This is a genomic window from Arthrobacter sp. ZGTC212 (assembly GCF_002929255.1).
GTDB lineage: Bacteria > Actinomycetota > Actinomycetes > Actinomycetales > Micrococcaceae > Arthrobacter_B > Arthrobacter_B sunyaminii.
In genome coordinates, this window is record NZ_PJIJ01000001.1 from 111,050 (window position 1) to 167,202 (window position 56,153).

54 protein-coding genes (2 of these 54 running past the window's edge) are annotated in these 56,153 nt (G+C 66.1%); 20 read left to right on the top strand and 34 right to left on the bottom strand.

Going from position 1 to position 56,153, the window contains the following annotated elements; translation table 11 throughout:
- The 5 genes from ftsH to dacB all read right to left on the bottom strand — a co-directional run.
- On the bottom strand, positions 1-837 hold the beginning of the coding sequence (gene ftsH, locus CXQ89_RS00610) for an ATP-dependent zinc metalloprotease FtsH (RefSeq protein ID WP_104159960.1). The gene continues 1,278 nt to the left of window position 1, outside the view; the window shows 837 of its 2,115 coding nt (coding positions 1-837); its start codon is at positions 835-837; its stop codon lies beyond the left edge, outside the window.
- A gap of 222 nt (positions 838-1,059) precedes the next feature.
- Positions 1,060-1,611: a hypoxanthine phosphoribosyltransferase gene (gene hpt / locus CXQ89_RS00615; protein ID WP_104053551.1), complete on the bottom strand. Its 552-nt coding sequence runs from the start codon at positions 1,609-1,611 to the stop codon at positions 1,060-1,062.
- A 36-nt stretch (positions 1,612-1,647) separates the two neighbouring features.
- Positions 1,648-2,790, bottom strand: a complete 1,143-nt coding sequence (tilS, locus tag CXQ89_RS00620) for a tRNA lysidine(34) synthetase TilS (RefSeq protein WP_258059758.1) — start codon at positions 2,788-2,790, stop codon at positions 1,648-1,650.
- 12 nt (positions 2,791-2,802) lie between these two features.
- Positions 2,803-3,942, bottom strand: coding sequence for a zinc-dependent metalloprotease (locus CXQ89_RS00625; RefSeq protein ID WP_104159961.1), 1,140 nt, complete (start codon positions 3,940-3,942; stop codon positions 2,803-2,805).
- Positions 3,943-4,004: 62 nt separating this feature from the next.
- Positions 4,005-5,474 carry a D-alanyl-D-alanine carboxypeptidase/D-alanyl-D-alanine-endopeptidase gene (gene dacB, locus CXQ89_RS00630; RefSeq protein ID WP_104159962.1) on the bottom strand — a complete coding sequence of 490 codons (1,470 nt, stop codon included), beginning with the start codon at positions 5,472-5,474 and terminating at the stop codon, positions 4,005-4,007.
- A 228-nt stretch (positions 5,475-5,702) separates the two neighbouring features.
- On the opposite strand from dacB, the gene CXQ89_RS00635 reads away from it, so the two are divergent.
- Positions 5,703-6,248 (top strand): inorganic diphosphatase, encoded by a 546-nt coding sequence (locus CXQ89_RS00635; RefSeq protein WP_104053548.1) that lies wholly within the window; start codon positions 5,703-5,705, stop codon positions 6,246-6,248.
- A gap of 93 nt (positions 6,249-6,341) precedes the next feature.
- On the opposite strand, the gene CXQ89_RS00640 is transcribed toward CXQ89_RS00635, so the two are convergent.
- Positions 6,342-6,578, bottom strand: a complete 237-nt coding sequence (locus CXQ89_RS00640; protein ID WP_104159963.1) for a hypothetical protein — start codon at positions 6,576-6,578, stop codon at positions 6,342-6,344.
- Between the two features lie 79 nt (positions 6,579-6,657).
- On the opposite strand from CXQ89_RS00640, the gene CXQ89_RS00645 reads away from it, so the two are divergent.
- A complete protein-coding gene (locus tag CXQ89_RS00645; RefSeq protein ID WP_104053546.1) occupies positions 6,658-7,308 on the top strand; it encodes a hypothetical protein in 651 nt (216 codons plus the stop codon).
- 40 nt (positions 7,309-7,348) lie between these two features.
- Here CXQ89_RS00645 and CXQ89_RS00650 read toward each other — a convergent pair whose 3' ends face one another.
- Together CXQ89_RS00650 and serS are read right to left on the bottom strand one after the other, a co-directional pair.
- On the bottom strand, positions 7,349-8,194 hold the full coding sequence (locus CXQ89_RS00650) for an HAD family hydrolase (protein WP_104053545.1): 846 nt from the start codon (positions 8,192-8,194) through the stop codon (positions 7,349-7,351).
- A gap of 141 nt (positions 8,195-8,335) precedes the next feature.
- The gene (gene serS / locus CXQ89_RS00655) at positions 8,336-9,613 is read right to left on the bottom strand and encodes a serine--tRNA ligase (protein ID WP_104159964.1); all 1,278 of its coding nucleotides are present in this window, start codon (positions 9,611-9,613) and stop codon (positions 8,336-8,338) included.
- Between the two features lie 86 nt (positions 9,614-9,699).
- On the opposite strand from serS, the gene CXQ89_RS00660 reads away from it, so the two are divergent.
- On the top strand, positions 9,700-10,818 hold the full coding sequence (locus CXQ89_RS00660) for a diacylglycerol kinase family protein (protein ID WP_104159965.1): 1,119 nt from the start codon (positions 9,700-9,702) through the stop codon (positions 10,816-10,818).
- Here CXQ89_RS00660 and CXQ89_RS00665 read toward each other — a convergent pair.
- From CXQ89_RS00665 to CXQ89_RS00680, 4 genes are all read right to left on the bottom strand, one after another.
- On the bottom strand, positions 10,815-11,084 hold the full coding sequence (locus CXQ89_RS00665) for a hypothetical protein (RefSeq protein ID WP_104053542.1): 270 nt from the start codon (positions 11,082-11,084) through the stop codon (positions 10,815-10,817). The genes CXQ89_RS00660 and CXQ89_RS00665 overlap by 4 nt on opposite strands.
- A gap of 136 nt (positions 11,085-11,220) precedes the next feature.
- Positions 11,221-12,192: a DNA topoisomerase IB gene (locus CXQ89_RS00670; protein WP_104159966.1), complete on the bottom strand. Its 972-nt coding sequence runs from the start codon at positions 12,190-12,192 to the stop codon at positions 11,221-11,223.
- 63 nt (positions 12,193-12,255) lie between these two features.
- The gene (pheA, locus tag CXQ89_RS00675) at positions 12,256-13,215 is read right to left on the bottom strand and encodes a prephenate dehydratase (RefSeq protein WP_104159967.1); all 960 of its coding nucleotides are present in this window, start codon (positions 13,213-13,215) and stop codon (positions 12,256-12,258) included.
- Positions 13,212-13,529 carry a rhodanese-like domain-containing protein gene (locus CXQ89_RS00680; RefSeq protein WP_104053539.1) on the bottom strand — a complete coding sequence of 106 codons (318 nt, stop codon included), beginning with the start codon at positions 13,527-13,529 and terminating at the stop codon, positions 13,212-13,214. The genes pheA and CXQ89_RS00680 overlap by 4 nt, the downstream gene beginning before the upstream one ends.
- 129 nt (positions 13,530-13,658) lie before the next feature.
- On the opposite strand from CXQ89_RS00680, the gene CXQ89_RS00685 reads away from it, so the two are divergent.
- The 3 genes from CXQ89_RS00685 to pgm all read left to right on the top strand — a co-directional run bounded on the left by CXQ89_RS00685 (position 13,659) and on the right by pgm (position 18,531).
- Positions 13,659-15,086, top strand: coding sequence for an amidase (locus CXQ89_RS00685; RefSeq protein ID WP_104159968.1), 1,428 nt, complete (start codon positions 13,659-13,661; stop codon positions 15,084-15,086).
- Between the two features lie 174 nt (positions 15,087-15,260).
- Entirely contained in the window at positions 15,261-16,733 is a 1,473-nt protein-coding gene (locus CXQ89_RS00690; protein WP_104053537.1) for a peptide MFS transporter, read from the top strand.
- A 166-nt stretch (positions 16,734-16,899) separates the two neighbouring features.
- Positions 16,900-18,531 (top strand): phosphoglucomutase (alpha-D-glucose-1,6-bisphosphate-dependent), encoded by a 1,632-nt coding sequence (gene pgm / locus CXQ89_RS00695; RefSeq protein ID WP_181032186.1) that lies wholly within the window; start codon positions 16,900-16,902, stop codon positions 18,529-18,531.
- 78 nt (positions 18,532-18,609) lie between these two features.
- On the opposite strand, the gene CXQ89_RS00700 is transcribed toward pgm, so the two are convergent.
- Positions 18,610-20,022, bottom strand: coding sequence for an aldehyde dehydrogenase family protein (locus CXQ89_RS00700; RefSeq protein WP_104159970.1), 1,413 nt, complete (start codon positions 20,020-20,022; stop codon positions 18,610-18,612).
- Positions 20,019-20,876, bottom strand: coding sequence for an SDR family oxidoreductase (locus CXQ89_RS00705; RefSeq protein ID WP_104053534.1), 858 nt, complete (start codon positions 20,874-20,876; stop codon positions 20,019-20,021). Before CXQ89_RS00705 ends, CXQ89_RS00700 begins: the two co-directional genes overlap by 4 nt.
- Positions 20,877-21,023: 147 nt before the next feature.
- On the opposite strand from CXQ89_RS00705, the gene CXQ89_RS00710 reads away from it, so the two are divergent.
- On the top strand, positions 21,024-22,337 hold the full coding sequence (locus tag CXQ89_RS00710; protein ID WP_104159971.1) for a uracil-xanthine permease family protein: 1,314 nt from the start codon (positions 21,024-21,026) through the stop codon (positions 22,335-22,337).
- Between the two features lie 12 nt (positions 22,338-22,349).
- Here the strand turns inward: CXQ89_RS00710 and CXQ89_RS00715 are convergent, their stop codons facing one another.
- Positions 22,350-23,459, bottom strand: a complete 1,110-nt coding sequence (locus tag CXQ89_RS00715; RefSeq protein ID WP_104159972.1) for a glycerate kinase — start codon at positions 23,457-23,459, stop codon at positions 22,350-22,352.
- A 4-nt stretch (positions 23,460-23,463) separates the two neighbouring features.
- A complete protein-coding gene (locus CXQ89_RS00720) occupies positions 23,464-24,264 on the bottom strand; it encodes a glycerophosphodiester phosphodiesterase (protein ID WP_104159973.1) in 801 nt (266 codons plus the stop codon).
- 139 nt (positions 24,265-24,403) lie between these two features.
- Here CXQ89_RS00720 and CXQ89_RS00725 point away from each other — a divergent pair, with 139 nt between their 5' ends.
- The 3 genes from CXQ89_RS00725 to CXQ89_RS00735 are packed head-to-tail and all read left to right on the top strand — an operon-like array spanning position 24,404 to position 29,057.
- Positions 24,404-26,959, top strand: coding sequence for a bifunctional lysylphosphatidylglycerol flippase/synthetase MprF (locus CXQ89_RS00725; protein WP_219815553.1), 2,556 nt, complete (start codon positions 24,404-24,406; stop codon positions 26,957-26,959).
- Positions 26,956-28,257 carry an esterase family protein gene (locus tag CXQ89_RS00730; protein ID WP_104159974.1) on the top strand — a complete coding sequence of 434 codons (1,302 nt, stop codon included), beginning with the start codon at positions 26,956-26,958 and terminating at the stop codon, positions 28,255-28,257. Before CXQ89_RS00725 ends, CXQ89_RS00730 begins: the two co-directional genes overlap by 4 nt.
- A complete protein-coding gene (locus CXQ89_RS00735; RefSeq protein WP_104159975.1) occupies positions 28,254-29,057 on the top strand; it encodes a phosphatase PAP2 family protein in 804 nt (267 codons plus the stop codon). Before CXQ89_RS00730 ends, CXQ89_RS00735 begins: the two co-directional genes overlap by 4 nt.
- Before the next feature lie 39 nt (positions 29,058-29,096).
- Here CXQ89_RS00735 and CXQ89_RS00740 read toward each other — a convergent pair whose 3' ends face one another.
- From CXQ89_RS00740 to CXQ89_RS00755, 4 genes are all read right to left on the bottom strand, one after another.
- Positions 29,097-29,900, bottom strand: coding sequence for an HAD family hydrolase (locus tag CXQ89_RS00740; RefSeq protein WP_104159976.1), 804 nt, complete (start codon positions 29,898-29,900; stop codon positions 29,097-29,099).
- Between the two features lie 94 nt (positions 29,901-29,994).
- Positions 29,995-30,531: a YbhB/YbcL family Raf kinase inhibitor-like protein gene (locus CXQ89_RS00745; RefSeq protein ID WP_104159977.1), complete on the bottom strand. Its 537-nt coding sequence runs from the start codon at positions 30,529-30,531 to the stop codon at positions 29,995-29,997.
- A 23-nt stretch (positions 30,532-30,554) separates the two neighbouring features.
- A complete protein-coding gene (locus tag CXQ89_RS00750) occupies positions 30,555-31,475 on the bottom strand; it encodes a carbohydrate kinase (protein ID WP_104053525.1) in 921 nt (306 codons plus the stop codon).
- A gap of 35 nt (positions 31,476-31,510) precedes the next feature.
- On the bottom strand, positions 31,511-32,287 hold the full coding sequence (locus tag CXQ89_RS00755; RefSeq protein WP_258059761.1) for a S9 family peptidase: 777 nt from the start codon (positions 32,285-32,287) through the stop codon (positions 31,511-31,513).
- A 99-nt stretch (positions 32,288-32,386) separates the two neighbouring features.
- Between CXQ89_RS00755 and CXQ89_RS00760 the strand changes: the two genes are divergently transcribed.
- Positions 32,387-33,496 (top strand): GTP pyrophosphokinase family protein, encoded by a 1,110-nt coding sequence (locus CXQ89_RS00760; RefSeq protein WP_104159978.1) that lies wholly within the window; start codon positions 32,387-32,389, stop codon positions 33,494-33,496.
- A gap of 177 nt (positions 33,497-33,673) precedes the next feature.
- The gene (locus tag CXQ89_RS00765; protein ID WP_104159979.1) at positions 33,674-34,726 is read left to right on the top strand and encodes a DNA glycosylase AlkZ-like family protein; all 1,053 of its coding nucleotides are present in this window, start codon (positions 33,674-33,676) and stop codon (positions 34,724-34,726) included.
- Between the two features lie 40 nt (positions 34,727-34,766).
- Here the strand turns inward: CXQ89_RS00765 and CXQ89_RS00770 are convergent, their stop codons facing one another.
- Complete coding sequence (locus CXQ89_RS00770; RefSeq protein WP_104053522.1) at positions 34,767-35,726, bottom strand: LacI family DNA-binding transcriptional regulator; 960 nt, start codon at positions 35,724-35,726, stop codon at positions 34,767-34,769.
- Between the two features lie 168 nt (positions 35,727-35,894).
- Here CXQ89_RS00770 and CXQ89_RS00775 point away from each other — a divergent pair, with 168 nt between their 5' ends.
- On the top strand, positions 35,895-36,893 hold the full coding sequence (locus CXQ89_RS00775) for an SDR family NAD(P)-dependent oxidoreductase (protein WP_104053521.1): 999 nt from the start codon (positions 35,895-35,897) through the stop codon (positions 36,891-36,893).
- 47 nt (positions 36,894-36,940) lie between these two features.
- Complete coding sequence (locus tag CXQ89_RS00780) at positions 36,941-37,957, top strand: zinc-binding dehydrogenase (RefSeq protein WP_104159980.1); 1,017 nt, start codon at positions 36,941-36,943, stop codon at positions 37,955-37,957.
- A 12-nt stretch (positions 37,958-37,969) separates the two neighbouring features.
- Here CXQ89_RS00780 and CXQ89_RS00785 read toward each other — a convergent pair whose 3' ends face one another.
- The 4 genes from CXQ89_RS00785 to CXQ89_RS00800 form a co-directional block, all read right to left on the bottom strand.
- On the bottom strand, positions 37,970-38,410 hold the full coding sequence (locus CXQ89_RS00785; RefSeq protein WP_104159981.1) for a GNAT family N-acetyltransferase: 441 nt from the start codon (positions 38,408-38,410) through the stop codon (positions 37,970-37,972).
- Positions 38,411-38,486: 76 nt separating this feature from the next.
- A complete protein-coding gene (locus CXQ89_RS00790; protein ID WP_104053518.1) occupies positions 38,487-38,954 on the bottom strand; it encodes an SRPBCC family protein in 468 nt (155 codons plus the stop codon).
- A gap of 41 nt (positions 38,955-38,995) precedes the next feature.
- Positions 38,996-41,467 (bottom strand): phosphoketolase, encoded by a 2,472-nt coding sequence (locus CXQ89_RS00795; protein WP_104159982.1) that lies wholly within the window; start codon positions 41,465-41,467, stop codon positions 38,996-38,998.
- Positions 41,468-41,513: 46 nt separating this feature from the next.
- Positions 41,514-44,189 (bottom strand): ATP-dependent DNA ligase, encoded by a 2,676-nt coding sequence (locus CXQ89_RS00800; RefSeq protein WP_104159983.1) that lies wholly within the window; start codon positions 44,187-44,189, stop codon positions 41,514-41,516.
- 122 nt (positions 44,190-44,311) lie between these two features.
- Between CXQ89_RS00800 and CXQ89_RS00805 the strand changes: the two genes are divergently transcribed.
- Positions 44,312-45,790 carry an SDR family oxidoreductase gene (locus CXQ89_RS00805; RefSeq protein ID WP_104159984.1) on the top strand — a complete coding sequence of 493 codons (1,479 nt, stop codon included), beginning with the start codon at positions 44,312-44,314 and terminating at the stop codon, positions 45,788-45,790.
- A 1-nt stretch (position 45,791) separates the two neighbouring features.
- Here CXQ89_RS00805 and CXQ89_RS00810 read toward each other — a convergent pair whose 3' ends face one another.
- From CXQ89_RS00810 to soxR, 4 genes are all read right to left on the bottom strand, one after another.
- A complete protein-coding gene (locus CXQ89_RS00810; protein WP_258059762.1) occupies positions 45,792-46,415 on the bottom strand; it encodes a pentapeptide repeat-containing protein in 624 nt (207 codons plus the stop codon).
- A gap of 68 nt (positions 46,416-46,483) precedes the next feature.
- Positions 46,484-46,702: a PLD nuclease N-terminal domain-containing protein gene (locus CXQ89_RS00815; protein ID WP_104159986.1), complete on the bottom strand. Its 219-nt coding sequence runs from the start codon at positions 46,700-46,702 to the stop codon at positions 46,484-46,486.
- Between the two features lie 110 nt (positions 46,703-46,812).
- Positions 46,813-47,301 (bottom strand): flavin reductase family protein, encoded by a 489-nt coding sequence (locus CXQ89_RS00820; RefSeq protein ID WP_104053512.1) that lies wholly within the window; start codon positions 47,299-47,301, stop codon positions 46,813-46,815.
- A gap of 70 nt (positions 47,302-47,371) precedes the next feature.
- On the bottom strand, positions 47,372-47,869 hold the full coding sequence (soxR, locus tag CXQ89_RS00825; RefSeq protein ID WP_104053511.1) for a redox-sensitive transcriptional activator SoxR: 498 nt from the start codon (positions 47,867-47,869) through the stop codon (positions 47,372-47,374).
- Between the two features lie 86 nt (positions 47,870-47,955).
- Between soxR and CXQ89_RS00830 the strand changes: the two genes are divergently transcribed.
- Genes CXQ89_RS00830 through CXQ89_RS00840 form a run of 3 tightly spaced genes read left to right on the top strand, consistent with a single transcriptional unit; the run spans position 47,956 to position 50,131 of the window.
- Entirely contained in the window at positions 47,956-48,894 is a 939-nt protein-coding gene (locus CXQ89_RS00830) for a hypothetical protein (protein ID WP_104159987.1), read from the top strand.
- A 52-nt stretch (positions 48,895-48,946) separates the two neighbouring features.
- Positions 48,947-49,867, top strand: a complete 921-nt coding sequence (locus CXQ89_RS00835; RefSeq protein WP_104159988.1) for a Ku protein — start codon at positions 48,947-48,949, stop codon at positions 49,865-49,867.
- Positions 49,868-49,870: 3 nt separating this feature from the next.
- Positions 49,871-50,131, top strand: coding sequence for a hypothetical protein (locus CXQ89_RS00840; protein WP_104053508.1), 261 nt, complete (start codon positions 49,871-49,873; stop codon positions 50,129-50,131).
- Between the two features lie 31 nt (positions 50,132-50,162).
- Here CXQ89_RS00840 and CXQ89_RS00845 read toward each other — a convergent pair whose 3' ends face one another.
- From CXQ89_RS00845 to CXQ89_RS00865, 5 genes are all read right to left on the bottom strand, one after another.
- Positions 50,163-50,402, bottom strand: coding sequence for a DUF2630 family protein (locus CXQ89_RS00845; RefSeq protein WP_104159989.1), 240 nt, complete (start codon positions 50,400-50,402; stop codon positions 50,163-50,165).
- Positions 50,403-50,494: 92 nt separating this feature from the next.
- Complete coding sequence (locus tag CXQ89_RS00850) at positions 50,495-51,196, bottom strand: glycosyltransferase family 2 protein (RefSeq protein ID WP_104159990.1); 702 nt, start codon at positions 51,194-51,196, stop codon at positions 50,495-50,497.
- A gap of 3 nt (positions 51,197-51,199) precedes the next feature.
- A complete protein-coding gene (locus tag CXQ89_RS00855; RefSeq protein WP_258059763.1) occupies positions 51,200-52,525 on the bottom strand; it encodes a PIG-L family deacetylase in 1,326 nt (441 codons plus the stop codon).
- Positions 52,522-53,562, bottom strand: a complete 1,041-nt coding sequence (locus tag CXQ89_RS00860) for an acyl-CoA dehydrogenase (protein WP_104159992.1) — start codon at positions 53,560-53,562, stop codon at positions 52,522-52,524. The genes CXQ89_RS00855 and CXQ89_RS00860 overlap by 4 nt, the downstream gene beginning before the upstream one ends.
- Before the next feature lie 124 nt (positions 53,563-53,686).
- A complete protein-coding gene (locus CXQ89_RS00865; protein ID WP_104053503.1) occupies positions 53,687-54,148 on the bottom strand; it encodes a DUF4383 domain-containing protein in 462 nt (153 codons plus the stop codon).
- A 167-nt stretch (positions 54,149-54,315) separates the two neighbouring features.
- Here CXQ89_RS00865 and CXQ89_RS00870 point away from each other — a divergent pair, with 167 nt between their 5' ends.
- Both CXQ89_RS00870 and CXQ89_RS00875 read left to right on the top strand, forming a co-directional pair.
- Positions 54,316-55,113, top strand: coding sequence for an SDR family oxidoreductase (locus CXQ89_RS00870; protein ID WP_104159993.1), 798 nt, complete (start codon positions 54,316-54,318; stop codon positions 55,111-55,113).
- Between the two features lie 2 nt (positions 55,114-55,115).
- Positions 55,116-56,153: the 5' portion of an FAD-dependent oxidoreductase gene (locus CXQ89_RS00875; protein ID WP_104159994.1), read on the top strand. 447 nt of this gene lie beyond the right edge of the window; the window shows 1,038 of its 1,485 coding nt (coding positions 1-1,038); the start codon lies at positions 55,116-55,118; its stop codon lies off the right edge, out of view.

Consider the following 56,153-nt stretch of genomic DNA (forward strand, 5'->3'; position numbering starts at 1 on the left):
GTTGCCGCCGCCCACGCCGGCACCGCGGTGGCGGCCGACGGCGTCGATCTCGTCCACGAAGATGATGGCCGGAGCGTTGGTCTTGGCCTGCTCGAAGAGGTCGCGGACGCGGGAGGCACCCACACCGACGAACATTTCCACGAAGTCGGAACCGGAAATGGAGTAGAACGGCACTCCGGCCTCGCCTGCCACCGCGCGGGCCAGCAGGGTCTTACCGGTACCGGGAGGGCCGTACAGCAGGACACCCTTGGGGATCTTGGCACCCACGGCCTGGAACTTGGCCGGGTCCTGCAGGAACTCCTTGATTTCGTGCAGTTCCTCCACTGCCTCGTCAGCTCCGGCGACGTCGGCGAAGGTAACCTGCGGCATGTCCTTGTTGGTCAGCTTGGCCTTGGACTTGCCGAATTTCATGACCTGCGAACCGCCGCCCTGCATGCGGGAGAGCAGGAACCAGAAAATGACGCCGAGAATGATGAAGGGCAGGAACAATCCAAGGAAACTGGTGAACCAGTTGGTCTGCACCGGCTGGTCGGTGAAGCCGGAGGCACCGGAATCGTTCACGGCCTCGACAATGTCCTCGCCGCGGGCGGTGCCGAAGTAGAACTGGACGTTCTTGGCCGGATCGGGGTCATCGCCCCGGAGCGTCAGATCGACGCGCTGTTCACCGTCATAAATCTTGGCCTGCTCAACCTTCTGGTCCTTGAGCAGCTGCAGGCCCACGCTTGTGTCCACCTGGGTTGCCCCGCTGGGGGAAAGGGTGGGAAGAATGAGCACCAGAAGGGCCAGTGCCAGGATTATCCAAATGCCCGGCCCCTTGAAGAAGTTCTTAGATTTCATTCGTCGTCAGGGCGTACGCCCCGTCCCTCCTGATCAACAACGCTGATAATGCGCGGAAATATACTCGAACAAGCTATACACCGTTACCTGATGGAACACGTCCGGAATACCGGGAAAGTTCCCTCAGGGCGTAGCCGGCCGGCGTGATGCTGATCGCGGATGCGGCACCGGAGGCAAGTGGCCCGAAGGCCGCCGTCCGGTGCCGCAGAACTGCGTTGGAGCTTACTCGTAGACGTGCGGAGCCAGGGTGCCGATGAAGTCGAGGTTGCGGTACTTTTCGGCGAAGTCCAGGCCGTAACCGACCACAAACTCGTTGGGGATGTCGTAACCGACGTATTTGACGTCGATTTCGACCTTCGCGGCGGTGGGCTTGCGCAGCAGCGTGCAGATCTCGACGCTGGCCGGTCCGCGGGACTGCAGGTTGGTGCGCAGCCACGAGAGGGTCAGGCCGGAGTCGATGATGTCTTCAACGATCAGCACATGCTTGCCCAGAAGGTCCGTTTCGAGGTCCTTGAGGATGCGGACCACGCCGGAGGACTGCGTGCCGGAACCGTAGGAGGAAACTGCCATCCAGTCCATGGTGACGTGGCTGTGCAGGGCACGGGACAGGTCTGCCATGATCATGACGGCACCCTTGAGCACGCCCACCAGCAGGACATCGCGTCCGGCGTAGTCACGGTCAATCTCTGCCGCGAGTTCGTTAACCCGTGTTTGGATCTGCTCTTTGGTGTAGAGAACGTGCTTGAGGTCTGACTGGACGTCGTGTGAATCCACGAATGGCTCCCGGGTAAGAGATGTTGCAGCTGGATTTTAGGTGCTGCTCTTTTTCCTAAAGACAAGATTGCCATAGCCGGAGGGGCCTTGGGGAACCGGATTGGTGCGCACCTGCCGGTACACGCTGACTTTGCCGACCAGTTCCACGGGTCCGGCGGAGCCTGTGCGGCGCAGTAGTGCTTCCACCGATCGCAGCCGTTCCCAGCTGGGCTGGGCGCCTCCGAGCTCGACGGCGGCGAGGGCCAGAACGCGCTGCCGCACCGCGGGAGCCAGCTCCCGCAGCTGTGCCTCGGGCAACAGGATCGTGTCCGGATCCGCGTCTCCGGCCCCGGATGCGGAGTCCGGCTGTGCGCGCAGCCGGGCGAAAGTGTCGGCACTCACGGCGTCGAGGTAGTCGGCATCCCCGGCGAGGATACGTGAGGAACGGAACAAAGCTTCGGCGATTCCCGGGCCAAGTTTTTCCTCCAGGAAGGGCAGCACCTCGGCCCGGACCCGCGACCGCGCGAACGCCGGATCGGCGTTGCTGGGGTCCAGCCACGGGTCCAGCCCCTGGCTGTCGCAGATTTCCTCGGTTTCGCTTCGCCGCAGCCCCAGCAGCGGGCGCAGGTACTTTCCGCGGATCGGGCGCATCCCGGCCAGGGACCGGGTGCCGGATCCCCGTGCCAGGCCCAGGAGCACCTGTTCGGCCTGGTCGTCGAGGGTGTGGCCCAGCAGCACGGCGTCGGCGCCCGTCTCTTCCACGGCTGCGTCCAGCGCCGCATAGCGGACAGTCCGTGCGGCTGCCTCGGGCCCCATTCCGGAAACCGGGACCGAAACAGTGCGGACCTGGACAGGCTCCAAGCCCATTTCCCTAAGTTTCGCCGCGGCTGCGGCTGCGACCGCGGCCGATCCGGGCTGCAGGGCATGATCCACGACGACGGCGCCCACCCGGTAATCGCCGCGGCGGGCGAAGAAGGAGGCCGCTTCGGCCAGTGCCAGCGAGTCGGGTCCGCCGCTGCAGGCCACCAGCAGCAGGGGCGGCTGTTCCTGCGCGGTGCCGCGCGGTTCAAGGCCCGCGTCCCGAAGGGCGTCGCGAAGCATGTTGCGGGCTTTGCCCAGGGTTGGGTTTAGGCGTTTGCGCGGCCTGCGTTCCGGCGTGGAAAAGGATGTGGAGGCGGGGGGATCAAAATCAGTGGACATCTGCACGTTCTGTTAGAGCCCCATCCGGGTCATCCAGAGGGACGGGTTGTGGATTTCAGCTTCGGTGGGCAGGTTCTGGGGTCCTTCCCAGACCCGGTTGAATCCTTCCATTCCCACCCGGTCAACAACGGAACGGACAAACTTGGATCCGTCCTTGTACTGGCGCATCTTGGCGTCCAGGCCCATGATCTGGCGGAAAAAGCGGTCCAGCCAGCCGTGGCTCTTTCCCCGGGCGTTGAACCGCTGGCGGATGGTCTTCACGCTGGGAACAATCCTCGCGTCCACGGCGTCCATGACCACGTTGGCGTGTCCCTCCAGCAGCGACATCACGGCGGTCAGATGGGACATCCGTTCCTTGTCCGCCGGATCTTGAAGGAGGGACATGATGTCCATCGGGCGCCTGGGGACGTCGTCGTCGTTTCCGCCGGTGAGCGCCGCACGGCCTTCGGGGGAAGCAAGCGTCTTGGCGGCGTGGCCCAGCCGCTCGGACAGGGTTTGGGCCTTGTCCATCAGGCCGTTGGTCAGCAGACCGATCTGTTCCACCATGTGTCCGCGGAGCCAGGGCGCGGCCGCGAACTGCACCCGGTGGGTCTGTTCATGCAGGCAGACCCAGAGCCGGAAGTCCGCCGGGTCCACGTTCAGCTCGCGTTCCAGGGTAATGATGTTGGGCGCAACGAGCAGCAGCCGGCCACCGGCGGGGCCGCCGGGGGTCTGCGCCGCGAAGGGATCGTATTGTCCCAGGACCTTGGAGGAGAGGAAGGCCAGAACGGCACCCAGCTGTGCACCGGTAAGCGTGCCGCTGAGCGCGGTATTCGCACCCTTGAGCTGCTCCGGATGCGTGCGGGCCAAATTCTCCAGCGCAGGATTCATGAGCGCGGCGAAACTGCGGGAATTGGCTTTGGCCCAAGACGCGCGGTCAACCACGAGGACCTCGGAATCACGCAGATCACGCGCGGCTTCCAGCCCGGTGATCCGATGCACATGGGTGACCGCCTCATCTGCCCGCGCCCGCAGGTCCGCTACGGCACCGCGGATTTCCTTGGCGGTCATCTTTGGTCCGGCGGACACCAGGGTGGCAGCCGTTCCTGCGGCCAGGTCCCAGTTCACCAAGTCGGCGGCGGCCGGGACGGGGTGCTGCTGATAGCTCTCCATCCGTCCATCAGAACACACAGGTCCTCCAATGGCAGGAGGGTTCGCTGTCCGCCGAACCCGGCTCAGCGGCACCCGCAGCCGGCCAGGACGGCAGCAGCCGCGTCCACGGCCTCCCGGGCCTGCGCAGTGTTGCCCTCCAGCCCGTTGGCTACGAACGCAAAAGACAGGAGCCGGCCGTCTGCGTCAGTCACAAATCCGGTGAGTGATGTCGCCGCAAACAAGGTGCCGGTTTTGGCGCGGACCAGTCCTGCCGCCGGGGTTTCCTCAGGCAGCCCGTCTCCGCCAACAGGCTCCGTAGAGGCATCCTCGGTGAACCGGGACGCCAGGGTTCCGCTCAATCCGGCCACCGGGAGGGCATAGGGCAGGTCCCGGACGCTGTTGTCCGACGACGTCAGGGCGGCCTGAACGGTCGAGGCCAGTTGCAGTGCGGAGATCTCCGTTCCGCTGCCCAGCCCGGAGACATCGGCCAGCACCATTCCGGAGGTATTGACCCCCAGCCCGGAAACTGCCGCTTTCACGGCCGCTGCCGCGCCGTCGAAGGAGCCTTCACCGCCGGTTTTCAACGCCGTCATGCGGCCCAGTGTTTCAGCCAGGTAGTTATCCGAAATCAGCAGCATCTGCGTCACCTGTTCTGAAACCGGAGCCGATGTTACGGCCGCCAACCGGTCAGCGTCGTCGCCGGCTGTTCCGCGTGTGACCTGGGGGTCCACTTTAAAGCCGTAGCCGGCGGCAGCGGTTCCCAGAGCGGCAGCGAAAGCGTCACCGGCGGCGAGCGCGGCGTCGTCGACCCGGGCCCCGTACTGCTGTCCCTCAACCGCCCACGCCGAGTTAACGGCCAGCGGATACAGGGCCGCAGCCTCCCCTGCCTCCACGTCCTCCTTGTTCCAGGCCGCCGAGAGAGTGTCCCCGGTGAACAGCGAGTCATCCACCTGGATGCTGATCGTCCCGGATACTTCGCGCCCGGAAAGGGCCGCTGCTGTTTCCTCGGCCAGCGTCTGCAGGCCCGCATGACCGACGACGGCGGTCTCATCCGACTCTCCGGTCCCCAGCAGCACATCACCGCCGCCGGCCAGCACCACCGTCTCGGGTGTGCCGCCTTCATACACGGAGGTTTCAAACCGGGTGTCGGATCCGAGCACGGAAAGGGCAGCAGCGGCGGTCAGGACCTTGAGGCTGGAGGCGGGGGTTGCCGCGGCATCGCCGTCCAGGTCATAGAGGATGTCACCCGTCCGGGCATCCAATACGGCACCGTGGAACTCTCCGCTGCCGGGAACCACCAGTTCTGCGTCAAGGAGATCGCCCAGCGCTTGCCGGTCCGGCAGGGGTGCGCCAAGGTTTGCGGGCACTGGAAATTCAGCACGCCCGGAGGATAAAGCCCCCGGCGCCTGCTGATGAGCGGGCACCACCAGCTGCCGCTGCGGCTGTTCCCGGGCCAGCGCTGCCAGCACGGGCGGGCCGGCATAAAGACACAGCGGAACCACCAGGACAGCCATAACCAGAGTCAGCAGGAGGCCGGAAAAAACCCTTCCCATCACCTCACCGCTGCTTTCCGTTTATAGGTCCCGCACTGCGGCGGGCAGTGATAACGGACCAAGACATATATCTTTAAGACTAGACCGGCGCCGCCGCCCGCATTGACGCGGACAAACCTGCGGTTGTTGGCGCATTTATCAGCCTAGGTTCACGGCAGCACTTTTACCTGACCGCCGCGGCCTGTTCCGTTTGTGGTGCCATGCCGGCGCCACGCCAGAGGAGTATCCATGAAGCTCGACGTCACCATCGAGATCCCCAAGGGATCCCGGGTCAAGTACGAAATCGACCACGAAACCCACCGCCTGCGCCTGGACCGCATCCTGTTCACGTCCATGGCCTACCCCACCCACTACGGCTACTTCGAGAACACCCTCGGCGAAGACGGCGATCCGCTGGACGCCCTGGTGATGCTCCAGGACTTCGACCTGATGCCCGGCGTGCTGGTGGAATCCCGCCCCATCGGCGTTTTCAACATGGTGGACGACGGCGGCGGAGACGCCAAGGTCCTGTGCGTGCCGGTTGATCCCCGCTTTGACCACATCAAGGACATCTCGGACGTTTCCGATTTCCTGCTCGACGAGATCAAGCACTTCTTCACCAAGTACAAGGACCTGGAGCCGGGCAAGTGGGTTGAAGCCGCTGACTGGGCCGGCCGTGAGGAAGCCGAGGCCGAGGTGGAAGCTTCCCTGGCCCGTTTCGCCGCTCTCGGCGAAGGCAGCGAAGAAGACGAGCCCCAGGGCCGCGACGTCGACGCCGACCCCCAGAACAACTAGCGCGTTCCCGGGCCCGGTTCCGGGTTCGGATCGTTCCGGCGCCCGACGGCGGCTGTCCCCTTGCGGGGACGGCCGCCGTCGTCGTTTGGACTCCTACTCGTTCACCGGCCCGCCCCGGGCCCGCCGCCGCGCCCAGGTGCGCATATCTCCGCCATAGGTGCGGGCAGGCAGGACCGCAACGGCAACGGCAACCGCGAGCAACACCCAGCTGCCGGTTACCCACGCAGCCCAAAGGCCCAGCAGAATGACCCCGAGCGCAAAGAACAGCGGAATCAGGGAGACGGGTTTTGGGTTGGGCGGCTGCGGCGGCTGCCCGCTGGAATTCTTCATCTGCCGACTCTAGCGATGCATCCGAGGCGCGCCGCAACCGATCCCGGTTGTCTTTGGGGTCCTCTGGCATGCTGAACCCATGCATTATGTGCTGACGATCAACCAGCGGGACTCGCGCGAATCGGGGGACCTGGTTCCAGAGCTCATCCGTTCGCTGCGCCATCTGCCCGCCGCCGTTCCGTTTCAGCGCTCGGTGGGCGACGAAGCGCAGGGCGTGCTGGCGGACGCCGCCGCGGCCGTCGATGCCGCGCTGACTGCCATCCGGCAGCGGCGCTGGAACGTGGGCATCGGTGTCGGCGAACTGCATCCGCCGCTTCAGCAGAACATCCTGGACAATGACGGGTTTGGGCTCGTCTATGCCCGCCGTGCCGTGGTCCGGGCGCAGAAGACCGGCGAACGCATACCGCTGGCCGTGGACGGACCGGACGCTGACATCGCCGCAGAAGCCCAGGCAGTACTTCGGCTGCTCGGCCAGATCGTGGCCAGCCGCACCGACGCCGAGTGGAAAGTGCTGGACCTGATGACTCCCGGCGCCCGCGGGCAGCAAAAGTATGTGGCGGAAATCCTTGGCATCACCACGCAGGCCGTCAGCAAGGCCGTGGTGCGCTCCCACTGGCAGGAGGAGTGGGCCACCCGGCCCGCGGCGGCACGGCTGCTCGCACTGAGCACCGGACCGGTTTCACTTCCGTCCTCCGCCAGGGTCTTCGAACCAGCGGCGCAGGGAGCCTGAAACAGGCTGCCTGCGCGACGGTTAGTTGTTTGCGGGACAGTTAGTTGTTTGCGAGGCCGCGCAGGATGGTGGCGGCGCCGTCTTCATACACGGTTCCGGTGACCTCGGTTGCCACTTCCAGCACTTCGGCGGGAGCTTGGCCCATGGCCACGCCGCGGGCGGCCCAGCCCAGCATTTCGATGTCATTGCGTCCATCACCCATGGCCAGGGTGTACTTCCGGTCAATGTCCAGCCTGCTGCGGACATTTTCCAGTGCGCTGGCCTTGGTGACGCCTTCGGCGGCGATGTCCAGCCAGGCGGTCCAGCCCACTGAGTACGTCACGCCGTGCAGGCCGATGGCCCGGACTGCCTCACCGAATTCCTCAGCCGTGGAATCTACGCTGAAGACCACCACGCGGACTGCTTCGGCACTGCGCAGCCGCTCAAAGTCCACCGCCTGTGCCTCCACCCCAAAGCTGGCATCCTGGAAGCGCTCGGTGGAGAGGAAGTTCCCGTGCGAATCCTCGAGGGCAAACTTGGCAGTGGGCAGCTTGATGCGCAAGGCGTCCAGGGCGGTCCGGGGATCGAACACCACCCGGTCAATCACTTCGTAGCCGTCCGGAAGGGAGGTATCCACCCGCAGGGTGACGCCGCCGTTGGAGGCCACGCAATACCCCTCGGTGATGCCAAGGCGTTCCAGGATGGGAAGGGCCGCCCCGTAGGACCGTCCGGTGGCGATAACCAGGTGATGGCCGGCGGCAATTGCAGCCTCGGCGGCTTCACGGACGCCCGCGGACATATGCCCGTCATGGTCCACCAGGGTGCCGTCCACGTCCAGGGCCACCAAATGGGGGAAGTGGTCAGGGTTCTGCCGGTCTTCGATGCCGGTGCTTGTCATAGTTGTCATCGCCTCATTTAAACAGATGGCCGCAGATCCCGAAAGGACGCGGCTCACATAAGTGCGCAGGTGGGGTGCGGAAAACAGTTCCCGTTCCGGGTGTCCGGAACAGGAACTGCCGCAGGGATGAACCCGGAACCGCGGATCGCGTTACAGGACCGGCAGGACCTCAAGTCCGCCCAGGTACGGGCGAAGGGCAGCCGGAACAGTTACGGATCCGTCCGGATTCTGGTGGTGCTCAAGGATGGCCACGATCCACCGGGTGGTGGCCAGGGTTCCGTTGAGCGTGGCGACGGCACGGGTGCCCTTGCCGTCGCCGTCCTGGCGTTCGCGGATGTTCAGGCGGCGGGCCTGGAACGTGGTGCAGTTGGAGGTGGACGTCAGCTCGCGGTAGGCGTTCTGGGTGGGAACCCAGGCCTCGCAGTCGAATTTCCGGGCGGCGGACATGCCCAGATCCCCTGCGGCGGTGTCGATCACCCGGTAGGGCAGCTCCACCTTGGCGAGCATTTCCTCTTCCCAGGCCAGCAGCCGCTGATGTTCCGCGGCGGCGTCTTCAGGCTTGGTGTAGATGAACATTTCCACCTTGTTGAACTGATGGACGCGGATGATGCCGCGGGTGTCCTTGCCGTGCGAGCCTGCCTCGCGGCGGTAGCAGGAGGACCAGCCGGCGTACCGGACGGGACCGCCGTTGAGGTCCAGGATTTCATCGGCGTGGTAGCCGGCCAGCGGCACCTCGGAAGTACCCACCAGGTACAGGTCATCTTCGGCGAGGCGGTAAATCTCGGCGTCGTGCGCCACATCGAAGCCGGTGCCCTGCATGGTCTCCGGGCGCACCAGCGTGGGGGTGATCATGGGGACAAAACCGGCCTGGACGGCCTGGTCCATGGCCATGTTCAGCAGGGCCAGTTCCAGGCGGGCACCAACGCCGCGCAGGAAGTAGAACCGGGAGCCGGACACCTTGGCGCCGCGTTCCATGTCGATGGCACCGAGCAGTTCACCGATTTCCAGGTGGTCGCGGGGGGTGAAGCCTTCGGCCTCGAAGTCGCGGGGCGTGCCGACCGTTTTGAGGACCTCAAAGTCATCCTCGCCGCCGGCGGGTACGCCGTCCTGGATCAGATTGGGGATGCGCCGCAGCAGGGCATCAGATTCAGCCTGGGCGGCGTCCGCCTCGGCACCGGCGGCCTTAACGGCACCGGCCAGTTCCTTGACCTCTGCCAGGAGGGCCTGCTTTTCCTCGCCCTTGGCCTTGGCAACGCGCTTGCCGAAAGCATTCTGCTCGGCGCGCAGGCTTTCGAAGCGGGTGCGCGAATCACGGCGCGCGGCATCGGCAGCGATGATCGCGTCCACCAGGGACTCGTCCGCCTGGCGGGCGCGCTGGGAGGCTCGGAATTTTTCGGGGTTTTCGCGGAGCTCATTAACATCGATCACGCTTCAAGAGTACCGAAAACCCGGGCGGGCACCGGCACGGGCTTCGACTAACCTCCGCCCGGGACCGGGTTAGGCTGGGAATCACTATGTCCGCACCTTTGATCGTCCTTCTTGTACTGCTGGCCGCTGCCCTGGCGGCCCTCGCAGCACGGCAGGTGGCACGACGCCGACGCCGGCAGGCTGCGAAGCGTACCGTCGTCAAGACCCTGGCGCCGGGTGACCAGCGGATTGCGCTGGTGCTTAACCCCGTTAAGGCGCAGGCTCCGGCCGCACGGACACTGTTGGCCGAGGCCTGCGAACTGGCCGGCTGGGATCCCCCTTTGATCCTGGAAACCACCCGGCAGTCTCCGGGGTACGAGCAGGCACGCCGCGCGGTGGAGCTGGGGGCCGACGTCGTCCTGGCCGGAGGCGGGGACGGAACGGTGCGGGAGGTGGCCCGGGCATTGGCCAACTCTCCCGCGGCGCTGGGGCTGCTGCCGCTGGGAACGGGCAACCTGCTGGCGCGGAACCTGGGGATTCCGGTGGCAGATCTGGCGGCGTCGATCCGCACGGCGCTGCACGGCAACCAGAGGCGCATTGACATGGGCACCATTGACTTTGATGACGCAGTCACCGGTGAACGCCGCAGCAGTGCGTTCCTCGTCATGGGGGGAATAGGCCTGGACGCCGAAGTCATTGCAGCCACTCGGGATGACCTGAAAAAGCACGTGGGCTGGCTGGCCTACAGCGAGGCGGGCGTCAGGCTGCTGCCGGGCCGCCGCACCAAAATGAGCATTTCCGTGGACGGCGAACCGCCTCAGGTGCACAAGGTCAGGAGCATCCTGTTCGCGAATCTGGGCAGGCTTCCCGCCGGTATTGATTTCATCCCCGAAGCAAAAATGGATGACGGCCTGCTGGACGTGGTCATCATGAGTCCGCGCAGCCTGGCCGGCTGGCTGTGGGTGGCGGGCAAGGTGGTGACCAAGTATCCGCGGAACATACCGGTCATCGATTACCGCCGGGCCCGGACCGTGGAAATCAAGGTTGCCCAGCCCACTGAAACCCAGCTGGACGGAGACCTCACAGGCGCTGCAACCAGTGTCCGCGTGGAGGTTGATCCCCTGGCGCTGCTGGTCCGGGCACCGTCACCGGACCAGCAGCTCCCCCGCCCGCAGAGCCCGTACACCATGGCACGGCCCTCGTTCCGGGCGGGAACGCGGAACTAGTCCTGGGTGCCCTCGGCGTCGGTGTAGCCGCCTTCGTCCTTGGACTTCCGGCCGCCGTCGGCTTCATCGCGGTCCGTGTATTCGCCCTCGTCGTCCTTGTTGAGCGACTTCGGTGAAGCCTGCTCCCGGATCAAGGCTTCTTCCTCGGCAAACCGGATGTCGTTGCCCTGGTCGCCGGCGTCTCCGCGATAGTTGTCGTCGCCGGTGGACTGGCCGCTGGGCTTGGGGTCGGTCAGCTGTTCTTCCTCATTGGGGTACTCAGACATTCGCTTACCTTCCTGATCGTGAAACAGGACCGGATTCAATCCTGCACCTTCGGCACGGAATGTATCCGCACTCATAACATCAGCATACTTACGAACACCGGAACGGGAAAAGCGGGCCCCGGAGCCGGCCGGGGACCTAGTCGGTAAGCATCAGGCGCACCGCCGTCTCCGAGGCGGAGAATCCGGCCACGGCAATGACTTCCCCGTCGAAAAACCGGTCCACCACCCGCGGGTCAATGTAGGACTTGCGGGCTATCGCCGGCGTGTTGCCCAAATGTTCCGCCACTTTCACGGCCGTGGCAGTGACGGCTTTCTGCTTGTCTCTTTTGGTGGAGACCAGGGGAAAGGCCCGGGCCAGATGCATCGCGGCCACCACGGTGGCCTGCCAGGTGCGGAAATCCTTGGCCGTAAAGTCTCCGCCGGTCACCTCCTTGAGGAAGTCGTTCAGCGACGATGCGGCGATGCTGTGCCAGGTGCCGTCGGCCCCCTCGTAGGCCAGGGCGGTGTCCGGATCGGGACGGGCAAGCATGGGTTTCAGGGCAGCCACGAGGTCCGGGTCCTCGATCAGGGTGTGCCATTCCTGCCCGCTCTTTCCCGGGAAGTCGAACCGCACCTCATCCCCCTGCACCGAAACGTGTTCAACGCGCAGAGTGGTGGTGCCGTAGGACCCGTTGACCTCCGCGTAGCGTTCCCCGCCAATCCGCAGGGCTCCGGCGTCCACAATGCGAAGGGCCGCCGCGTAGGCGCGCTGCGGTCCGGCCCCGTCCGTGCGCAGGTGCTTGGTAATCAGCCTGCGGGCGGCCGGCAGGGACTGGGCGAAGGCCAGGGACCGGTCGAACTTCTCCCGGTCCTTCAGCTCCCGCCAGTAGGGATGGTAGATGTACTGCCGCCGCCCGGCCGCATCGGTGCCGGTAGCCTGGATGTGCCCGTTGGCGTACGGGCTGATCCAGACATTGCCCCAGGCCGGCGGTATGGCCAGCGAGCGGATGCGCTCCAGGGTTTCCCGTTCCGTCAGCGGGTCCCCGCGCAGCCCGGTGTAACTGAAACCGCGCCCGCGCTTTCGCCGGGAGTACCCCGGATGCTCACAGTTGCTTCGCCGCAGCCGCACAGTGCCCTTCCCTATTGCCCGCCTTCGCAGTGCCGGTCGGCACAGTAATTCCCTGCGGAGAGGTTAGCCCCTGAGGAGCCCCTCAAGCCAGACGTCCGCGCGCCGGAACGCTTCATCGGTGTTGTGGCGCGAAACCTCAGGCTCGCGGTGGTCCGCCCGGGGATAGGAACCCAGGAATCTCAGGTTCGGACTGATCCGGTGCAGCCCTCGAAGGGCGTCGGCCATGCGTGCGTCGGAGATGTGCCCGTCCGCGTCAATGCTGAAGAAGTAATCGCCGAGGAACAATCCGGTGGGACGGGACTCAATCCGGCTCAGGTTCACTCCGCGGGCGGAGAACTGGTCCAGGATTTCCATCAGGGCCCCGGGATGGTCCTCGGGCAGCGGCACCACCAGGGTGGTCTTGTCCGCACCGGTGGGCTCGGGCAGGGAGGTGGGCAGGCTCAGCAGGACAAAGCGGGTGACGGCATCAGTGATGTCTCCAATGTCCTCGGCCACCACGGACAAACCCAGCCGCTGCGCCACCAGCGGCGAGCAGATGGCGGCGTCGTACCCCGGTTCCGCCTCCTGCAGGCCCACCGCGGCCGCAGCCGTGGAGGAGGCAGGCAAATATTCCGCCTGCGGAATATTTGCATCGGCCCAGTTCCTGCACTGTGCCCAGGCGTGTGAGTGGGTGGAGACGGTGCCGATGTCGGCCAGCGCGAGGCCGGGCCTGGCGGCCAGGACAAAGGTGATCGGCACCAGGATTTCGCGCAGGATGCGCAGCGGTTCCCCTGCGGAAATGGCGTCCAGTGTGGCACTGACACCGCCTTCCACCGAGTTTTCAATGGGCACGACGGCGGCATCGGCCCGCCCGCTGCGCACCATCTCCAACGCGGCACTGACGCTGGTGGAGGGAATCCGCTCCGCCGACTCCGCTCCCGGCACCTGCAGCAGGGCGGCTTCGGTGAAGGTGCCTTCGGGGCCAAGATAGGTGTAGATCACCGAGTCCGTGACACCGGAGCCGGCGCCGAGCGAAGCACTCATACGACGGTGGGATCCTGACCGTTGTCCGAGACCATCGGCTTTCCGGCTTCCAGCCAGGCGCCCATGCCGCCGGTAACGTTCACGGCCGAGTAGCCGTGCGACTCCAGCCAGGCGGTTGCCCGTGCGCTGCGTCCGCCGCTGCGGCAGATGACGGCAAGATCCGTGTCCGGATCAAGATCATCGAGACGGTCCGGCAGCGAATCCAACGGAATATGAAGGGCGCCGTCGATGTGGCCGGCTTCCCATTCGTAGTCTTCGCGCACGTCCAGGATCTTGGCGCCGCTGCTGATGGCGTCAACCGATACGTTTTCCATTTTCCGGTTCCTGTCCTCGGGTCAGGGGAGCTGCGGCGGTGTGCCGTCAGCAGTCCCCGGGGTCTTCTTCCTCCCAGCCTATAGTGGGAGCCCTGCCCGGAAAATAATATTCCCGCCCCCGGAGGTCACATGCCTGATCAACCTCATTCCGTTTCATCCGGAGAACTCCGGGATTTTACGGCGCTGGAGCTGCGCAATGCCCTTGCCGCCGGTGAAATCAGCGCCCGTGAGGTGACAGAGCATTTCCTGGCCCGGATCGAGGAGCTGAACCCGGCTCTGGGCGCCTTTCTCCTGACCACTCCGGAAGCGGCACTGAAGGACGCCGCCGCTGCCGATGAACGGTTTGCCCGCGGCGAGCCGCTGGGACTGCTCCACGGGATGCCGCTTGCGCACAAGGACCTTGCCGACGTCGCCGGGGTTCCCACCACGCTTGGAACGGCAGCACTGCCTGCCTATGTTCCGGAAACGGACGGCCCGCTTCCCGCCGTGCTGCGCCGGGCCGGCGCCATCAGCCTGGGCAAGACGCAGGTCCCCGAATTTGGCCTGAGCAGTTACAGCGAGAACCTGATCGGTCCTCCGGCCCGCAACCCCCTCGACCCCGCACTCAGCCCCGGCGGCTCCAGTGGAGGCAGCGCCGCGGCAGTCGCCGCCGGCATGCTGCCCTTCGCACCCGGGACCGACGGCGGCGGATCAGTTCGTATTCCGGCGGCCGCCACCGGACTGGTTGGCCTCAAACCCAACCGCGGACGCGTCCCGGCCGGATCCGGGCAGTCCGATTTGGGCCAGTTTGTGGTGGCCGGACCACTGGCCCGCACTGCCGCTGATGCCGCGCTGCTCCTGGACGCCATGGTTGCCGAGCCAAACTTTCATGCAACCTCCGCAGCGCCGGCCGGGGAAAGCTTCCTTGCCGCTGCCCAACGTGCGGAGGGCAGGTTCCGGATTGGGGTGAGCACCCTCTCCCCCTTTTCTTCCCGCTTGGAAATCACCCTGGACCCTGAGGCAGTGCAGGCACTGGAAGCCGGCATCAAAGCGCTGGCCGGCGCCGGACATGATGTCGCGGAGGCGCAACTGAGCTACGACGAGCGCTACCCGGACGCCTTCCAAACCGTGTGGACCGCCGGACTGTCCACCCTCGAACTGCCGGACGGCGGCGAGGAGCGGCTCCTGCCGATCACGGCCGCCGTGCGCCGCAGGGCACAGCAGCGGTCCGCGGCGGATCTGGTTACGGCAATCGATGTCCTGCGCCGCTTCGAGCAGGACACCATCCGCGCCTACAGCGCCTACGACATGATTCTGACTCCGGCGCTGGGTCAGACTCCGCGCCCGGTGGGCTGGTACTGGGACAGTTCACTTGAGGGCGACGCGCAGGGACTCAGGGACTATGACCTGCAGTGCCAATACTCGCCCTTCACGTCCATGGTGAACGTATGCGGGCTGCCGGCCATCACCTTTCCCACCCACCGGACCGAGGACGGGCTGCCTATGGGAATCCAGCTGATCGGACGCCCGGGCTGCGAGGCAGAGCTCCTGTCCGTCGCCGCCCAGCTGGAAAAGTGACGGAGAATCTTATCGCAGCATTTGAGAATGTCCGTCGCCCCGCCTCGTAACAGTGCAGGTCAGGCGCGCAATCCTGGTGAGACTTGTCACGTTTCGTAAGCATAGTGGCCCCTAGATACGGGAGAATTCACCCTTTACCCCTTCAAGGCGCACATATTCCGGTGCGAACATGCAATGGTGAGTTCTAATCCCAGCACCTCAGCCGCCACGCCGGCCCGCAAGTCCTTCTTTGGCCATCCCCGCATGTTGGCGAACCTCTTCAGCGTCGAGCTGTGGGAACGGTTCTCCTTCTACGGCATGCAGGGCATCCTGCTGTACTACATGTACTACTCGGTCACCGACGGAGGCCTCGGCATCGACATTGCCGTTGCCACGTCGCTGGTTGGCGCGTACGGCGGTGGCGTGTACCTGTCCACCATCGTTGGTGCGTGGCTTGCAGACCGGGTCCTCGGATCCGAACGCGTGCTCTTCTACTCCGCCGCGATCGTGGTTCTTGGCCACATCTCCCTGGCTGTCCTTCCGGGCGCCGTGGGCCTGGCCGCCGGCCTGATCCTGATTGCCCTCGGCTCCGGCGGTGTCAAAGCCAATGCGACCTCCCTCGTCGGAACGCTGTACTCGCAGAAGGATGAACGGCGCGACGCCGGTTTCTCCATCTTCTACATGGGCATCAACCTCGGCGCGCTGGTGGGACCACTGCTCACCGGTCTTCTCCAGGTCCGCCTCGGCTTCCATTACGGCTTTGGCCTGGCCGCCATCGGCATGGCCATCGGCCTGATCCAGTACGGAATGACCCGCAAGTACCTGCCCGAGGCAGCCCACCAGGTAACCAACCCGCTGCCGCGCAGCAAGTACGGCGTCATGGGCGGCGTTACAGCCGGTGCCGTGGTGATCATTTCCCTCGCGGTGATCTTTGGCCTGCTGAAGGCGGAGAATCTTGCAGTGGTGATGGCCGCCGTGGCCATCATTGCCTCCATCGCCTACTTTGTGATCATCCTGCGCAGCCCGAAGGTCGGCGCCCTCGAACGCCGCCGCGTGTACTCCTTCATGCCCCTGTTCATTGCCAGCGCCGCCTTCTGGGCCCTGTTCCAGCAGCAGTTCACGGTTGTTGCCCTGTACGCTGACACCTCCCTGGACCGCCGCATCTTCGGCTGGGAGATGCCGCCGAGCTGGGTGCAGTCCATCAACCCCATCTTCATCATCATCTTCGCTGCCGTTTTCGCAGGTGTGTGGACCAAGCTGGGCAACCGCCAGCCGTCCTCCCCGCTGAAGTTCGCCCTCGGCCTGGCCGTCATGGGCCTGGCCTTCCTGGCCTTCATTCCGTTCTCCGGCGGCGGCCCCAACAGCACCCCGCTGCTGGCCATCGTCGGGATCCTGCTGCTGTTCACGTTTGCCGAGCTGTTCATCTCACCGATCGGCCTGTCCGTGGCGACCAAGCTGGCTCCGGAAATCTTCCGGACCCAGATGGTGGCGCTGTTCTTCCTCTCGGTCTCGCTGGGCACCACCCTTGCGGGCTGGCTGGCACAGTTCTACGACCCGGAAACCGAGGTCAGCTACTTCATGTTCAGCGGCATCACGGCCATCGTCATTGGCGTGGCCCTGGCCGCCGGCACCCCGGCCATCAAGAAGCTGATGGGCGGCGTGCGCTAAGCACTCCCCCGGCCCGGTGCCAGCACCGGGAGGACGACGACGGCGGCCTTCCGCCGTCGTCGTCCTGCGTTTAACGGGGCCGCCGCGTTCAATCCCGGCGGCGGGCAGACCGCGGTTCCGGCGGTCCTTCTGCCGCCGGCGGCAATTGTTTGGCATGCTTAGGGGTATGTCTAATCGCGCCGGCACAGTTGCCCAACCCTCCGACCTCGTTGACCTGACGGCCCTTCTGGATGCCTATCAGGACCTCTCTCCGGATATGAATGACCCCTCCCAGCGTGTGGTCTTCGGGACGTCGGGGCACCGCGGTTCGTCGCTGAACGGCGCCTTCAACGAGCCGCACATTGCCGCCATCACCCAGGCAATCGTTGAGTACCGCAGCGGCCAGGGCATCACCGGCCCGCTGTTCATGGGCAAGGACACCCACGCCCTGTCCGAACCCGCCCAGAACACCGCACTGGAGGTGCTCGCCGGGAACAACGTGAACGTGCTCATTGATGCCCGCAACGGCTTCACCCCCACCCCGGCACTGAGCCACGCCATCCTGAAGTACAACAACGGCCGCACCGATCAGGCCGACGGCATCATCATCACCCCCTCGCACAACCCGCCGGCCGACGGCGGTTTCAAGTACAACCCGCCCACCGGCGGCCCGGCCGGCTCCGAAGCCACCAACTGGATTGCCAACCGCGCCAATGAGCTGCTGGAGGACGGGCTGCGGGGCGTGAAGCGGATTCCGCTTGGCGAGGCCCGGCTGGCCGACGGCGTGGGAACCTATGACTTCCTGCAGAACTATGTGGACGATCTGCCCTCGGTCCTGAACCTGGACGCCATCCGCGAATCGGGGCTGCATATCGGCGCCGACCCGCTGGGCGGGGCATCCGTGGACTACTGGGGTGCCATCGCGGAACGGCATAACCTGAATCTGACCGTGGTCAACCCGAACGTGGATCCGCAGTGGGCCTTCATGACCCTGGACTGGGACGAGAAGATCCGCATGGACTGCTCCTCCCCCTACGCCATGGCTTCGCTGATCGCGCGCGCCAACGAGTATGACATTGCCACCGGGAACGACGCCGACGCCGACCGCCACGGCATTGTCACCCCCGACGGCGGGCTGATGAACCCGAACCATTACCTCGCCGTCGCCATCGATTACCTGTACCGGAACCGTGAGGGCTGGCCGAAGGACGCCATGGTGGGCAAGACCCTGGTGTCTTCCTCCATGATTGACCGGGTGACCGGCGACCTGGGCCGCACCCTGATGGAGGTCCCGGTGGGCTTCAAGTGGTTTGTTCCGGGGCTGCTTTCCGGCGACGCGGCCTTCGGCGGCGAGGAATCCGCCGGTGCCTCCTTCCTGCGCCTGGACGGCAAGGCCTGGACCACTGACAAGGACGGGATCCTGCTGGCCCTGCTGGCATCGGAGATCACCGCCGTGACGGGCAAGACGCCGTCCCAGCGGTACCGGGAACTCACCTCCCGCTTCGGTGATCCGGAATACGCACGCGTGGACGCGCCCGCCAGCCGGGAGCAGAAGGCAGCGCTGGCCAAGCTCTCGCCGTCGGACGTCACCGCCACCACCCTCGCCGGCGAGGACATCACCGCACGCCTGACCGAAGCGCCCGGCAACGGCGCACCCATCGGCGGGCTGAAGGTCACCACGGAGAACGCCTGGTTTGCTGCCCGGCCTTCCGGCACGGAGGACGTGTACAAGATTTACGCGGAGTCCTTCAAGGGCGAGGAACACCTGCGCCAGGTGCAGGCCGAAGCCAAGGCCATTGTGGACGGGGTTATTTCCTAGCTTCGGCCAACAACAGCCGTCGTAAACGGAAGGGGGCGCACCTGCCGGTGCGTCCCCTTCCGTTTTTCCCCAGGGCCGTCAGAGCAGGCGGCGCAGCAACCTCCGTTTGAGCCCGTTGTACGGCGGATAGGCCACCTTCAGGGTGTCCAGCGCCGTGCCCTTGGTAAACACCGGGCGCAGCTGGCTGAACGTGTCAAACGTGTATTTGCCGTGATAGGCACCGGTGCCGCTGGCTCCGGCACCGCCGAAGGGCAGTCCGGGAACGGCCAGCTGCACGGTGCTTACGTTGTGGTTCACGCTTCCGGCCCGCACCCGGGCCTCAAAGGTTTTCCGCGCTGCCGCGGACTGCGTGTAGAGGTAGGACGCCAGCGGCACGGGACGGTCATTGATGAAGGAGATGGCTTCGTCCAGGTCCTTCACCGTCAGCAGCGGCAGGATCGGTCCGAAGATCTCCTCCTGCATCACGGGTGAATCCGGTGACACGTCGGTCAGGATGGTCGGTTCCAGGTACAGCGAGTTCCGGTCCCCGCCGCCGCCGGACAATATGGTGCCGCTGTCCAGCAGGCCGTGCAGCCGGTCCCAGTGCTGCTCGTTGATGATCCGGCCCAGGTCCGGGCTTTTGGCCGGATCCTTACCGAACAGCTCGGCCACGGCGCGCACCAGATGCTTGCGCAGCTTCGGTGCCGCCTCTTCGGTGACCAGTACATAATCCGGCGCCACGCAGGTTTGGCCGGCATTCAGCATTTTGCCGTACACCAGACGGCGGGCGATGGCGGCGAAATTGCCGTCCAGGACCACTGCCGGCGACTTCCCGCCCAGCTCCAGCGTGACCGGCGTCAGGTACTGGGCGGCGGCCTGCAGGACCACCCGGCCCACCCGCTCCCCGCCGGTAAAGAAGATGGAATCGAACCGCTCGGCCAGCAGCGCCGTGCTCGCTTCCTGCCCGCCCTCCACCACAACGACGGCGGCCGGGTCCAGATACAGGGGCAGCAGTTCGGCCATGGCCCGGGAGGTGGCCGGCGCCAGCTCGGAAGACTTCAGCACCGCGGCGTTGCCCGCGGCGAGCGCTCCGATGAGCGGAGCCAGCAGCAGCTGCACCGGGTAGTTCCACGGCGCAATAATCAGCACCACGCCCAGCGGCTGGGGTTCGGTCTTCGCGGAGGCGGGTTTCAGGCCCAGCGGCACGGGAACCTTGGTGCTGCGGGTCCACTGCGCTAAATGCCTGAGGGCATATTCAGTCTCCGAGACGGTGATGGAGATTTCGGTCAGGTAGCCTTCCAGCGGGTTTTTGCCCAGATCCTGCGCCAGCGCCGCACTGAGCTCGGCTTCCCGCTCGGTCAGCAGCCGAATCAGGCCCTGCAGCTGCTTTCGGCGCCAGTCCAGCGGGCGGGTGATCCCGGAATCGTAGGCGCGGCGCACCCCTGCCACCACGGAGGGAATGGACGCACCGAAAGTGCCTCCCGTGATCTCGTGTTGGGCTGTTGCACTCATCGCTTGCCCTCCGCTGCCGCAGGGGCGGCAGGACGTCCGGTGAAATGGTCCATCGACTGGTACACCTTGAACACCCGTCCTGCCACCACATCCCATACCGGCTGCGGCAGCAGACCTCTCAGGGCGCTGCCCAGCGGCACGGTCCAGGGCAGCTGGATGCGGGCCTTGCCCTCCATCAGGGCCGTCCAGGCACGGTCCACCACATACTCCGGTTCCATCAGCGGCGTCAGCAGCGGGCCGCGTGCGCCGGCAAACATTCCGGTTTTGATGTAGCTCGGAATCAGGGTGGTGACCTGAACGTGCCCATTGCCTGATTCATTCAGTTCCAGCCGCAGCGAATCGCTCCAGCCGATGACAGCCCATTTGGAGGCGGTGTAGACACTCATTTTCGGCACGGACAAGGTGCCCGACGCCGAAGCGACGTTCAGGATCCGCGCCGGGGTGCGGCGGGCAATCATCTGCGGCAGGAACGCCCGGGTGATGTGCATGGGAGCCAGCGTGTTCACCTGCATGACGGCATCAATATCGGCCTCATGGTCATGCTCCCAGAAGTACTTTCCGCGGACGATGCCGGCATTGTTGATGAGGATGTCGGGAACTCCGGCTTCGGCCAGGACGCTCTCAGCGGCGGCAGTAACTTCGGCCACGGAACTGACATCCAGGGCATAGGGGTGGACGGTGCTGCCGCCCAGGGCCCGCAAGTCCGCCGCGGTGGCCTCCAGTGCCTCGGCGTTGCGGTCCCACAGCACTACGTGAGCAGCGCCGTCGTGCACTGCCCGCTCCGCATAGAGCCTGCCCATGCCCATCGCCGCACCGGTTACAAGGACCGTGCGGCCCGCTGCTGATATGCCCATGCTGTTCCGTCCGTTCGCAGGCGGAAACCGCGGTCTCCGCCAGGTTGTCCTCCGGTAAAATAAGGGGGTTTGCAACATAACACTCCAGCTGTCATAGCCCGGTACTATTCTGCACGAACCAATCGCGGGTCTTCGAAAGGCACTTCAATGAGCAAATTCGGTACGGCCTGGACGATTCACGGAGACGGCAAAACCATCAAACCCGGAGAGTACGTTGCTCCGGATGAACGGTTGAGCTGGCCGCGGACCATCGGAATCGGATCCCAGCATGTGGTGGCCATGTTCGGGGCAACCTTCCTGGTGCCCCTGCTCACCGGCTTTCCGCCGGCCACCACCCTGCTGTTCTCGGGGATCGGCACCATTCTCTTTTTGATCATCACCGCAGGGCGGGTGCCCAGCTATTTGGGTTCCAGCTTCGCGTTCATAGCCCCGATCACGGCGGCCACCAGCCAGCACGGGCCCGGCGGGGCGCTGGGCGGAATCATCATGGCCGGCGCCGTCCTGTTCCTGGTGGGGCTGGCTGTCCAGCGGGCCGGCACCAAATGGATCCAGATCCTGATGCCGCCCGTGGTCACCGGCACCATCGTGGCGCTCATTGGCCTGAACCTCGCCGGTTCCGCGCGGGACAATTTCGAGAAGGGCCCGCTGACCGCCACCATCACAGTGGCGGCCATTTTGCTGGCGACCGTCCTGTTCCGGGGTTTCCTGGGCCGTCTCTCCATCCTGTTCGGCGTCGTCGCCGGTTACATTGCCGCCATCATCCAGGGGGAAGTGGATTTCCAGGCCATCAATGATGCCGCCTGGTTCGGGCTGCCCGAGTTCCATTCCCCCACCTTCCATTTCTCGCTCATCGGCCTGTTTGTGCCCGTGGTGCTGGTGCTGGTCGCGGAGAACATCGGCCATGTGAAGTCAGTGGCGGCCATGACAGGACGGGACCTGGATCCCTATGCCGGCCGGGCGCTGATGGCCGACGGCCTCGCGACGGTCCTGGCCGGCTCCGGCGGCGGCTCGGCGACCACCACGTACGCGGAGAACATCGGCGTCATGGCGGCATCCCGGGTCTACTCCACCGCTGCCTACTGGGTCGCGGGCATCGTTGCCATCCTGCTGAGCCTGTTTCCGAAGTTCGGCGCCATGATCGCCACCGTCCCGGGAGGGGTCCTCGGCGGCGCCGGCGTCATCCTCTACGGCATGATCGGCATTCTGGGCGTGCGGATCTGGGTGGACAACCGGGTGAACTTCTCCAACCCGATCAATCTGTCCACTGCCGGTTTGGGGCTGATCGTTGCCATTGCCAACTTCACCTGGGTTGTTGCCGGGGTGGAGTTCGGCGGTATTGCCCTTGGCACCGGCGCCACCCTGATCGCCTTCCACGGCATGCAGTCGATTGCCCGCTGGCGCGGCACCGATCCCGATGAACCCGGCGAGGATCTGGGGTCCAAACCAAGCCGCCTGGGCTAGGCGGGACTTAGCTTAAGCCCCTTCCAGCGCCTGAACGGTGGCCCGCGTCAACCAGCGCTGAGCGTGGGCCATCGCGTCGGCCGGATCCTGCACCAGGTCCAGCAGGCTGACGGCCGCCACCACGCCGTATTCGGCCAAGATGTGCGGCGGCAGGGTGATGCGGCCAGCCAGGGCCACTACCGGGATGCCGGCATCCCGTGCGCGCTCGGCCACTGACAGCGGCGCCTTGCCGTAACGGGACTGCTCGTCCAGGGATCCCTCGCCCGTCAGCACCAGATCGGCCTTCGCGAGCGCGGCATCCAGGCCCGTGAGCAGGGCAATGACGTCGAAGCCGCTTTCCAGCGTGGCATTGGTGAACGCCAGGAACGCCGATGGGAAGCCGCCGGCCGCGCCCGCGCCGGCAATATCGACGTCGACGCCGGTGGTTTCCAGCAGCAGTGCGCCCCACCGGACCAGTGCCTCGTCCAAGAGAAGCCGCGCGGTGGCATCCGCTCCCTTCTGCCCGGCAAACACGTGTGCCGCGCCCTCGCTGCCGGTGAGCGGATTGGTGACGTCGGCGGCGATGCGGATCCGCACTCCGGCCAGCCGGGGATCCAGGCCGGAGGCGTCGATGGCGGCGGCGAGGGACAGGCCTGCTCCGCCGGGCGGCACCGGGTTACCGGCAGCATCAAGGATGCGCAGCCCGAGAGCGGTAAGGGCTCCGGAACCGCCGTCGGTCATGGCCGATCCGCCGATGCCGAGGACAATCTCCGACGCTCCGGCGTCCAGCGCTTCGCGGATGAGTTCCCCGCTGCCGTAACTCGACGCGGCCAGGGACGACTGCACGGAGGGTTCCACCAGCATCAGGCCCGAGGCCCGTGCGGTTTCAATCACGGCCGTGCTGCCGGTCAGCGCCCACAGGGCGGTGACGTTTCCCCCCAGCGGCCCGCGGACAGTGGCCATGCGTTCCTGCGCACCCGCGGCCAGCGCCGCTTCCAGGGTGCCCTCGCCGCCGTCGGCCACCGGAACGAGCATCACGTCCGCCTCCGGATACACAGCGAGCACCCCTTCGGCCATGGCGGCGGCCGCCTCCACTGCGGAAAGGGAACCTTTGAACTTGTCCGGGGCTATGAGAACGCGCATGCCCCTATCCTGCCATCCCCTCCGGATCCTGCTGCGGCCAGACTCCACGCTTCGTCAGGATCTCGGCGAGCAGATCGGCGCGGTCCGACACCAGGCCGTCCACGCCTTCATCCAGCAGCCGCTCCATGTCGGCGGCCTCATTCACGGTCCACACATGCACCTGCAGGCCGGCGCGGTGACAGCGGCGCAGGAACGCCGGCGTCACCACCTTGACCGGACCCTGGCGTTCCGGCACCTGCAGGCACTGGTAGCGGCCCGCCCGGGCCAGCGGTCCCGCCAGGCCAAGGGGTGCCAGAAGCACCGTCAACGCAGTGAAAACGCTGCCCGCTGAACTCGCTGCCCGGCGGCCCGAGCGGCGCAGGATCCGCAGCGCCGACAGCCGCCGCCGGTCAGAGAAGGAGGTGACGAGCACGCGCTCATGGGCTCCGTGCTTGTCCAGCAGGCGGGCCAGTTCAGCCGATCCCGCGGCGTCCTTGATGTCCACGTTCAGGCGAACCCCCGGCAGTTCCGTCAGCAGCTGTTCGAAGGTGGGAATGGATGCGCGTCCGCCGATTCGGGCTGCCTGGATTTGCCGGTAGCTGAGGTTTCCCACCGGACCTCCGGCACCGGCAACCCGGTCCAGCGTGGCGTCGTGAAAGGCCAGGAGGACACCGTCGCGCGTGGTGCGCACATCCGTTTCCAGGTAACCGAACCCCAGGGCGGCGGCGGCACGGAACGCCGGCATGGAGTTTTCCAGGCCTTCCCGGGAAAAGCCGCGGTGGGCGAAGCCCAGCGGGCCGGAGGCGTTGAAGTAGGGGTAGCTCACCCGCGTACTTTATCCGGGAAATCCTCCGCAGCCCGGAAAGGCATGCCATTTGGGGCTGCGTCCGCCCTAGACTGTCACCACCCGATGGGCCGCTGTAGCGCGGTTCCCGGAACATCCGTGCGGTGCGGAGGTACCTGGCTTGGCAACTACATCATCCGCTGGCCCTGCTGCAGGATTCGGCCGGTCCGGCGTCAGCAGGACGCTGCTCTGGCAGGCGGAGTGGTTTCGCGGCGGCGTACGGCGGGCACCGGTAACGCTTGCCTTTCTCGCCTTTTACTGGATTGCGGGTGCAGCAACGGGAAGCCTGCGCTCCGGCCCGGGGGGCGCGCTGGCAGACTGGGTGGTTTTGTCAGCGGATTCCCTGCCGGGCCATTGGCCCGCTCTGCTGCTTTCCGGCTTCTGGGCGTCCGGGCTGCCGGGTTACTTCGCGGCAACCGTGCTGATCCTGGGCGCCGGACTCCCCTCCGAGCGGCTGATGGGATCGGTGCGGTTCGCCCTGGCAGCAGTGATATCCCAGGTCCTCGGCGCGCTGCTTGCCATTGGTTTCGCCCACACCGCAAACGCCATACCCGGGGAGTGGTCACGGGCGCTGGAATCAGAATCCTTCGTGGGGCCGGTGGCCCTGGCCTGCGGCACCCTCACGGCACTGAGCGCACGACTTTCCACCCTGTGGCGGCGCCGGCTGCGCGTGGGTCTCCTTACCCTGTTGGCGCTCCTGGCCCTGTACGGCGGGTCGTTTCACAGCGTCACCGTTCTGGCAGCGGCAACCGTGGGCGCCGTCGGCGGTCCCCTGCTCTTTGGCCGGCTGCCGCGCTGGCCCGGGCGGCTGGCCTCCACCCGCAGGGAAGCACGCGTCCTGGTGGGTCTGGTGGTCTTTGCCTCGGCTGTGGGCCCGGTGATTTCGGCCCTCAGCTCACAGGCTGTGGGTCCGCTGGCAGTCCTGCGCTATCTGTTCACCAATGTGGAGATTACGGACCCGCAAACCCTCGCCCAGCTCTGCGGTGATCCGGGGCAGGCCGTGGACTGCAGTTCCGCCAAGCTGCAGCTGCGCGCCGGGCCCGCGGGTTTCTTCCTGGCCGTTCTGCCGCAGATACTCCTGGCCGTGTTCTCCGACGGACTGCGCCGGGGGCGCCGGTTCGCGTGGGCGGGCGCGCTGATCCTGCAGGGCGTGATGACGGTTCTGGCAGGCCTGCGCGTGATCCGCTTCCTTGGAGGCGACACTGCGGGAAACCGTTATGAACTGGGAACGGCACAGAATGCCCTGGCGCTGGGACTGCCATTGCTTGTTCCGCTGGCGGTGCTGGTGCTGCTGGCCGCGACGCACCGCCTCTTCACCGTTTCGGCGCCGGCGGGAACCTACCGCAGGTTCGCGGTCCGGGTTGCCGGGGCGGCGGTTGTCCTCAGCATTGTCTACGTTGCCGGCGGCCTCCTGGACCGGGACGGTTTCATGCCCCGTGCTTCGGCATCACTTCTGATAGCGGACCTGCCCAAGCGCTTCCTTCCGGTCCTGGAACTGACTTCCGCAGTGCCGGGGGTGCTGCCCGTGACGCTGTTCACCGACCTTCTATATGAGGGGGTGGGAGTTCTTTTCTGGGTTTTTGTCTGCGTGATGCTGCTGGGGTCCTGGCTGAAGCCCGCGCACGCACCCGAGGCCGGAGACGAAGGCCGGGCGCGTGAACTGCTGATGAAGCACGGCGGGAGCACCATGTCCTGGATGACGCTTTGGCCCGGGAACACGTACTGGTTTGCGCCGTCTGGAGATTCCTACGTGGCGTTCCGCCCGGGGATGGGCGTTGCCCTCACCGTGGGTGAGCCGGTGGGACCGCCCGAGGACCTGCGGGAGACCGTCGAGGGGTTTGCCGCTTACTGCACGGCAAACGGGTTGGCGGCGTGCCTATATTCGGTGACATCGGAAACGGAGAAGATCACCGCGGGGCTGGGTTTTTCCCGCCTGCAGGTGGCCGAGGAAACAGTACTCCCGCTGGGAAAACTGGAATTCAAGGGGAAGAAGTTCCAGGACGTCCGCACCGCCATGAACCATGCCCGCAAAGCCGGGATCGAAGCACGGTGGATCAACTACTCCACCGCCCCGCTGGCGGTCATCGATCAGCTTCATGCCATCTCCGAGGAATGGGTGGCGGATAAGAAAATGCCGGAAATGGGCTTCACCCTGGGCGGCCTTGACGAGGTGGATGACCCGGAGGTGCGCTGCCTGCTGGCGGTGGACCGGGACGGCACAGTGCACGGTGTCACCTCGTGGCTGCCGATCTACCGGGACGGCGCTGTTGTGGGCTGGACGCTGGACTTCATGCGCAGGCGCAGCTCCGGGTTCCGTCCGGCCATGGACTTCCTCATAGCCTCGGCCGCGGTTTTGCTGCAGGACGAGGGATACGAAACCCTCAGTCTCAGCGGTGCGCCGCTGGCCCGCTCCCGCCGAGCCGGCGAGAGTGAGGCGCCGATCCTGGACCACGTCCTGGATTTACTCGGGGCCACCCTGGAGCCGGTGTACGGTTTCCGTTCCCTGCTGGCCTTTAAGGCAAAGTTCCAGCCGCAGTACGTGCCTCTCTACATGACCTACCTTGACCCGGCGTCCCTGCCCGCCATCGGGAACGCAGTGGCCCGGGCCTACCTGCCGGAGGTCTCGCTGAGCCAGAGCTTCACCCTGATGCGCCGGATTGTGGACGGCGTTCGGTGAACTCTGTCTCTTTGCTGACCGGCGTTCTCCCTGCGGTGCTGCTCGTCCTGGGAGGATTGTCGCTGGTGGGGCTGGCGGCCGGCAGACCCCGCCATCTGCTCGTGGTGGTTCCGCTGGCGGCCATGGCTGCAGCCGTTATCACCTTCATCCTCTTCCTGATGGCCGAATCAGTCTTCCACTGGTGGAACGCGGCCTTTCCCCGAATGCTCTACGTATATGCCGGACTCGGAATACTGGCTGTCATCCTTGCCGTGCTGCGGATTCGACGGGTGGACGCGGCGTGGGACCGGTTCCTGGCAGTGACTGCGGCGTCGCTGGCGCTGACAGCCGTAGCGGTCACCGTCAATGCCGCCTACGCCCAGTATCCAACACTGGAATCCCTGATCAGTCCGCCCCGTCCGGTGGATGAAGCGCTTCCCACCCGGGACCCTGCGTCGGCCGCCGGGCTGCCCGCCACCACCGACGCGAACTGGACCGCTCCGCCGGACATGCCGGCGGAGGGCAGGATTTACGCGGCGGACATTCCCGGTACCACCTCCGGTTATGCCTCCAACTCCGCACTGATCTATCTCCCTCCCGCCTATCTGGCCCAGCAGCCGGCGGTCAACCTGCCCGTCCTCGTCCTCATCCACGGCCAGCCCGGCTCCCCCAATGACTGGCTCGTGGGCGGACAGCTGCTGGATATGATGGACACCTTTGCCGCAAAGCACCAGGGGCTGGCTCCCGTGGTGGTCATGCCCGACGCGTCCAACGCGGACAACACCAACTGGCCCCTCTGCCTTGATTCGGACATCAGCTCCTCGGCGACCTATCTGGCCGTGGATGTCCCTGCCTGGGTACGGCAGAATCTGGCAGCAGGACTCAGCGGAGGCAGCCAGTGGGCGGTGGCAGGGTATTCCTACGGCGGCACCTGCGCCATGCAGCTGGCCGCCAACTATCCTGACGCCTATCCCACGTTCATCGACATCGCCGGAGAGGCAGAGCCCAGCGTTGTGCAGGGCCGGGATTTCCTGATCAGCACCTATTTCGGCGGGAACGAGTCCCGGTTCACGGCCCAGAACGCCCTGGACCGGCTGGCGGCGCAACCGTTTCCGGATTCCGCCGGCATCGTGGCTGTGGGCGCCGATGACTCCGTGTACACGCCCGAGGGCCGTCGGGTCTATGAGGCGGCAAAAGCCGCGGGCATGGATGTGGCCCTCCAGGTGCTGCCCGGCGGACACTCCTGGCAGGTCTGGAAGGCCGGGCTGGCGAACAACTTGGATTGGCTCTGCCGCCGGTTGGGCATACTGGTTTCATGACGGATGACTCAGCTGGACGCCCTCCCCCGGACCCTCTTGACCGCCGCCGGCAGCAGCCCGGATCCGGACCCGCTGCCGGGTTGGCTTCGTTTCTGCACCGCCTCGCGCAGTGGACATCCCCGCGCGCGGCCCTGCTGATCACCCTGGCACTGGGGCTGATTCCGGCCGTGCTGCTGACGCTGGGTTCTGCTGAAGTCTATGAATCGGTGGTGGAGTCCGACGGCGTGGCTCTGTTGGACCAGCCGGCACTGGATGCGGCGCTGGCGGTGCGGTCCCCCTGGATGAACTCGGCCGTGACCGGGTTCACCAACCTGGCCGGCACCGTGGGCATGCCCATCCTGGCAGGGGCAGCCATGCTGATACTGGCCTGGCGCTGGCGGTCCTGGACTCCGGTGCTGCTCATGGTGTCCGCAGCCGCAGGGTCGCTGCTGATGACGGTGGCAGGGAAGGACCTCATCGGCCGGATCCGGCCTCCGCTGGCGGACGCCGTTCCGCCCTACGAACACTCGGCGTCGTTCCCCAGCGGGCATTCGCTGAATTCGGTGGTGATCGCCGGCATGGTGGCCTACCTGATCCTCCTGCGGCTTGAGTCGCACTGGGCCAAGCTGCTCACGGTGGCGGCCGCCGCTGTTTTTGCTTTGGCCGTGGGCCTGAGCCGTGTATATCTGGGTCACCACTGGTTTACCGATGTCCTGGTGGCCTGGACACTGGGACTGGCCTGGCTGGCGGTGGTGATCACTGTCCACCGGGTGCTGCACTCGCGCCGGGCGGCAGCTCTGGGCGTTGACGCCGGCCCCTAAAGGTCGCCGCACAGCGGCGGCTGCCGCCCCAGCCCCGCGTCACAGCCGGCGCAGGAGCGATTCCAGGACCTGGGCCACGCCGTCGTCTGCGAACGCCGGCGCCACTTTGTCGGCTGCCGCCAGAGCCTCGGCGTGGCCGGACGCCATGGCGTAGCCGCACCCGGCCCACTGCAGCATCTGCACGTCATTGGGCATGTCCCCGAAGGCCACCACATCCGCCGGCGCAATGTCACGGGATGCGGCGTAGTCGGCCAGCGTCACCGACTTGTTCAGGCCGTGCAGCGACATCTCCAGCAGCGGGACGGTGGGTGCGGAGTGCGTCGCGGACACCAGATGCGACACCGCGGGGCGGACCCGCTGCAGAAACTCATCCGGCGACGCGCCGTCCACGCGCGCCAGGAACTTCACCACCGTGTCCGCCTCGGTGAGACTAGATTCCAGCGGAGCCGGTGCTTTTGCTCCCGACAGTTCCTCGGATCCGGATTCGAGGAACCCGGGAGCCAGGTGGAAGCCGTCCACAGTTTCAGCGGCAAACCGGACCGCCGGATAGAGGTTCCGGATGATGGCGGCAGCTGAGAAGAGATCCGGCAGGGCCAAGGCCCGTGCCTTGAGCACGCGGGCCGTCCCCAGATCGTAGGTGACGGCGCCGTTGGAACAGATGACGGTGCCGGCGTGCCCCAAGGCATCCGTGAGGGGGGTCAGCCAGCGGGGCGGACGGCCCGTGACAAAAACGATCTCGACGCCGGCGTCCGCGCAGTCCCGGAACGCGCGTACGGTCCTGTCGCTGATCCTGTTGTCCGGACCCACAATGGTCCCGTCCAGGTCGCTTGCTACCAGACGCACCGCGCACCCCGTTCACTCGCTGGATTTCTGCGCAGCTGCGCAGAAATCCAGCCTATCCGGCCCGGGCGGCCGGATGCGGCCACAGGCACCCGGGTCAGTCGGCGGAAACTTCCGCCAGGCCCACCAGGCGGCCGCGGGCCAAGGTGTGACTGAACAGGTTGAATCCCAGGAAGGCCGGGGTTGCATCGGCCGGAACATCCAGGGTTTCGACGTCCACCGCGTGAACCACCACAAAATAGCGGTGCGGTCCGTGGCCGGGGGGCGGTGCCGCTCCCACAAAACCGGCAAACCCGGCGTCGTTCCGCAACTGCACGGTGCCCTGCGGCATGTTGTCCGTATTGGCGGCATCGCCGGGCAGTGATGTGGTGGACACCGGAATGTTGAAGGCCGCCCAGTGCCAGAAGCCGCTGGCGGTGGGTGCATCGGGATCGTACATCGTGACGGCGAAACTCTTGGTGCCTTCCGGAGCTCCGGACCAGGTCAGCTGCGGGGAGGCGTCCTTCCCTCCGGGGATCCCCATTTTCCCGCTGTACTGCGCGGGGGCAAACGGCTCCATATTGGCGACGTCCTCGCTGGTGACGGCAAAGGCCGGCACGGAGGGAAGCGCCTCATACGGGTCATAGCTTTGCATCGTGTTCTCCTTGGCGTGAGTCGTCAGGGGTTGGGAAGGTCTTCGCGGAACGGCGGGTTGGCGCCCGCCCGTGACACGGTGACGGCTGCGGCGCGGACGGCGAAGCCCAGCACGGTATTCAGGTCCCCGGCGCTGATGCGGGCCAGCTCGGGACGGCGGGCACCGCCGTCGAGCTCCCGGTCCATGAGCGACACCAGCAGGGCGGACATGAAGGAGTCCCCGGCACCCACGGTGTCCACTACGGTGACCGGCGGAACGGAGGCCTCGGCTTCCCCGGCGGCGGTTACGGCCCAGGCGCCCTTGGATCCGCCGGTGACGGCGACGAGCGCGGGCCCCATGGCCAGCCATCGCCGGGCGGCGTCCCGGGGGTCTTCGTCCGGATACAGCCAGGCAAGGTCCTCGTCCGAGGCCTTCACGACGTCGGCCAGGGCGACGAATCTCTCCGCCTGTTCCCGGGCGTAGGCCACATCCGTGATGATCGAGGGCCGGCAGTTGGGATCATAGGTGATGGTTGCCGAGGGGCGGGCGCGTTCCACTGCCCGCAGCACCGCGTCTGCGCCGGGCTGCAGCATGGCCGCAATGGAGCCGGTGTGCAGCATGGTGGTGCCGTCCAGCAGCCGGGGCAGCGCCTCGGCCAGGGACGGGAGCTGCCACTTGAGGTCAAACGTGTAGCGGGCCCCGCCGGCCGGATCCAGCAGAGCGGTGGCGACGCTGGTGGGCAGGTCATCCGGCGGCAAAGGAGTCAGGACGGAGTTGCCCCGGAGATGTTCTTGGATCAGCTGCCCGTAGGCATCGGTACCGTAGCGGCCGACAAACTGCACCGGCCGGCCGAGCCTGGCAACGCCCACGGCCACGTTGAGCGGACTCCCGCCGGGATGGAACCGTTTGGGAGCTGTGTCGCTGAGAACCTCGTCCACGAGGGCTTCGCCGATGACTGTAAGCACGCTTCACAACCTAACAGAGCACCCGCCAGGTTTCCTTAAGTTAGCCGCGCTTCGGACACTGCGGCCACGGCTTCGACGACGGCATCCCAGGCATCAGTGCCGGGCGTGATCAGGTCAAAATGGTCTCCCGGGACCATCCGCAGTTGGGCAGGCGAGCCGGACTGCACGGCCGCCTGCACAAATCCGGCGGACTGGCTCAGCGGCACATGCCGGTCAGCGTCGCCGTGCAGGGCAATCACGGGAACGGACAGCGGGAGCCGCTGCAGTGGATCCGAACTGCGGTAGCGGTGCGGATCTGCCTCCGGCGAGGACCCCAGGAAATTGAGCACCGCGCCGTCGCTGAGGTTCAGCTCCATCGCCTCGGCCAGGTTCAGGACCCCGGCCTGGCTGACGACGGCGGTGACGGGAACCGCGGCTCCGGTGCGGCCGGCGGCCCACACCGCCAGGTGTCCGCCGGCGGAATGTCCCAGCACAGTAACCCGTGACAGGTCCAGGCCGTAGTCCACGGCCACCGGCGCGAGCGCATCGATGCCGGCACTGATGTCCTCGAAGGTTTCGGGCCAGCCGCCGCCGTTTCCGGCCCGCCGGTACTCCAGGTTCCAGCAGGCATAACCCCGGGCGGCGAGATCCCGCGCGGCCGGCCGGCCCAGTTCAGCCGTGTACCGGGAGCGCCAGTATCCTCCGTGGATAATGACCACCACAGCGGGGGCGTTTCCGAAGGGTGCGGCGGCGCCGCCGTCGGGCAGCGAGAGTTCGGCGTACTGGTCCGGATGTTCACCGTAGGCAAGGCGCCGCGGGTCTGACGGCATCATAACCACCCCTTCATCTGGCCTAATCTGGTAGTTGAGCCTAGCGTCCGGCACGCCGGACGGCCGGCAACACAACCAAGGTGAAGGAACGGGGTTTTTTCTATGGGCGCGTGGGACAGCCTCGATGACCGGCTGCGTCCGGTGGTCCAGGCGAGCACCGATGAATACGCACGGGTCCGTCCGGCTTTGGAAAAGCTCACCCGTGAAATGGAGGAGAGCCTGCGGGCCATCTTCACGGACAGTCCCGTCCGTCCGCTGTTCGTGGCCTCACGGACCAAAACGGTGGAGTCCTTCCGGGACAAGGCTGCCCGGACCCTGCCGTCCGAGGATCCGGCCGAGCTGCCGACACTGTTGTTCCCCGATCCGCTGCGCAACCTGATCGATTTGGTGGGACTGCGGGTGATTGTCACCCTGCCGCACGAGGTCGATGAGGCCGCCAACCTGATCAAGCGCCAGCGTGCCGAGTTCGACTGCCGCGGGGACCGGGAAAAGGACATTGGATCCATCGAATCCGGCACCTACGGCTATTCCAGCCGGCACCTGGTCCTGCGGACCATCCAAAATGACACCGTCCGGGAGTTCCACAAGCTCCTGGACCCGGACCAGCGGCCCAACGGCAGCTACCAGTTTGAAGTGCAGATCCGCACCGTGCTGGCTCACGCCTGGTCCGAAATTGAGCATGACATCCGGTTCAAAGCCGGTGATCCGCGGGCCTGGAGCCCGTACTTCGACCGCCAGTTCACTGCCACGGCGGCCATGCTGGAAACCGTGGAAACCGCATTTGCCGAACTGCATGAGCGCTATGAGACAGTCACCGGTTTCTGGGACGAGGACGGACAGGGAAGCGCGCCGCTGACTCCCAACCGGATCCGCGACGTCTGGATGACGCTGCTGCCGCATGTGAACCGCAAGGCCGGCGATGACTGGGGCTGGGCCGCCGAACTGCTGGCCGCCCACGGCATGAAGACCACCATGGACCTGGCCGGACTGCTGCAGGCGGACATCATCACCAAGGTCCGCAAGGCCCTGGACCACCGGTACTCCCCCGGACCGGACCGGCTGCTCGATGACCTGCTGCTCTGGCGCTTCGGCAAGAAGCACATTGACCTGACCGCGGAGCCCGAGGACGCGGCGGTTAAGCCGCGGCGCGAGTCGCTGGGCCGACGATACCGGCAGATGCAGCTTTTCCGGGCCCGGGAAGAGAACGCCTGAGGCCGGTTCCGCGGCCGTTTTGGGATTCGGCTACCGGTTTGGGATTTTGCTGCCGGCGCGGACCGGCGGCAAAAGTCCAAACCGGCGGGGAAATCCCAAAACGGAGGGTTTCCTGATGCGGGGCCGGGGGCAGCGCTCCTTCTTGCCGCTTGCCCCTGTGCCGCCTACGGTGAGCGGATGGGATTCCAACTCAGCGGCGGGGATGCCCGGCGGATGCGGGTGCGGTCCCAGCTGCTGACCGGCTCGGACCTTTTGCCTGCCGGCGTCGTACAGCGGGCGGTCGCGCTGCAGGGCCAGGATCTGCCCGCCGTCCTGCGCGCCGTCGCTCTGCGCTCAGAGCCGGGAACCACTGTGGCCGATGTGCGGGCCGCGTTCAACGACGGCGCACTGGTCCGCAGCTGGCCAATGCGGGGCACACTGTTCGCCACGACGCCGGAGCATCTGGGCACGCTGCTGTTCTTCACCGCGGAGCGGATTCACCGGGCTACCGTGCGGCGCCGGGAGGAACTCGGGCTGGATGAGCGCACGGTTGGCCGCGCCCGGGACGTGCTGCTTGAAGCCCTCCAAATCCGTCCGCTGCGCCGGGCAGAAGTCCTGTCCCTGTGGGACGCGGCCGGCATCCCCACGGCCGGCGGCCCCGGGTATCACCTGCTGATGCATCTGGCCGTGGCCGGCCACGTGCACTGGGGACAGTTCCATCCGGACCGCCCCGAACAACTCCTCACCCTTTCCCCGGACCACTCGCCGGCGGATCCGGAGGCAGCGCTGGCCACAGTGGTCCGCGGGTTTGTCCTCGCCCGGGGACCGGTGACCGAGGCGGACCTGGCCTGGTGGGCCAAGCTTCCCCGGGCTGTCCTGCGGCGTGCAGCCGCCGCAGTGGAGGACCTCACCACAGTGGAAGTGGACGGCACGCCTGCGTGGATCATCGGGGATCCGGACCTCCCAACGGTCACGGGAGCTGTGCTGCTGCCCGGGTTTGATGAGTGGATCCTGGGCTACACGGACCGTTCCCTGACAACCAGCCCGGCAGTGTTCGAAGCGCTGGTACCGGGCCGCAACGGAATTTTCCGCCCGGCGGTGGTGGTGGATGGGGTCACCGTTGGCACCTGGCGGTTGCCTCGCTCCACGGCCAGGTCCGGGACGGAACCGGTGGTGGACCTGGTGGAGCGGATTCCGGCGGCGGCGCGGCGGGCAATTGACCAGGCGGTCGCCGCCTGGCCGCACGGTTAATCCTGCACACTGCCCGGTCGGTCAACGCCGATCGGCGCAGTTAGGCGGAGTCCCGCTGAACCAGGCTGACGGGCGGCAGTTCTTCAGCGGCCGTTTCTCCCAGCGCCATCTGTGCAAACCGCTTTCCCAACCGTGCGGCATCAAGCCGGACGGTCGTCAGCGGCGGCACGGCGAGGGACGCCAGCGGAATGTCCTCGGCACCAATGACCGCCAGGTCCCGCGGCGCCGTCCACCCGTGGACCGCTAATCCGGACAGCAGCGCAAACGCGTGATCGTCGTCGAACGCGCACACTGCGCTTACCGCCTCCGGGCCTTCGAGCCAGCGGGCTACGGCGGCAGCGGCATCGGCTGCATCCAGGTGAAGGTGCGCGACGGCGGGACGCGGCAGGCCAAGGACATCACAGGCATGCTCGATGGCGGCCAGGCGCACCTGCACGCGCCAGCCGTAGCCGGCACCCTCCGGTACGGCCACGCCGATCCGGCGGTGCCCGGCGTCGGCCAGGTACTGGACCTGCAGTGCGCCGATGCCCAGGTCCGGCCCGAGCGGATCATGCAGTGTCGAGTGCAGCGAGGCCACCCTGATCCCGGTGGCCTGCAGGGCAGCCAGCTCCGCGTCCTCCAGCGGGGTGATGAGGATCAGTGCCGCAGGAACCAGGGAATGCACCAGGGACACCGCACCTCCGCTCCGGGGCAGCCGGTGGGCCACCAGCCGCAGCCCGTGCTGCTCCAGGTACTCCGAGGCCGCGTCGATCACCATGGCCTGGGCCCGGCCCAGCGGTTCGGGCGGCAGCAGCATCAGGACCAAGGTGCTGCGGCCGCTGCGCAGCGTGCGGGCAGCGGCGGACGGGATGTACCCCAGATTCCGGGCGGCCGCCAGTACCTTGTCCCGGGTGGCGGCGGAGATGCTTTGCCCGCTGCGGCCGTTGAGCACGTAGCTGACCGTGGCCCGGGAAACGCCTGCTTCCCGGGCCACGTCAGAGGAGTTAGCCCTGCGCTCCACGAGCCGTCCTTTCCGCCGAAAATGTCTGCCTTATATCCGCCGGGTTTCTCCGGTACTCTGACATTACAGGCAACTTACACGTGTAAGCAGCACGGGATACCCCCGCGTTGACCGCCTGCAACCGCGGCCGTTACAGTCCGGCCGCCTCGGCAACGAAAGGACCGGTCCATGGCTAACTCGCCCATCACCGCCCAGAACACCGTCCAGCAGTGGCTCGACCACCCGGCAGGCGGACCCGCCATCCGCGGCATGCTCGCGCAGGCCGGCAGCGATGAGTCAACGCTGGGCCCGGCACTGACCCTGAAGCTGCAGCAGCTTGTCGACCTGAGCGGGGGCAAGTTCCCGCAGGCAGCCGTGGATGAACTCGTCAAGGCAGCCAACGGCGGCGTCATGCCCGAAACCGCCGAGACCGTCCTGCCGACCGTCGAAGGACGTTTCGAGGGCCGCACCGTCATCGTCACCGGCGCCGGTTCCGGCATTGGCCGCGCCACCGCCGGACGGATTGTCCGTGAAGGCGGCCGCGTCATCGCCGTCGACATTGCCGAGGTGAAGATCAAGGAGCTCGCCGCCGAGCTGGGCGACGCCATTGTTCCGGTTGCCGGAGACCTGACCGACCCCGCCGCCATCGACAGCATCATGGCCGCTGCCGGCACCAAGATTGACGGCCTGGCCAACGTGGCCGGCATCAATGACGATTTCTCGCCGCTGCACGAGGTCTCCGATGCCATGTGGCAGAAGATCTTCGCCGTCAACGTGGAGGGCCTGATGCGCCTGACCCGCGCCGTGCTGCCGACCATGCTCGAAGCGCACAAGGGCTCGATCGTGAACATCACCTCCGAGGCCGGCCTGCGCGGCTCGGCATCGGGTGTGGCCTACACGGCCTCCAAGCACGCGGTTGTGGGCATTACCCGCAGCACCGCGTTCATGTACGCCAAGGAAGGCATCCGCGTAAACGCAGTGGCTCCGGGCGGCGTGGCCACCGGCATCCCGATGGGCGGCAAGACCAGCGAGTACGGCGAAGCCCGCCTCGGCCCCGCCCGCATCAACATTCCGGGCCTGGCATCGGCTGAGGAGCTGGCAGCGTCCATCACGTTCCTGCTCAGCGATGACGGCGTGAATATCAACGGCGCCATCCTGCCCTCCGACGGCGGCTGGTCCGCGGTTTAACCCCAGCCGGTAATCCCGCACCTGCCGTCGAGAACGAAGGAGAAACCATGAAGTCTGTCCACGTCACCGGTCCGAACACCAACGAGTGGGTGGAGGTCGAGCGGCCCGTCACCGGTCCCCGCGATGTCCTGTTGAAGATGAAGGCCTGCGGGATCTGCGGCTCCGACGCGATGTACAGCCACGTCGGCGGCATTCCGCCCCGGCAGGGAGCCACCCCGCTGGGGCATGAGCCGGCCGCCGAAGTAGCGGAGGTCGGCGCCGACGTGACCGGGTTCGCCGTCGGCGACCACGTGGTCATCGACACCATGGCGTTTACCGACGGGCTGCTGGGCAGCGGCGGTGCGCAGGGCGGGTTGTCGGAATATGTCCTGGTGAAGGATGCCGAGCCGGGACGCCAGCTGCGGGTCATTCCCAGCGACATTCCGTGGGAAGTGGCTGCCCTGAACGAGCCGATGGCAGTGGCCTATCACGCGGTAAACCGCACCGATCCGAAGCCCGGCGACAAGGTTGTGGTATTCGGCGCCGGCCCCATCGGGCTCGGCGCCGTCCTCGGCTACCGCCGCCGGGGCGCCTCGCACATTGTGGTCGTGGACATCATTCCTTCCCGTCTGGAGAAGGCACTGGAGATCGGCGCGGACGCCGTCATCAACTCCGCCGAAGAGGACGTGGCGGCCCGCCTGGTTGAACTGCACGGTGACGGGGCCACCATGCTGGTCCGCGGCACCCGATCCGGAACCGACATCTTCCTCGACGCCGCCGGGGCACCCGTGATCCCCCAGACGGTCGGCAATGTGGCGAAGTCCGGTGCGGTCCTGGGCGTCGTGGCGGTGCACAAGAAGCCCGTGGAGCTGGATTTTGGTTCCATCCTCACCACCGAGCTCACCATCGTCTTCGCGATGGGCTACCCCACGGAGATCTTCGAGGTTACCGACGACATCATCGAGAACTGGGAGAAGTACAAGCTGATCATCAGCGACGTTCTTCCCTTCGACCGTTCCCTTGAAGCCCTGGAACTGGCGAAGACCCCGGGGGCGGCAGACAAGGTGGTGGTGAGGTTCGACTGAGTCCGGGCGCCGTCAGAAACGGTAAACGGCCAGCTCGTCCGCCGGCTCGAAGCCCTGCCGGGCATAGAAGGACTTCGACGCCGGTGACGGCGAGGTGACGATCCGCGCCGCCCCGATCCGGCGCGAATAGTCGACGGCCGCAGCCACCAGCGCCCCGCCCACCCCGGCGTTCCGGTGCGCCGGCAGCACGAAGACGTTGGCAAGGTAGACCCACCCGGACAGCGGCTTTCCCGGCTTCGGCATCCGCTCGAACACCATCAGGTTCAGCATCCCGATCAGGGAGCCGGCCGGACTTTCGGCGACGAAGAATGTTCGCGGGTTCGTGGCCAGCCAGTCCCCGAAGGCACTGGCAAAGTCCGGGTCCACGGGGACATCCAGTCCGGCTTCGGCGGTCCACACCGTCCGCAGCCGCGCCAGTTCGGGGATGTCCTGCGGTGTTCCTTCGCGGATCATGCGCCCCACCCTACAACGACGGCGGCCGCACCTTCACGGGGAAGGTGCGGCCGCCGTCGTCATGCGGTGTTGTACCTTAGGCTCCGGAAACTCCGGCGGCCAGCATGTTCAGGGAGTCTTCAAGCTCGTCCTTGGACACCATCGGGAAGGACACCTTCTTCAGCGTCTCCTTGTCGGTGACGTGGGACCAGTCATAGGTCAGCGTGACCTCGGTGGAGTCCGAACCGTGCGGCTCGAGTTCCCAGACCCACTGCCAGCCCATGGGCTCGGTGCCGGCCACAGCCGTCTGCCAGGCCAGGAGCTTGTTGTGGTCATAACCGGTGACGTGGTTGTCCGTCTGGTAATCACCCATTTTGGAGTTGTTCATGTTCATGGTGAAAACCTGCCCGGACTTGGTGATGCGGTCGGTTTTCTCGTCCGAAACCACCATGCCGGAACCGTCCAGCTCGTGGTGGCGCGCCGGGTTGGACAGGAGGTTGAAGATGTCGTTGGCTGGGGCATCAATAACTCGCGAAACGGTGATGCTCTTGTGATCAGTGGTCAATGAACTCTCCTTCAATAGATGGATCGTACGTACCCGCAGGCTCAGTCCGCGGTTTGTTCCGAGGCTTCCTGCAGTTCCCAGCCCGTAATGTACGGCGGATCCTGCCCCTCGTCCCGGGTATATTGCCGGCAGCGGATCCGTTCGTCCTGGAGCCACTGCCGGAAACCGGCCTGCGTTGATCCCAGCGACGCTACCCGGTCCAGCACGTCGATGGCTAACTGGAACCGGTCAATCTGGTTGAGCATGGCCATGTCGAAGGGCGTGGTGGTGGTGCCCTCCTCCTTGTAGCCGCGTACATGCAGATTGCCGTGATTGGTGCGCCGGTACGTGAGCCGGTGGATCAGCCACGGATAGCCGTGGTAGGCGAAAATGATGGGCCGGTCCTTGGTGAACAGGGTGTCAAAATCCCTGTCAGAGAGCCCGTGCGGGTGCTCTCCGGGGTCCTGCAGCCGCATCAGGTCCACCACGTTTACCACCCTGATTTTCAGGTCCGGCAGCTGCTTCTTCAGCAGGCCGGCCGCGGCCACGGTTTCCAGGGTGGGTACGTCGCCGGCGCAGGCCAGCACGACGTCGGGATCGGTTTTGGTGCCGGGTCCTGCGGTTTCGCTGCCGGCGAAGTCCCAGATGCCCACACCGCGCTCCACGTGCAGCTGGGCGTCCACCGGATTCAGCCAGGCGGGCGTGGGCTGCTTGCCGGACACCACCACATTCACCCGGTCCCGGGTGCCAAGGATGTGCTCGGTCACGGCGAGCATGGTGTTCACGTCCGGCGGCAGGTACACCCGGATGACTTCGGCCTTCTTGTTCACCACATGGTCGATGAAGCCGGGATCCTGATGCGAGAAGCCGTTGTGGTCCTGCTGCCAGACGTGGCTGGAGAGCAGGTAGTTCAACGAGGCAATGGGCTGGCGCCAGGACAGGTTGCGGCTGACTTTCAACCATTTGGCGTGCTGGTTGAACATGGAATCGACAATGTGGACAAAGGCTTCGTAGCAGTTGAACACCCCGTGCCGGCCGGTGAGCAGGTATCCCTCCAGCCAGCCTTCGCACAGGTGTTCGGAGAGAACTTCGGCCACCCGGCCGCTGCGTGCCAGGTGCTCGTCAATCTCGTCGATGCGCTGCTGCCACGCCTTGTCCGTGACCTCATAGACGGCCTGCAGCCGGTTGGACGCGGTCTCATCCGGGCCGAAAATCCGGAAGTTGGACGGGTTCAGCGAGATCACGTCGCGCAGGTATTCGCCGGCGGTAATCATCGGCGAGATCCGCTTGGTTCCGGGGTTTTCCACGTCCACGGCATGGTCCGCGTACGCCGGCAGCTTGAGGTCCTGCAGCAGTCTCCCGCCGTTGGCGTACGGGGTGGCACTCATCCGCGCGTTGCCTTCCGGGGCCAGGGCGGCGATTTCGGGCCGCAGCCGGCCGGCGTCGTCGAACAGTTCTTCCGGCTGGTAGGAACGCATCCATTCCTCAAGCTGCGCGAGGTGCTCCGGGTTGTCGTGGATGCCGGACAGCGGCACCTGGTGCGCCCGCCAGGTGCCCTCCACCTGCAGACCGTCCACCACGGCGGGTCCCGTCCAGCCCTTGGGCGAGCGGAAGATGATCATGGGCCAGCGCGGGGCGTGTTCGTTCCGCACATCTCGGGAGTCATCGGCATCCGGGGCGTCGGCAGGCACTGCCACCCGCTCGCCGCTGCGGTAGGGTGCCTGGATTTCGTCGATTTCGGCCAGGCAGGCTTCCAGTGCTGCGGCAAAATCGACGTGCGCCTGCGCCGTGGCCGAGGGATCCTCCACGGTGACCAGGTAGGGGTGGTAGCCGTAGCCTTCCATCAGCTTCACCAGCTGCTCCTCGGGCATGCGCGAGAGGATGGTGGGGTTCGCAATTTTGTAGCCGTTCAGGTGCAGGATCGGCAACACCGCACCGTCCACGGCCGGATCCAGGAAGCTGTTGGAATGCCAGCTGGCGGCCAGCGGCCCGGTTTCGGCCTCGCCGTCGCCGATCACCGTGGCGGCGATCAGGTTCGGGTTGTCGAACACCGCGCCGTAGGCGTGTGCCAGCGAATAGCCCAGCTCGCCTCCCTCGTGGATGGACCCGGGGGTTTCAGGAGCCGCATGGCTGGGAACACCGCCGGGGTAGGAGAACTGTCGAAAGAGCGTCTGCAGCCCGGCCTCGTCCTGGCCCACGTGGCTGTAGATCTCCGAGTAGGTGCCCTCGAGCCAGGCGTTGGCGACGTTGGCAGGCCCGCCGTGCCCGGGTCCGGTGATGAAGAGGACCTCACGGTGCTGGTCGCGGATCACCCGGTTAAGGTGCGCGTAAAAGAAGTTCAGCCCGGGAGTGGTGCCCCAGTGTCCCAGCAGCCGGGCCTTGACGTCCTCCTTTTCCAGCGGGCGGCGCAGCAGCGGATTGTTCCGCAGATAGATCTGCCCGGCGGAGAGGTAGTTAGCGGCGCGCCACCAGGTGTCCACATCCTTAAGGGTGTCGCTGAGCGGCTGGTCCGGTGCAACGGGTGCGGCAGTCATGCAGGCCTCCTGGGGTTGGGAACGGCTGAATGTCGGGGCAGACTCATCAGGGGATTTCGACGACGACGTCGGAGGGTTTCTTGTCCGGGCGCAGTCCGCGCCAGGCGGGGTGGCGGAGCTTGCCGGTGGCGGTGCGTTCGGAATAGGTCACTTCACCCACCAGGACGGGACGGACCCATTGGGCGTCGGAGGCGTCCGCGTGGGGAACTCCCTCCAAGGGGGGTGTCTTGCGGGCCAGTTTTTTCAGTTTCCCGCCCACCAGGGCCAGATCTTTCTCGCTCAGGCCCGATCCAACCCGGCCAATGTAGGTCAGCTCATGACCGTCCGGAACGGCCACCAGCAGCGAACCGATCTTGGATGCCCGGTTGCCCTTGCCCGGGCGCCAGCCCACAATCACCACTTCCTGGGTGAAGGAATTCTTGAGTTTGATCCAGCTTTTGGACCGCCGGCCGGGGGAATAGGTACTGGTTCGCCGCTTGGCCATGACTCCTTCAAGGCCGAGCTCCCTGCTCGCCTCCACGGCCTCATCCATGGACATCTCCAGCGCCGGCGGCACCTGAACGTGGCCGTCCTCCCCCGCCGGTTCCACTGCGGATTCCAGGATCTCCCGCCGCTGCGAGTACGGCAGCTCCATCAGCGAGTTTCCGTCCAGCCACAACAGGTCAAAGATCATCAGGTGAACCGGGGTGCGGGCGGCGGCGGCCTCTATGTCGCGGCGCTTGGTCAGGTGCATGCGCGGCTGGAGCAGCCCGAAGTCCGGCCGGCCCGCCTTGTTGATGGCCACGATTTCCCCGTCCAGGACCGCGCGTTCCCCGTTCAGATGCCGGCCCAGTTCCTGCAGTTCGGGATAGGCGGCGGTCATGTCATTGCCGTTGCGGCTGATCAGCCGGGTTCCCTCCGGCGTCACATCCACCACCGCTCGGACGCCGTCCCACTTCATTTCAAAGGCCCATTCGTCGTCTTCATTGACGTCCGCCCGGGTGCCGAGCGTAGCCAGCATGGGTTCCACGGCGGGCATGCCGTGTTCCCCGGCGTCCGCCGCAACGGCCTTGGCTGTCCCGGCGGTGTCCGGAAGGGTTTTGGCCCCGGGAGGCGGCGCTGCGGCGGCGGCTGCCACGGTTTCGACGGGCGAATCTTCCGCCTCGTCGGCATCCCTGGCCTTCAGCTCACCCTTGTCCGATTTGTTGGCTTTGTCCGCCTTATCGGAAGTATCGGGAATGTCGGGAGTGTCCGGAGTGTCCGCCGGATCCCGCGGCTCAGGCTGGTGCTTCATGAGGTGGATCAGCCAGTCGTTGGCCCCGCCCTTGCCTCCGGTGTGGATCAGGGCGAAGCGGCGGTCCGCGCTGCCTTCGGAGGCAAGGCCGCCGTCGGGCTGGCCGTGCAGCACGGCAATGACCTCCTTGCCGTCACGCCATTTTTCCGGTTCATAGGTTCCGTGGTCCCAGATCCGCACCTCGCCGGCGCCGTACTCGCCCTTGGGGATGGTCCCCGCGAAGCTGCCGTAGTCCAGCGGATGATCCTCCGTCTGGACTGCCAGATGGTTCTGGTCCGGGGAATCCGGCGGACCCTTGGGCAGCGCCCAGGAGACCAGGACGCCGTCATGTTCCAGCCGGAAGTCCCAGTGCAGCCGCCGGGCGTGGTGCTCCTGGATGACAAAGCTGTTGCCTTCGGAGGGCTCCGCGGGTTCGGCCGGAACGGGTTCCGGGGTTTTGGCGGCGTCGCGCATGCTGCGGTACTTACTGAGCCGGTCCGCAGGTCCCGCGCCGGTTCCTTCCGAGACGGCGTCCTCCAGTGCCTCGGCGTCCAGTTCCCCGGAGCCGGAGTCCATGCCGGTTAGCGGATCCCCGTCCTCGGCCAGCCGCTGCATCACCTGTTCGTAGTCCAGCTGGGCGAGGTCCGGATCCTCGAGCTCTTCCCAGGTGCGCGGCGCCGCCACCGTGGGCGTGAACCGGCCGCGCAGCGAATAGGGGCAGATGGTGGTTTTGTTGCCGTTGTTCTGGCTCCAGTCCAGCAGAACCTTGCCGGTCCGCAGGGACTTTTTCATGTCGGACACGATCAGGTCCGGATGGTCCGCTTCCAATGCCCGCGCGAGTTCGTGTGCGACGGCGCTCACCTCGTCCGAGGTCTGCTTCCCGTCCAGTGCGGCATACAGATGGATGCCCTTGGAACCACTGGTGACCGGGCGGGCGTCCAGTCCCATGTCGGAGAGGATGTCCCGGGCCAGGCGGGCCACCTCGGCACACTGCGCCAGGTCCACGCCCTCCCCCGGATCCAGATCCAGCACCAGGCGGTCCGGATTATTGATCTTGCCGCGCGGGCCAAACCGCCACTGCGGCACATGGATTTCCAGGGCCGCGCTTTGGGCCAGCCAGGTCAATGTCGCCAGGTCGTTGACCAGCGGATAAATGTTGGTGCCGCTTTTGTGTTCAATCGGAAACCTCTTCACCCACGTGGGAGCTGAGGTCTCAATGTTTTTCTGAAAGAAGACCTGCCCCGGATCTCCGGGCACTCCCACTCCGTGGACCCAGCGCTTGCGGGTGGCCGGACGGTCCCGGGAATGCGGCAGCAGCGCCTCGGCGACGGCGGCGTAATAGGACAGCACGTCGGCCTTGGTGGTTCCGGTTTCCGGATACAACACCTTGTCCAAATTGGTCAGCCGGAGGCGGTGGCCGTCCACGTTCACAGTTTCCTGCTGCTTCAGACCCGCTCCGCTGCTCGCCATGGTCCCTAGTCTTACCGGGATGGGCCCGCAATTTCCAGTATTTGTGAGCCTGCTGAGCAGATTACGCCAACGGCGTTCCGGAGCCACTGCTCAGCGTCGGAAGAACTGTGTACGTTGGGAAAATGACTGAGTCACAGCGGGTTTTGGTAACAGGCGCCACGGGCTACATTGGCGGGCGGCTGGTGCCGCTGCTCCTGCAGGACGGCCACAAGGTGCGGGTCCTGGTGCGTTCCCCGGACAAACTGCACGACGTTCCGTGGCACGATGACGTCGAGATCATCCAGGGTGACCTCGCGGACAAGGATTCCGTCGCCGAGGCCATGCAGGGCATCGATACCGTCTACTTCCTGGTGCATTCCATGGCCTCGGGCAAGGGCTTCGCCAGCCAGGAGGAACGGATCGCGCACATTGTTGCGGACGCCGCGGCCGAGGCGGGGGTGCAGCGGATCGTGTATCTGGGCGGACTGCATCCGGAAGGTGAGCTGTCCCCGCACATGCGCTCCCGCACCGAGGTGGGACGGATCCTCCTTGAGGGCAAGGTTCCCGCGGTTGTCTACCAGGCCGGCGTGGTGATCGGTTCCGGTTCGGCGTCGTTTGAAATGATCCGGCACCTGACCGAAACCCTGCCGGTCATGCCGGCGCCCAGCTGGGTGCGGCGGAAAATCGAACCCATCGCCATCCGCGACGTCCTGCACTATCTGGTCCGCGCCGTCGACCTCCCCGCCGATGTGAACCGCACCTTCGATATCGGCTCCCGCGAGGTCCTGACCTATGCGGAGATCATGAACGGCTACGCGGAAGAGGCCGGCCTGCCTCGGCGGCGGATCTATGCCCTGCCGCTGCCCGCGCCGCGGCTCGCCGGCATGTGGGTGGCCCTGGTGACCCCGATTCCGCGGTCCATGTCGCTGCCGCTGGTGGAATCCCTGCAGCACGACGCCGTGTCCAAGGAACACGACATTGACCAGTTTGTGGCGGAGCCCAACGGCGGCCGCACCGGGTACCAGGAAGCGGTTAAGCGGGCGCTGGGCAAGGAAAAGCGCGGCGAGGTGGAAACCACATGGGCCAGCGCGTCGCCGTCGGCCGATGATGCGTCCTCACCGCTGCCGACTGACCCGAACTGGGCCGGGCAGACGGTCTATGTGGACTCCCGGCAGCGCCGTTCCTCGGTGGCTCCCGAGCATGTGTGGAAGGTGATTGAGGGAATCGGCGGCAAGAACGGCTGGTATTCGCTGCCGATGGCCTGGGCTATCCGCGGCGTGCTGGACAAGACCGTGGGCGGCGCCGGTCTGACCCGCGGCCGCCGCAATCCCACCACCCTGTTCACCGGGGACGTGGTGGACTGGTGGCGGGTGGAACTGCTGGAGCGCGGCAGCCTGCTGCGGCTGCGCGCCGAGATGCGGGTGCCGGGCAAGGCCTGGCTGGAACTGCGGGTGGATCCCGACGGCGGCGGCAGCCTGTACCGGCAGCGCGCCATTTACTTTCCCAAGGGACTGGCCGGGAAACTCTACTGGTGGCTCATTGCCCCGTTCCACGGCCTGATCTTCCCGTCCATGGCCAAGAACATCATCAAGAACGCGTCCAAGCTCGCCCAGGAAAGCTGAGTCAGCCCTCCACGCGCAGCCCGATGTTGGCGGCCAGCAGCGGGGCCAGCATCATCAGCTGCCCGTCATCGATCGTGGCGCCGTGCAGTCCGGCCAGGTGCGTGATGGACCGCAGCTGTGTGCTGCGCAGGTCCACGTCCTGCAGCACCGCTCCAGTGAGGCTCAGGGCGCCGATCCGGCAGTCGCGGAAGGCCATCCGGGTGGCGTGGACGCCGTCCAGGTCCAGTTCCTCGATGGTGCAGCCGGTGAACAGGACGTCGGTGAGCCTGGAGTTGCGCAGGTTCACATAATCCAGTTTGCCGCCGTCCACGTGCACGGAGTTCCAGCCGTTGTCATACAGTTCCGCCGATCCAAGCCGGCTGCCCTCCAGGACCACGTCGCGGAAGGTGGCCCGCGGAGCACGGAACACCGGTGCATACAGGCCGGAGGACCGGCATTCCAGGAACCGGGCGCCGCGCAGCGCGGTGTCCGTCATGGACACCGCACTGAATTCGCACTCCAAAAAGGTGCTGCCCTGCAGATCCGTGCCGTCGAAGGACTCCCCGTCAAAACGCAGGCCTTCAAAGGTGCCGGCGTCTTCCGGCGCCGGTGCTTCTTCAAGACCCTGCAGCGAAACGGGGTCCACAGCAGGTTGCTTCGTTTTTCCGGATCCGGATTTGCGGACGGGCGAGCGCCGGCCTGCCGGAGCCACGCCTACTTGCGCCGGCCGAAGATGAAGTAGGACAGCGGGCCGATGAAGTTCACGGCGCAGGCTGCGGACCACAGCGCCCGGGAACCGCGGACTTCGGAAGCGGGCCGGCGCCAGATGTCCGCCAGTGCCAGGCCGGCGAGAGCAAACTGCACGGTGGCGGAAACGCCCACCAGCTTCTTCTGCCGGCTGGTGAGGTCCTTGAGGGATTTCTTCGTGGCCATGGTGTTCCCGTTTCAGTTGATGATGGGTATTCCTCCCATCTTTCCAGCAAACCCGGCTGCAGCCACGGGCCGCCCTGGGCCCGCGTGTCCTGTCGACCGGGAAGCCGTGCTCACAACGCGGAGTGGGACCCCAGGCGGTGGTAGGTGCGGTTGTGATAGACCAGCGGGGCGTCAGGTTCGCCGGAGGCAAGAATGTTCAGGACCTCCGCAGTCACCAGCACAGAGGATCCGACGGCGGTGCGGCTCAGGACGCGGGCACGCAGGGCATGTGGTGCATCCATGAGAAGCGGCTCGCCGGTGGGCAGATTCTCCCAGGCCAGCTCCGGGGTGAACCTGTCCGTTCCGGGCCGGGAAAACAGAGAGGCCAGTGGAGCGTTGCGTGCCCCCAGAAGATGCACCACCACGGTGTCAGCGGCGGCAATGACACCGGCTGATCCCTGAGCTGACGCCAGTGAGAAGACCAGAATGGGCGGGTCTGCGGAGACGGAGGACACGGACGAAGCAGTCAATCCGACCGGCCCGGCGTCGCCATACGCGGTAATAACGGCAACTCCGGCCGGATGGGCGCGGAAGGCGTCCTTGAAATGGTCTGTCAGCATGAGTCAACGCTAGAACCTCAACTATGGTTGAGGTCAAATCGGCGGCCGGTACGCGCCGTCGGGCCGCCCGCTAAAACTCGAAGGCGCGGGCGCCGGTTCCCCGGTCGGCTGACGCATCGTCTGGATTGACGAAGCGGCACTCGGCCAGCGAGAGGCAGCCACACCCGATGCATCCGCCGAGCCGGTCCCGCAGCGCCTCGAGGGAATGGATCCGCGCGTCCAGGTCCTGGCGCCAGGCAGAGGACAGCCGCTGCCAGTCACTCTGGTCCGGCACGGCGTCCTTGGGCAGTTCATCCAGTGCCCGTGCAATGGCGGACAGCGGAATGCCTGCACGCTGCGCCGCGCGGATGACTGCCACCCGGCGCAGGACCGAGCGGTCGAATCGGCGCTGGTTCCCCGCGGTTCGGCGGCTGCTGATCAGCCCCTGCCGCTCATAGAAGTGCAGGGCTGAAACACTCACCCCGCTGCGTTCAGCCATCTGGCCCACCGTCAGTTCGGACCGCCCTGCTGCTTCCCCGCCGGTTGATGCTTCCCTGCCCACAGCCGCTCCCTCCGTTGCGGGTTCCATTATCCGCCCTGGTCTGGCGGTCCGCACCCGGAGGTGTGAGAGTGGCGCTCTGACCATGTGCCAACGCCAACCACAAAGAGGCCAACTTGTTCCCCGCAGCTCCTGATGCCGCAGGCACCCTGGTTTTCCTGCAGGGCACCGGCAATCCTGATCCTGTCCCCGCCGAAACCATTCGCTGGATGCTTGCCCGGGATCCGGCGCTGGAAGGCTATGCGGTCCTGGATGTTGCGTGGGCAGCCGGTGCCGCCCCGGACATCAGCGTGGTTTCCGCGCTCCCGCCGCGTTACCAGCCGGCAACGGCCGCGACCCCGACGGAACTCACCTCAGCGGAACGCGGGTTGGCCTTGGCCGGGTTGGATCTTCTCAATGCTCCGCCGCTCCACCGCCTCCCGGACACCGCCGCAGCCGAACTCCAAACCGGAACAGAGGAGAACAACGTTGCCGCAGTCAACGCCGCGGAAGAAAACCTGCTGGGCAGCAGCCTGGAGCGGCTAACCCTGAACCTGATCACCGACGTCGCAATCCGCCGCCGCGTGCCGCTGACAGATGCAGCATCGGATTTTTCCCGCAGCATCATCTACTACCTGCGCCGGGGCGCCGAGGCCCGCACCGCCGTCACGCATGCCCTCCGGATGGCGAACCAGGACGCCCCCGTGGTCCTCTTCGGCCACAGCCTCGGCGGGGTGGCCGCCGTGGACCTGGTCTCCGATCCCGGGTGGAAAGCTGAAGGCATTCGGCTGGACCTGCTCGTCACCGCCGGTTCCCAAAGTCCCTGGCTCTATCTGCTGGGCGGACTCGCACATTTGGCCCCGGGCGGACCGGGTACGCTGCCGGCACCCTGGCTCAACTTTTGGGATGAACGTGATCTGCTGTCCTTCTGCAGCGAACGGGTCTTTGCCGGACGCGGTGACCGGATCATCGATCAGGAAGTCCAGTCCGGAGAGCCGTTTCCCGGTTCGCACAGTGCCTATTTTGCCAATCCCGACGTATACCGGGCCATCGGAACCGAATTAAAGCTGGGCTGAGCGCTCCGCGGCACTCTGGTCGAGGCCCCCGGGTTGGTGTTCACTGGGAGACATGAGAGCCATTTGGAAGGGTGCCATAGCCTTTGGGCTGGTCAATGTGCCGGTGAAGGTTTATGCCGCCACCGAGAACCACGACGTCAGCCTGCACCAGGTCCATGAGAAGGACGGCGGACGCATCCGCTACCAGCGCCGCTGCGAAATCTGCGGCGAGGTAGTGGAATACAAGGACATTGCCAAGGCGTACGACGACGGCGAGCAAACGGTGGTTCTCAGCGATGAGGAACTGGCTTCCCTGCCGGTGGAGAAGAGCCGGGAGATCGACGTCGTCGAATTTGTGCCCAGCGAGCAGGTGGACCCCATCCTCTTCGACAAGACGTACTATTTGGAGCCCGATTCGAAATCAACCAAGTCGTACGTGCTGCTGCGCCGGACCCTGGAGGACACTGACCGCACGGCCATCGTGCAGTTTTCGCTCCGGCAAAAGAGCAGGCTCGGCGCGCTGCGGGTCCGCGGCGACGTGCTGACCCTGCAAACCCTGCTCTGGGAGGACGAAGTCCGGGAAGCTGCCTTTCCGTCCCTGGATGAGAAGGTCCGGATCAGTGCCAAGGAACTGGAGATGTCTTCAACCCTGGTGGAGTCCTTCAGCTCGGACTTCAACCCGGCCGAGTTCACTGACGACTATCAGGAGCAGCTGAAAACGCTGATCGAAGCAAAGCTGGAAAAGGGCGAAGCCTTGGATACCGAAGAGACTTTCGGGACCGAAACCGAAGAGGACGGCGGAAAAGTTCTGGACCTTATGGAAGCCCTGCGGCGCAGCGTGGAAAAAAACCGCGACAAGAAATCATCCGGGTCAGGGTCCAAGCCCTCAGGTTCCGGAACGCGTTCCTCTACCCGCACCCAAAAAGATGACGCCAAGCCTGCGGAAAAGAAACCCGCACGCAAGGCTCCGGCCAAAACCAGGAAGGGTGCCTAAACCATGGCGCTGACAAACTTTTTCCGGGACCGCAACGGACGCATCCGAATTGTCGAGGTCCCCAATCTTCCCGTCCTCGCGTGGGCAGGTCTCGGCGCGGCATCCATGATGGCCCTGACACCGAAGTATCAGCAAGTTCTGGGGTCCCTCAGCAAAGTTTCCCTGATCCTCTGGGCATCGCTGGAGGCAGCACGGGGGAACAGTCCGTTCCGCCGCACACTGGGCATGGCCGCCCTGGCCCGCGAGGTCCTGCCCCGCCGCTAACGGGTGGCTCGGCTGTGGGTTCTTGCCGGGGCTATTGCCGGTAACCTTCCACTTCCCCCACCGGCCGCACCGTCGCGTCGTCCGGGTTTTCCCCGGCGTCCAGACGGGCGCGGCGCTGCCGCAGCAGGTCCCAGCACTGGTCCAGCTGCTCTTCAAGCCGGCGCAGCTGCTCCAGCCGATCTTCGGGGTGATCGTCGGCCTGGGAATCCCGCAGCCCCTGTTCCTTCTCCACGAGTGCTGAAATGCGGTGCTGAATTTCGGTAACGTCCATGTCCCTACGCTAACCATCCGGCCGACCGGTGACCATAACGTTGGGGAGGATAGACATCACGGGCGCACTGCAGATGCCCGGCGAGGGGAGCGTCAGCGCGGGAGCAGCTGCCTCAGGAACCGGGAAAACCCGTCGGGGGCACGGCCGTCCCTGCGACCGGAGGTAACAACCCGGGTTTGGTCGGTGGCAATCCACGGTGTGCCCGTGTCCTTGATCCGGGCCACCAGATCCACATCCTCATGGGCGGCCAGCGCGGCAAACCCGCCCGCACGGAGATACGCCGTCAGGGAGAACCCCAGATTCGCGCCGTGGATGTAGGGGTGCCCCTCGGCCAGAACATGCTGTCCCTGCCACTCCGCCAGCTCCGCAGCACTGAGATCCGCCGCAGCGGGAACCACGGTGCCCAGGACCAGGCCGTAGCCAACGGCGGCAAGCCGATACTGTCGGATGAGCCAGTCCGGCCGAACCACCGTGTCGGCGTCGGTGGAGGAAATCCAGAGTCCGGACCGCTGCGGAAGGGCGGCAATGCCGGCTGCCCGGGCAGCGCCGACCAGGCCGAAGGAACCGGCCACCATCCTCAGGTCCAGCTCCGAAGCCCACCGGAACTGCAGCCCGGCCACCACATCCGCAGATCCGTCCGTGCAGGAATCGAGCACCACCGTGACTGAAGCCCCGATGCCGCACTGTTCCGCCGCCGCGCGCATGGCAGCACCCACCGATGCCAGGGACTCGGGCAGGAGCTGCTCTTCGTTGCGGGCCGGAATCACAACGGCCAAATGTTCGGGTGCGGGCATCCGCTAAGGCGCCTCAGTGCGGGCCAGCACGTCAATTCGGAAGTCCTGCTCTCGGTGTTCCGCGATGATCTGCAGGCCGCTCCGTGCCCGGAAAGCTTCGTGGACCTGGTCGCCGGTCAGCTCCCAGCCCTCGTTTGGATGGCGCCAGTGACACAGCAGGACCACGCCGTCGTCCGTCAGGGATTCACTGGTGCGCTCGATGAGTTCCTCGAGCGCACTGTGCTGGAGGAAATACCCGATCTCCGAAACAACCACCAGGTCATAGCGGCCCGGGGGCCAGTCTTCCGGCACGGTCCCCTGTTCCAGGCGCACGTGGCCGGCCGATGCCAGCCGCTGCCGGGCCAGTTCGAGTGCACGGTCGCTGATGTCCGTCGCCAGCACGGCATCAGCGCGGCCCGCCAGGTCCCGGGTGAAAACCCCGATGGAACAGCCGGGTTCAAAAACCGCTGAGAAATGCGGGCGCGGAAGCATGGCCAGACACAGCGCGCGTTTGCGGTGCTCGTAGAAACTGTCCTCAAAGTGCCAGGGATCAGAGCTGCTCTGATACAGATCCTCAAAGACTTCGCGGGGCGGACGCGGGGTGGACAGCGCAAACGACTCAAAGCTGCGTTCAAAGTGGGCCAGCACGGAAGGGCTGAGCAGCGCTTCGTCTCCCGGTGCCGGCGAGAGGGGCCGCACCTGGGTGACATGCGCGTCCATCGCCCGTTTCTTGGCGGCGGCAGCGTCACCGAGAGGCAGCAGCACCAGGTTTTCCGGGACATCTCCCGGCTGGCCCCAATGCCACAGCCATATCGGATATTCCAGCAGCGGAAGGCCCATGGTTCGGGCAAGGGCGGCCGCCGCCTGCCCGGCGGTGTCATGGTCGGTGTGTCCGTCGCTGCGCCAGGGCGCGGCCAGAACCGTGCTTTCCTTAGCGGCGGAGCCCACGATGGCAGCCAGCGCGGCGTCGAGTTCGCTCCGGTGCCGGGCCAGTCCGCCGTCGGGCAGGTCCAGGAAGTGCACGGTGGCCTCGGGTGCCAGAAGTGCGACGGCGTCGCGCAGTTCAACCCGCCGGACGCGTGCCAGCTGCTCGGCAGAGAAAGTGGGAGAGTCCGGATGGGAAGCCTCGCCGGCCGTTGCCACCACCACGTCGACGGCGATACCGCGGGCAGCCGTCAGCGCGATGAGTCCGCCGGTTCCGAGGGTTTCATCATCCGGATGGGCGGCCAGGACCACGAGCCGGCCGGTTCCGTGCGGCCAGAGCCGGGCCGGGTCAAGGTGGCTGCGGCCTTCAACCGCTGAAAGCCACCGGGCTTCGGGGACGGAGTCGTCCAGGTGGCTGAAGCTCACCACGGGATCTCCCCGCCCTGCAGCAACGACCGGCCCAGGGCGGCGTAGTCGCGCTCCGCGTGGTGCTGGCGAAGGTAAATCCGAAGGTCTGCGGTGCGCCGGGCGTGATCTTCTTCCAGCGCCAGCGGCCCAGGACCCAGTCCGTGGTCCGCCAGCATGAGGACCTCTTCCGCGGCATCGGCCACGATGCCCCGGACCCGCTGCGCCAGCATGGCGCCGTCGCGACCGGCAGCGTCACCGGCGTCGACCCGGGCGGCGGCGTCGTCCAGTACGGCTCGGGCTGCCTGCAGCCGGGCGTCAGCCTTGCCGAGCAGCGAATGGGCAATCTGGTCCGGTTCGCGTTCCGCGGCAGCCCGGAACATGCGCCGGGCCACTGCTGCTGCTCCCCCGTACCAGCAGGCCGCCACTCCCATTCCGCCCCAGGCAAAGCCGGGCCGCTCGAGGTACCAGTTGTCTGCACCCACGGGGCGGGCGGATGCACGCTGGAAATCCACCGGTCCGCTGTCGACATCGGCCAGTCCCCGGCTCACCCATGTTTCCGGCACGGGTGTAACTGCCGGTTGACGCAGGTCCACGGCGAAAGCGCGACGGCGGCCGTTGCCGGTGTGGGCGGTAACCACAGCGTGGTCGAGGCGGGCTGCGAGGGAACACCAGGGCTTGCGCCCGGACAGCTCCCATCCATCCGGGCCAGGGGTAGCCGTGACGGCCATGCCGGGCCCTTCGGCGGCAAATACTCCCCAGGTTCCGGGCTCAGCGCTGATTCCGGCCTGGTCCAGGATGGCCAGGGCATCCAGGTGCGGCTCTATTGACCGGGCAGCCGTGAGGTCGGCTGCAGCAACGGTGGCGAGGATGGACCACAGTGTTTTGGTCCGCCCCTGACCAGGGAACGGGGCAGCTACTGCAATGTCGCGGGCCAGACGCAGCCCGGCGTCGGCGCTGCCGTGGACTGCCGACGCTTTTCGGGCGAGGTCCGGAAGGTCCGGCACCTCCTGTGATCCGAAAGCCTGCTCGGCTGCGGGGTTGGCTGTGATGTCCACCGTTTCCTTACTCCCAGGAACGGTTTCCAGCCTGTCCATGGTGCGTTGTAGAGGTTTGTCCCCAGTCTGCCAGTTTCAGGAACGGGATTCCTCTTCTTCGCCCCGGGTGAACGTTCCCGAACGGCTAGGCCGGAGAGGTACGCCCAGGAACGGAACGTGAGCCGAACAGCAGGCCCAGTCCCACCATGGCGACCCCCAGGATCAGGTGGAGCCAGTTGTCCGCAGAGTTCACGGGAACAAAATTCCCTTCGGAGTGGTGCGGCACGATGAGTCCGTAAAGGAACAGCAGAAGATAGACGATGCCGCCGCCAATGAGGTAGATCCGGGCCAGTTTGTTGGTTCGGGCCATGATCAGTCCGAGAAACCCGAACAGCAGGTGGACGATGTTGTGCAGTATGGACACTTGGAAAACACCCAGAAGCAGTGCTTCGGATTCAAACCCTGAAAGATAAAGGACGTCGTAGTTGGAGGTGATTCCGGGAACGAAGCCCAGAACACCGATCAGGATGAAGATAATGCCGAAATACCAGGAGGCTCGCTGTGCATTGGTGCGGCGGAGTGACCTGCCGCGGATGGGATAGGACATTGGAAACTCCTTTTATGCCTTGGCGACATGTGTTGCCGGCCGCGGCCGGCTAGTGCTCAACGCGTATCCCCCGGAGCGAATAATTCCTCAACTGTTGCACAATCACCAGATCATGGGAAGCATGCTTAGCATCCTGAACTGACCGGCACCGAAAGGGCTCACCCATCATGGTTTTCGCTCCTCGCACCGCAATCGTCACCGGCTCCGACTCCGGAATCGGCAGGGCCACCGCGGTGGCCCTCGCAGCAGCAGGAATGGATGTGGGCATCACCTGGCACACCGATGAGCAGGGGGCCAGGGAGACATCGGAGGAAGTGCGCGCCCTCGGCCGAAAGTCGGTCACAGCACGGCTGGACACCACGGACCTTCCGGGTTGCGGGCAGGTCATTGACCACCTTGCGGCGGAGCTGGGATCACTGGACGTGTTCGTCAACAACGCCGGCACCGGGGACGGCAAACCTTTCCTCGAGCTGGACTTTCCCACCTGGATGGACACCCTGAACACCAACCTCAACGGAGCCTTTGTCTGCCTGCAGCACGCCGCCAAAAAAATGGTGGCATCAGGCCGGGAAGGGCGCCTGATCGCCGTGACCAGCGTTCATGAAACCCAGCCGCGGGTGGGCTCGGCAGCCTACACGGCATCCAAGCACGGGCTGGGCGGCCTCATGAAGGTCATGGCCCTTGAACTTGGCCGGTACGGGATCACCGTAAACTCGGTGGCTCCCGGCGAAATCGCCACCCCCATGACGGACCAGCATGACGAGGACCCGCACCGGGTGGAGCGTCCCGGCATACCACTGGGCAGGCCCGGCGACGCCCGCGAGATCGCCGCCGTTGTCGCCTTTCTTGCCTCCCCGGCCGCCAGCTACGTCACCGGTGCCTCCTGGCCCGTTGACGGCGGGATGCTGCAGATGGGGCCGCAGGGCGGCTCGCACATTGTCTCCGCCGACTGGATGGAGGCCTGACCATGGAAAGTCTCTGGCTGTCCACTGCCCCGCCCGTCCCCTCCGACCCGTTTATTCCCTCTGCGGAATATGATGTCGTGGTGGCCGGAGCCGGCCTGACCGGACTTGCGGCTGCGTTGCTGCTGGCCCGCCGCGGCCAGAAGGTTGCGGTGCTGGAGGCCCGGCAGGTTGGAGCGGTGACCTCGGGGAACACCACGGCAAAGGTCTCCCTGCTCCAAGGTGTTCAGCTGTCCACCATCGCCTCCCACCAAGGAGCCGACGCCGTCCGCGACTATGTGAACGCCAACCGGGCAGGCCAGGACTGGCTGCTCCGTTTCTGCCGCGATCATGGGGTGGACCACGACATCCGCACCGCCTACACCTATGCCCTCAGCGAGAAGGGCCGGCAGAGCTTGGAGGCTGAGTTTTCAGCCGCCACAGCGGCCGGCTTGTCACCGCAGATGACACTGGAAACCGAACTGCCGTTTGAAGTCTCCGGAGCCCTGGAACTGCCCGGACAGGCACAGATCCATCCCTTGCAGGCGCTGGCAGCACTGGCTGCGGAACTGCGGGCGGCGGGAGGGACCCTGGTCCAGGGGATCCGGGTCACCGGAGCAGGCAAGGCGGCGGACAATCGGGTCCGCGTCCTGACTCCCTCCGGTTCCGTGTCAGCACGCCATCTGGTGCTGGCCACCGGAATACCAATCCTGGACCGCGGCGGTTATTTCGCGAGACTCCTGCCGCTGCGTTCCTACGCAATGGCCCATCCGATCCGCGGAGCGGTGCCGCAGGGAATGTACTTGTCCGTTGACTCCCCCTCACGGTCCCTGCGTACGGCCCGTGTCGGCGGAACGGATTACCTCATTTCCGGCGGGAACGGCCACGCCGTCGGACGCCATCCGCATCCGCAGTCGCTGGTGGAGGACCTGTCACGGTGGACCACACATCATTTTGCGGTGGAGGATCCCACTTATGCGTGGTCCGCCCAAGACTATGAGCCCGCCTCCGGAGTGCCCTATGTGGGGCAGGTTCCTTTGGGTGACGGCAGCATTTTCGCGGCG

Bases quoted from the DNA above. Each gene is read 5' to 3' on its own strand.
- tilS (WP_258059758.1), bottom strand. From the start codon at position 2,790: ATGTCCACTGATTTTGATCCCCCCGCCTCCACATCCTTTTCCACGCCG.
- CXQ89_RS00625 (WP_104159961.1), bottom strand. From the start codon at position 3,942: ATGGAGAGCTATCAGCAGCACCCCGTCCCGGCCGCCGCCGACTTGGTG.
- dacB (WP_104159962.1), bottom strand. From the start codon at position 5,474: ATGGGAAGGGTTTTTTCCGGCCTCCTGCTGACTCTGGTTATGGCTGTC.
- CXQ89_RS00635 (WP_104053548.1), top strand. From the start codon at position 5,703: ATGAAGCTCGACGTCACCATCGAGATCCCCAAGGGATCCCGGGTCAAG.
- CXQ89_RS00640 (WP_104159963.1), bottom strand. From the start codon at position 6,578: ATGAAGAATTCCAGCGGGCAGCCGCCGCAGCCGCCCAACCCAAAACCC.
- CXQ89_RS00645 (WP_104053546.1), top strand. From the start codon at position 6,658: ATGCATTATGTGCTGACGATCAACCAGCGGGACTCGCGCGAATCGGGG.
- CXQ89_RS00650 (WP_104053545.1), bottom strand. From the start codon at position 8,194: ATGACAACTATGACAAGCACCGGCATCGAAGACCGGCAGAACCCTGAC.
- CXQ89_RS00660 (WP_104159965.1), top strand. From the start codon at position 9,700: ATGTCCGCACCTTTGATCGTCCTTCTTGTACTGCTGGCCGCTGCCCTG.
- CXQ89_RS00665 (WP_104053542.1), bottom strand. From the start codon at position 11,084: ATGTCTGAGTACCCCAATGAGGAAGAACAGCTGACCGACCCCAAGCCC.
- pheA (WP_104159967.1), bottom strand. From the start codon at position 13,215: ATGAGTGCTTCGCTCGGCGCCGGCTCCGGTGTCACGGACTCGGTGATC.
- CXQ89_RS00680 (WP_104053539.1), bottom strand. From the start codon at position 13,529: ATGGAAAACGTATCGGTTGACGCCATCAGCAGCGGCGCCAAGATCCTG.
- CXQ89_RS00685 (WP_104159968.1), top strand. From the start codon at position 13,659: ATGCCTGATCAACCTCATTCCGTTTCATCCGGAGAACTCCGGGATTTT.
- CXQ89_RS00690 (WP_104053537.1), top strand. From the start codon at position 15,261: ATGGTGAGTTCTAATCCCAGCACCTCAGCCGCCACGCCGGCCCGCAAG.
- pgm (WP_181032186.1), top strand. From the start codon at position 16,900: ATGTCTAATCGCGCCGGCACAGTTGCCCAACCCTCCGACCTCGTTGAC.
- CXQ89_RS00700 (WP_104159970.1), bottom strand. From the start codon at position 20,022: ATGAGTGCAACAGCCCAACACGAGATCACGGGAGGCACTTTCGGTGCG.
- CXQ89_RS00705 (WP_104053534.1), bottom strand. From the start codon at position 20,876: ATGGGCATATCAGCAGCGGGCCGCACGGTCCTTGTAACCGGTGCGGCG.
- CXQ89_RS00710 (WP_104159971.1), top strand. From the start codon at position 21,024: ATGAGCAAATTCGGTACGGCCTGGACGATTCACGGAGACGGCAAAACC.
- CXQ89_RS00715 (WP_104159972.1), bottom strand. From the start codon at position 23,459: ATGCGCGTTCTCATAGCCCCGGACAAGTTCAAAGGTTCCCTTTCCGCA.
- CXQ89_RS00735 (WP_104159975.1), top strand. From the start codon at position 28,254: ATGACGGATGACTCAGCTGGACGCCCTCCCCCGGACCCTCTTGACCGC.
- CXQ89_RS00745 (WP_104159977.1), bottom strand. From the start codon at position 30,531: ATGCAAAGCTATGACCCGTATGAGGCGCTTCCCTCCGTGCCGGCCTTT.
- CXQ89_RS00755 (WP_258059761.1), bottom strand. From the start codon at position 32,287: ATGATGCCGTCAGACCCGCGGCGCCTTGCCTACGGTGAACATCCGGAC.
- CXQ89_RS00760 (WP_104159978.1), top strand. From the start codon at position 32,387: ATGGGCGCGTGGGACAGCCTCGATGACCGGCTGCGTCCGGTGGTCCAG.
- CXQ89_RS00765 (WP_104159979.1), top strand. From the start codon at position 33,674: ATGGGATTCCAACTCAGCGGCGGGGATGCCCGGCGGATGCGGGTGCGG.
- CXQ89_RS00775 (WP_104053521.1), top strand. From the start codon at position 35,895: ATGGCTAACTCGCCCATCACCGCCCAGAACACCGTCCAGCAGTGGCTC.
- CXQ89_RS00780 (WP_104159980.1), top strand. From the start codon at position 36,941: ATGAAGTCTGTCCACGTCACCGGTCCGAACACCAACGAGTGGGTGGAG.
- CXQ89_RS00785 (WP_104159981.1), bottom strand. From the start codon at position 38,410: ATGATCCGCGAAGGAACACCGCAGGACATCCCCGAACTGGCGCGGCTG.
- CXQ89_RS00795 (WP_104159982.1), bottom strand. From the start codon at position 41,467: ATGACTGCCGCACCCGTTGCACCGGACCAGCCGCTCAGCGACACCCTT.
- CXQ89_RS00800 (WP_104159983.1), bottom strand. From the start codon at position 44,189: ATGGCGAGCAGCGGAGCGGGTCTGAAGCAGCAGGAAACTGTGAACGTG.
- CXQ89_RS00805 (WP_104159984.1), top strand. From the start codon at position 44,312: ATGACTGAGTCACAGCGGGTTTTGGTAACAGGCGCCACGGGCTACATT.
- CXQ89_RS00815 (WP_104159986.1), bottom strand. From the start codon at position 46,702: ATGGCCACGAAGAAATCCCTCAAGGACCTCACCAGCCGGCAGAAGAAG.
- CXQ89_RS00820 (WP_104053512.1), bottom strand. From the start codon at position 47,301: ATGCTGACAGACCATTTCAAGGACGCCTTCCGCGCCCATCCGGCCGGA.
- soxR (WP_104053511.1), bottom strand. From the start codon at position 47,869: ATGGAACCCGCAACGGAGGGAGCGGCTGTGGGCAGGGAAGCATCAACC.
- CXQ89_RS00835 (WP_104159988.1), top strand. From the start codon at position 48,947: ATGAGAGCCATTTGGAAGGGTGCCATAGCCTTTGGGCTGGTCAATGTG.
- CXQ89_RS00840 (WP_104053508.1), top strand. From the start codon at position 49,871: ATGGCGCTGACAAACTTTTTCCGGGACCGCAACGGACGCATCCGAATT.
- CXQ89_RS00845 (WP_104159989.1), bottom strand. From the start codon at position 50,402: ATGGACGTTACCGAAATTCAGCACCGCATTTCAGCACTCGTGGAGAAG.
- CXQ89_RS00850 (WP_104159990.1), bottom strand. From the start codon at position 51,196: ATGCCCGCACCCGAACATTTGGCCGTTGTGATTCCGGCCCGCAACGAA.
- CXQ89_RS00865 (WP_104053503.1), bottom strand. From the start codon at position 54,148: ATGTCCTATCCCATCCGCGGCAGGTCACTCCGCCGCACCAATGCACAG.
- CXQ89_RS00870 (WP_104159993.1), top strand. From the start codon at position 54,316: ATGGTTTTCGCTCCTCGCACCGCAATCGTCACCGGCTCCGACTCCGGA.